Below are 57,671 nucleotides of genomic sequence, written 5' to 3' on the forward strand. Positions count from 1 at the left end.
AAAGTACCTGGACCTGTCCATGAATAGCTATAGTCGCCGCTGCCGGCTGTAACCGTGAGGTTGATCTCACCATTATATGGAGTAACGCAATTTGTATTATTTTCTACTACACTGTTTATTGTGGGATCAACAGCATCATCTATCACTTCAATAGTGGTTGTTTCAATACAACCTGACCCATTATCTGTAACTTCAAGCTGATAAGCACCTGGCTCGAGTACTGATATATTTTGATCAGTTGAGGCAAAGCCATTTGGACCACTCCAAGCATAACTATAAGGCCCTACTCCTCCAGTTACTGTTACCTGAATGCTTCCATCATAAGGTAATAAACAACGTTCATTATTATCAACCACAGGAGTAATAACCAAATCAACTACATCCACTGTGACACTGCCATTCATCTCTACTATAGGGCAGTTATTATTTTGAGCCTGTACTGTCAGAACATCTCCATCACTAAAGCTTCCTGAAGGAATAGTTAATGAAATTGCCCCCCCTGTACCGGTAACAGTAGAACTTGCTACTGGTGAACCATTTACATTTACAGTATATTCTACTGTTTCAGGAGCTGGAGGTGTCTCACTTCCATCTAAATCAATGGTAACATCATCTCCAATACACACTTCTAATGGGGAAAGTGTTGTTATATTATATATGTTTGATGAAGGATCAGTTAACTCAATACCTGATGATGCTCCTGAGCATGATGAGTAAGAATCATCAACATTTATCGTATATGATCCACCTGAAAGACCAGATAAAGAAACTAAGGATTCGCCATCAACGGTGAGCGTATTAGAATAACCAGTAGAAGAAGTTACTACAACATCGAATAGGCCGTTTCCAGCGCCTAAATCTCTGGATCCTCCACTAATTGAAAAATCAATTTGCCCATTAGGGCTAATACATGAATTATTATCAGACTTTGAGTCTACATTTATAGTTATTGGTGAAAGCTTAACCAAAAATACTCCACTACCAACCCCCAATTCATCAATTTGATTCGAAGCATCTTGCAATGCAAAGCGATAATTTCCACTAGGCAACCCCGCGCCCGAATTATCAAAGGTAAATGAATCTCCCACAGCAATGGTCTGAGTTGTGCCTAAAATTACTGGACCAAAAATGAATAACAAATCCGCGCTTGGACCATCAGCCGCAAGCACCGTAAATGTAATATAGCCGTTGTTTAATCCATCGCAAGGGTTGGAAACAAATACTTCTACTTCTAAATCTCCATTAGTAAAAGTGTTATTTTGAGCACTAGCGTAACTAGCACTAAAAAGTAACAGTAAGACTAAAAAAAAATACCTCATCCTTAATCTCATTTAATTTTGAATTCTCCCCTCTTCCAACACCCTTTATCAGAGTATATAAAATACTTATAATCACCGACTGACAAATTTTGGATTTTCGATTTCCCTTCTGAAACAGGCTTACTATTCTTATCATATATAAAATAAGAGATCTTCCCTGCAGTGCTTGAAACCTTAAACTCAACAGATTTTTTCTCGACTTCCACTTCAACCTTGAAATTATCGCAATCAGCAATTTCTGTAAAAGAAAAACTAAATACAGGCCCCATTAATAGGAGTATTACTAAGGAATATCTAATAATATTATTCATTTAAGGAGATCTCAAAAGTTGTCAATACATATATATATACATATAAAAAATAATGTAACCAGCGCTACAACAATATTTGAACAATGATGATATTCAGAAACATCACTTTATAAAAAATTATAGTCACAGGACAATATAATTAAAGCCTCAGTAATATATAATAAAAAAGCTCAATTTCCGTTGCAAGAAACTGAGTTCATTGATGTGTTTTATACTTTATAATCGATAATTAGTATTTTCTATTGAGAATCTCGCTCAAGATGACAGCTTTACGAGCACCATTAGGGTCTTTTAAACTTTGTAAAATTTCACTAGCAACGGAGTTTTCCTCTTTCTGATCGTACTCACTAAAGTATTGTGATTTGGTAGGAATATCTTCAAGGTCAACCTGCTCATCAAGTGTTTTCAGATCCTTCGCTGCATTTATGGATTTTCTATATGTTTCTTCTACTCTTTCTTCCTCTTCATGATCAAACTCATCAATTTCTAATTCGGGCAATTCTCTTGAAGATGGTTCTGAAGAATTAGCTTCACCAGTAAACTCTCTTAATAGTTCTTCAAAGGTTTTGGTCTTTTCTACGTTTTGAGAAGAAGTTCTATTGGCGGTTCGTTTAGGTGCTTGAGATGACTGCTTTTTTTTTGCAGACTTTAAAACCCTACTTATAATAGCAATAGCAACAAAAACGATGTAAATAAGTATTTCCTTATCCATAGTGTTAACAAATTTATAATATTTAATTTTAAATTTGCTGTCTTTGACCCTAATTATGACTAAACAAAATAGGGCAACACCTATAAGTATTTAAAATAGAGATACATGCAACTTTCCAAACTGGAGATCAAAGGCTTTAAAAGTTTTGGCGACAAAGTAACTATTAACTTTGATGAGGGGATTACAGGAATTGTAGGACCTAATGGTTGTGGTAAATCAAATATTGTAGACTCTATCCGTTGGGTACTGGGAGAGCAGAGTAGCCGTACTTTGCGATCTGAGAAAATGGAGAATGTTATTTTTAACGGAACAAAGAAAAGGAAACCTACCCAATTAGCAGAAGTATCGCTCACATTTAATAATACTAAAAATTTACTCCCCACAGAATATTCCCAGGTTTCTATTACAAGACGATATTATAGGTCTGGTGAAAGCGAGTATCTTCTAAATGGCGTAACCTGTAGGCTTAAAGACATCACTAACCTTTTTCTTGATACTGGTATCGCTTCTAATAGTTATGCCATCATAGAATTAAAAATGGTGGATGATATTCTTAACGACAAAGACCACTCGAGAAGAGGACTTTTTGAAGAAGCTGCAGGGATATCTAAATTTAAGAAACGAAAGAAAGAAACCTTAAAAAAGCTTCAAGATACTGACGCGGACCTGGAAAGAGTGGAAGACCTACTTTTCGAAATAGAAAAGAACATGAAGTCTTTAGAAAAGCAGGCCAAACAGACTGAGAAATACTACCAACTAAAAGAAGAATATAAGTCATTAAGCATTTTGCTTGCTCGCCTTACTATTAATAAGTTTAGTGAGAACTATAAGAATTTAGGAAAAAGGATAGAGGCCGAAAATGATAAAAAAATAAGCCTTAACAAGCAAGTAAGCGAAAAAGAAGCCAGCTTAGAGAAAGCTAAAGCTGACATGATTCTTAAAGAAAAAGCACTTTCATCAAGACAAAAAGCCCTTAATGAGCACGTGAATAAAATAAGGCAGTATGAGAGCGAAAAAAAGATTAAGAATGAGCGACTTCGCTTCCTAAATGACAAATCTGATTCACTTAAGGATCAGATAGAGCAAGATCGTAAAAGCAATGAGAGAGCAAAATTCAGTCTTGAAAGTCTTACTCAGGAAAAAAATGCAGCGCAGAAGATCTTAGCTGAGATAGAGGCTAAACTTGGAGGATTAAAAGAAGAGTATGAAATTCAAAAAAGAAAAACCACTCAAATACAGCAAGAAGTAGATACTCTTAGAAAATCTCAAAAGAGCAAGCAAGAAGAAATGTACCAACTGAAAAAATCAGTTGAGATTAAAGAACTTCAACTCAGCTCATTAAAGCAAGAACTTGAAAAAACCGCCAGCGACACCAATCAGCAAAGTGCCAGTTTGGTTGAATTCGATCAAAAGGTATCTGCTTTGTCAGAACAATTAAGTGTAAAGAATAACCAACTTCAAAAATTACAGACTGAAGAAACTGATCTTCAAAGTAGAATTGAGTCTACTGAAAAAACCATAGAAGTAATTAGAGAGGAAGTCACTCAAACCAATCGTAAGCTGGATGCCAAACAGAATGAATATAATCTGACAAAATCTCTAGTGGAAAGCTTAGAAGGTTTTCCTGAAGCCATAAAATTTTTAAAGAAAAAAGCGGATTGGAATAAAAATGCACCTCTCCTATCAGACATTCTTACTTGTGATGATAAATATCGTGTAACGATAGAGAATTACCTGGAGCCTTACCTTAATTATTATATAGTAGAGAAAGAAGAAGATGCTTATGAAGCTATCAATATATTAAGCGAAGCAGCCAGAGGTAAAGCTCACTTTTTCATATTGGAGTCATTTGAAAATTTCACACCTTCTAATACTACCCTTTACGACAATGCCTTTCCTGCCACTAATATCATGGAATATGATAGTAAGTACAGAAAGCTAATGAGTCATATTTTAGATAGGGTATATATTTTAGAAGGTGATTATAAAAGTATCCCGAAGAATGATGAAAATATCTTCATTACTCAAAGTGGGAAAGTCACTCGCAGAAGGTTTAGTATATCTGGAGGTTCTGTAGGTTTATTTGAAGGAAAAAAGATTGGTAGAGCAAAAAACCTTGAAAAATTAGATAAAGAAATAAAAGAACTTAGTCATAGACTGGATAATGTGCAGCAAAGCCTCAAGGACAAGCAAAAAGACCTTGAACAGTTTAAGCTAAGTACCCGAAAGACTGACATTGAAGAGCTTAGAGAAGAAATAAAGCTCATCAATGAAGAGTATATCTCTATAAAAACTAAGCAAGAACAGTTTAGCAAAATGCTCTCTGATGCTGATATGCGGAAAGAGGATATCCTTGAAAAAATTGAGGAGCTTACTGAGCAAATAGCAGAAGACAAACCACGAGCTGAAAATGAAGAGAAATCTCAACTTGAAAAAGAAGTAAAGTTAAATGAGCTATCGTTAGAACTTCAAGAGGAAAATGAAATTCTAACTGAAAAATCATCTGCCTTCAATGAGCAAAATATTTCTTTCCACCAGCAAGAAAATAGAGTAAGGAGCCTAGAACAAGAAATTGAATACAAAACAGATACTTTTGAAAACAGCAAAGGCCGAATAGAAAAAAATCAGGTTGAACTAAAGGAAAATGAATCTGAAATAAGGCAGCTGCTAGATAAAGCAGAAACTAATGATGACGAACTAGTATCTATGTATGAGGAGAAAGAAAGCATAGAAGCTGGCGTAAATGAAGCTGAAAGAGAATACTACAATGTCAGAGGGCAAATCGATGAGGTAGATAAATCAGTTAGAGAAGTTCAAAGGAGCAAGGAAAATATAGATACTGTACTCATGGAGCTTCAGAATAAGCTTAATGAAACCAAGCTTGAACTAAACTCTGTAAAGGAAAGGCTTTCTGTAGAATTCAGCATTAAAGTAGACGAAATAATGGATGATGATTCTGAAGAGCCTACAGAAGTCAGTGAAGAAGATTTACGAGATAAAGTAAATAAAATAAAAGACCGACTCGATCGTATGGGACCAATTAACCCTATGGCAATGGAGGCATACCAGGAAATTAAAGAAAGAAATGATTTCATCACCAGTCAGCGTGAAGACCTTTTTAATGCTAAAGACTCCCTCTTAACGACGATTAGTGAAATAGATACCGTAGCCAAAGAAACTTTTATAGATGCCTATGAAAAAATCAAAGAAAACTTTGTTAAGGTATTTAGAAGCCTCTTCACTGAAGAAGATGACTGTGATCTTAAGCTCAGTGACCCAGACAACCCTCTGGAGTCTAGCATCGAAATTATAGCTAAACCAAAAGGTAAAAGACCGCTTACGATTAACCAGCTCTCTGGAGGTGAAAAAACCCTTACGGCCACCTCCCTGCTATTCTCCATCTACCTTTTAAAACCTGCGCCATTCTGTATTTTTGATGAAGTAGATGCTCCTTTAGACGATGCCAATATTGATAAGTTCAATAATATTATCAAGACGTTCTCCAAAGAATCTCAATTTATAATAGTTACTCACAACAAAAGGACTATGGCCAGTACTGATGTAATCTATGGAATTACCATGATAGAACAGGGCGTATCAAGAGTGATACCTGTGGATTTAAGAGAACTTGCTGATTAAATTTTAGGGGTTTTCCTGTACCAAATTTCAGTGAGCCCCTTAACATTCTAAATTTTGCATTTTAAACAACTTCCCACACAAAACTTCCCAACACTAATTCACTAAAAACCAGAGAGTTGAAATAATTAACATTTTCAGAATAATCCCCTATAAGTTCGTTCGTGCTGCTTGCGATATTTGAAATATAAAATTTTAAAAGCAAGAAATCATGAAATCAAAAGCCCTCTTTTTTATTCTCACTTTTTATTTATTCACTCCACCTATAGGAACACATGCTTTTCCTGAAATACATTATATAGATGATGATCAAAAAACGAAAAGTCAGTTCATTCTATCCATCACAAAATACCTACAATGGTCTACCCCTACTGAAAGTATAGTATTAGGAATAATATCTAATAATGATGAAATGTATAAGACCTTATCTGCTTTAGCATCGTCACGATCATCGGGTAAAAAAATTATAATTAAAAACTATACTGACGTCTCAGAAATTGAAGATTGTAATATTCTATTTGTCACTAAAGGAGGAGAATTAAGTGTTAATGAAATCCGACAGTTAGACATTACAAATTTGCTGGTCATTACAGAGCAGGAAGGGGAGAAAGATAGTGCGATTAACTTAATCAATAAAGAAGGCAAATTAATGTTTGAGGTTAATCGTGAAGTAGTAGGAAAGACGGGTGTAAAAATGGCCAGCAAACTTATGGATTTGGCCATTGTGAAATAGAAATGTGTGGGTTAGGCTGATAAAGGCTAAAGAGGGGCAGCAAGGCTCCTCTTTACATTATCACAAATAATGGCTGTAGCCATAGCTACATTCAAAGACTCTGCTCCACCATAAGCGGGTATTGTAATTTTTGAGCTTACCATTTTCTCCATTTCCTCTGAAATACCATGAGCCTCATTACCCATTAATAAAACCCCACCTTCACTAAATTTCACCTGATGTACATTTTCTCCACTTAACATGGCTCCATATACTGGTACACCAGCCTTTGACAATATTTCATCAAGCTCCATATACCATATATCTACACGCGTAAAAGATCCTTTAGAGGCAGAAATTACTTTTGGATTATAAAAATCTGCCGTATTTGGAGAAGCTAACACTTTAGATATGCCATACCAATCAGCTATTCTTATTATAGTTCCTAAATTACCTGGATCGTTGATATCCTCAAGAGCTATTACATATTCTGCTGGATTAATTATAAAGCTTTCTTGGACCTTCATTTTAACCACGGCTAGTGCCTGATTATTAGATTTTAAAGCTCCTACTTTCTCCAACTCCTTCTCACTTACTTCGATTGTATAAATATCTTTAGGAATAATACTATCTTTAATGAAATCATTAGTAACTATAAGCATTGTCACCTCAAAATCGGACCTCAACACTTCCTGAACACTTTTCTTCCCCTCTACTAAAAAGGATTGTTCTTCCTTTCTGTATTTCTTTAATTGCAAGGATTTAATGAACTTCGCAGTTGTTTTAGATATCATAAGCTATAAGTTACTAATAAGTTTGAGGGCACATTATATTTTTATATTCATAACAGGATTTCTACTGTCAGGATGTTTGGGCTCCAAATATCTTAAACCTGATGAAAAACTTCTCTACAAACAAAAAATAAAAAGTAGTAACGAGCTAGATAAAGAAGATCTAAATCAGCTATATGCCCAAAAGCCGAACCGACAGTTCCCAATAGTCCCCTTCTCTCCTTACGTATGGTTCTATTATTACGGTCAAAAAAGATACGATGCCGATAAGTATAAAGCCAAAAGAAATGAGACTAGAATTAAATGGAATAGAAAAATTGCTCAAGCACAGGCTAAAGAAAAAACCAAAAAAGTAAAAAAGCTCGAACGAAAAAAGCAGAAAAAAATAGCGCGAATTAACAAAACCATTCAAGAAGGCAATATCTGGATGCGTTGGGGTGAGCCTATTGCTGTTTATGACTCTTCACTATCCAGGCTTACCATGGACCGATTTAGGCTATATTTATATTCTAAAGGTTTTTTTCAGGCCACTGTAGACACTACTTTAAGGCTTTATAATGACAAGGTTTCCATAAAATATATTATTGATGAAGGAGAGCCATACACTATTGATAAAATAATGCTAGAATCTACCGATGAGGACATTATCCAATTGATCAAAAAGAATAAGGCTGATAGCAAATTAAAAATAGGGGATAATTATGATCAAAGTAAAATTAGTAGCGAAAGAGAATGGATTGATCAATTATTAAAAGATCATGGATATTTTGATTTTAGTAGGCAGTATGTTGAGTTTAACGTAGATACAGCATATGGCGGAAATAAAAAAATAGCGATTGAAACAGTTATTAACGAACCTAAGAAAGGCACACACAAAGTTTTCACCGTGGATTCTGTTAATTTCACTACGGATGCCAATACCACTACGACCCCTTCCGACTCGTTAAGAAAATCAGAAACTTACAATGGCACCACATATCGCTTTTATGAGAACCTCTATAATTTCAAAATACTGAATAGACGGGTTTTCGTAAAAAAAGACAGCGTATACAGCAAAAGCAATACTTTTACCACACAGAGGCAACTGGCCAACCTTGATCATTTCAGATTTATTAATATTAATTATGATTCTGCTGATGGTAAGTTAATTGCCAATATTTACACTAGTCCATTGAGCAGATACCAATGGACCAATGAAGTAGGAATAAATGTTACTCAAGGATTTCCTGGGCCTTTTTACAATTTATCTTTCAAAAAGCGAAACGTATTCAAAGGGTTGGAGATATTAGAGCTAAATGGTAGAGTTGGGATCGAAGGTGTAGCTCCCGCTACAGAAATTCAGGAAGTATATGCCAGTGTAGAAGCTGGGGTAAACGCCTCTTTAACTTTTCCTCAGTTCGTATTGCCGTTAAGCTCCAAAGCAAAGGAGAGACTAGGCCGGCTTAACCCTAAAACCAGATTACTTATTGGATACACTTATACGGATAGACCAGAATATGTAAGGGAAAATATCAATATATCCAATTCTTATTCATGGCAATCTGAAAAGCAAACGCTATTTAACTTCACCTCTACCGACATCAGTATAATTAACTCAGACCTTAGTCAAAGTTTCAGAGATACCCTTTTGGTACTCGCAGATAGAGGAAACCGCCTAATAAACACATTTAGACCTTCTTTTGTAAGTAGCATGAACTTTAGCACCACATGGAATAATAATAGCTACGGAATCAACTTTGAGAACTCTTCGTTCTTTCGAATTTACCTGGAAAGTGGTGGTACTAGCCTTAATTTTATAGATCCGGGGCCCATAGAAAGGCAAGGTTTGGAGTATTATAAATACATCAAACTTAGCATTGATAAACGTAAAATCAATCCTATTAATGAAAATACAACACTCGCCTATAGAATCAATGCTGGGATAGCAAAGCCTTACAGCGACAACCAGATATTGCCTTATGAAAAATACTTTTTCGCAGGGGGTAGTAATGGCATCAGAGCTTGGCGACCGAGACGTTTAGGACCAGGGTCCTTTTCATCGATAGACTCCGTTTCTAATCGGGTTACCTATAACTTTGAACAGCCAGGAGAATTGTTAATAGAAGGAAGTATAGAGCTTAGAAAAAACCTAATAGGTTTTATTGATTACGCTGCATTTATTGACTTTGGAAATATTTGGATGATTCAAAAAGATCCATCAAGACCAGGATCACAGTTTAAACTAGACAGGTTTTACAAAGAAATAGCTGTAGGTGGCGGCTTGGGTCTACGCTTTGACTTTTCTTTTCTGGTATTAAGGCTAGACGCAGGTATGAAACTCTACGACCCGGCAAGGCCAGAGGGTAAGCGCTTTATTACCTCTAGTGGATATTATGATGAGCCATTCACTCCTACTGCCGCAGAAGCTGTGGTATTGAATATTGGTATTGGGTATCCATTCTAATATTCCAAAAGCTCCGCCAGAACTTGCTCTACTTTACTAACATTTGGCAGCATTTGCTTTTCTAGCTCTACATTTAAAGGGATAGCGGGTAAATTAGCAGCCCCTAATAGCTGTACGGGCGCATCTAGGAATTCGAAACATCTATGACCTATACGTCCAGCTAAAGACTCTGCAAATGAATTCATGAGAGGTTCTTCGGTAAGAATAAAAGCCCTATTATGCTTTTTTACCGCAGTATCTATAGCATCCCAATCAATAGGATTTAAAGAGCGCAAATCTAAGATTTCAACTCTTCCCTCAAACTTAATTGCTGCTGCTTTGGCCCAGTAAATACCCATTCCATAGGTAATAATAACACAGCTAGGTACTTTTCCTATAATGCTGTCATCGCCTGATAACTCCTGCCTGGCTTTTCCTAAAGGTATGATATAATCTACTGAAGGCTCTATTGTTTTAGCCTCCTTGGTACCTGGCACCTTAGACCAGTAAAGACCCTTATGCTCCAGCATTACCACAGGGTTAGGGTCATAAAATGCGGCCTTCATCAAGCCTTTCATATCTGCAGCATTAGAAGGGTATATTACTTTTATTCCTCTTATACTTAACAGTACCGACTCTATGCTGCCAGAATGATAAGGCCCTCCACCTCCGTAAGCTCCGATAGGCACCCTTATTAAGGATTGTATGGGAAACTTACCTGCCGACAAATAACAGCTCTTAGAAAGCTCCTCTACGAGCTGATTAATCCCTGGCCAAATGTAATCCGCGAACTGCACCTCCACTATAGGCTTAGCACCAACCGCCGACATACCTGCTGTAGATCCAATTATATATGCCTCTTGAATTGGCGTATTAAACACTCTATGACTACCATATTTTTGGGCCAATGTAGCTGCCTCTCTAAAAACTCCTCCTAATGTACCCCCTACATCCTGACCATAAAAAAGAGCCTCCGGATGACTCTTTAAAATTTCTTCTATAGCATGTAAAGCAGCGTCTACCATTACCACTTTATCAGCCCTCTCTGGCATACGCTCTCCACTTTCCTTTGTAATTTCCGTTGGAGCAAACTCATGCATACTGTATGTTTTCACATCTGGGTCATCCGCTTGCAATGCTCTTTGATAGTCGTTAGCTACCACTTCCTTAGCTTCTTCCTCTATCCTGTCCAGTTCGGATAAAGAAATTCCGTTATCAACTAAATAAGCTTTCAGCTTAGGCAAAGGATCATTTTTTGCGTGTTTTTTTAAATCCTCATCTCCTCTATACCACTCTTTTCTAACTCCGGAGGTATGATGCCCTAGCAAAGGACATTTGGCATGAACTAAAAGGGGGCCCTGCCTTTCTCTTACGTAAGAAAATGCTTTTTGAATACCTAAATATGAATTTACAAAATCAGCTCCATCTACTCTAAGTCGCTCCATATGCTTAAAGCCCGACGCATAATCATAAGCATCCATATTCCTCATTTCCTTGCCTGTAGCTGAAATACCCCAATCATTATCCTGAACAAGATAAACGATAGGTAGCTTTTTCAAGACTGCCATTTGCCATGCTTCAGCCACTTCTCCTTCCGTAACTGCCCCATCGCCAAGAGAACATAAAACCAAAGGCTTATTTTCATCACTTCCCTTTACCTGCTCCAAGTATTGGATACCCTGAGCCATGCCCGTAGCCGGAATCGCCTGCATACCCGTAGCCGAACTTTGATGAGGAATAATAGGAAAACCTTCCCTTTTTAAAGATGGATGCGAATAATAAGTTCTTCCTTGTGAAAATGGATCGTCAGCCTTAGCCAATAGTTGTAACATTAATTCATATGGCTGAATTCCTATTCCTAAAAGAATCGATTCATCCCTATAATATAATGAAGCATAATCATGCGCTGTAAGCTGAAAGCCTACCGCTAACTGAATGGCTTCATGCCCTCTGGAAGTACTATGCACATATTTACCACACACTTCTCGGTTTTCATCATATGTCTCTGCCATTCTTTTGGAAGTACACATGAGTTTGAAGGCTTTAAGTAAAACTTTTTTGTTAATTATAGGCTTATCCTGAGTCATTAAAGATTTGGTTGAAGGCATAGGTTTTTCTTTTATTTGCTCAAGCTAACGACTGTTCGCTATATCTCTAATTTACGAAATTCGCAAAGAACATAGGCCTCTTTAGTATTTTTTACAATTATCAAGTCAAAAAAATCCTGAGTACTATTATAGAATTTAATAGTTTTGCCCTATGAGTATTACCAAAACAGACATTTCGGAGTGGTTTAAACTATTACAGGATGAAATCTGTAGTGCATTAGAAAAAACTGATGGCAAGGCACAGTTCCAAGAAGACCTCTGGGAAAGGCCCGGCGGCGGCGGAGGCAGAACTAGAGTAATCACAGAAGGTAATGTTTTAGAAAAGGGTGGTGTTAACTTCTCTGCGGTTGAAGGCACTACACCGGTAAACATACTTCAGGCCTTAGAACTTGAAGAATGTGATTTCTTCGCCACAGGAGTTTCTATTGTCATGCACCCAAGTAATCCATGGGTACCTATCATACACATGAATGTACGATACTTTGAAATGAGCAATGGAGTTTGGTGGTTTGGTGGCGGTATAGATCTGACCCCTCACTACATTGATAAAAAAGAAGCATTCTATTTCCATCAATCTATAAAATCAGCATGCGATCACCACAACAGTGATTTTTATCCTAGATTTAAAACCTGGGCTGACGAATATTTCTATTTAAAGCATAGAAAAGAAACTAGAGGTGTTGGCGGTATATTTTTCGACAGGCTTGGTGAAAGTGAAGGCACTAAAGAGGACCTTTTTGCTTTTGTTCAGGAAGTAGGTAAAAGCTTTGCTCCTATCTATGTTCATTATATGAACCAAAACAGGAATAAGCCCTTTACTGAGCTAGAAAAAAACTGGCAAATGCTACGCAGAGGTCGTTATGTAGAGTTTAATTTGGTTTGGGATAAAGGAACAAAATTTGGACTTGACACTGACGGCCGAACAGAGTCTATACTTATGAGCTTACCGCCGCAAGCTAATTGGGTATATGACTTTCAACCTCAGGAGGGTAGCAAAGAAAGTGAGACTCTCAAATTATTGAAGAAAAATATTGATTGGATAAATCAAAAATAAACTCTACCGTTAAACTTTAAAGACGCTTTATGTTAGATTGGTTAATCAAGCTTGATCAGGAAATATTCTTTTTTCTAAACGGACTACACCGAGACTGGCTAGATCAGGTAATGTTCTGGATATCTGATAAATATGTTTGGTTCCCCTTCTACGCTGTGCTTGCGGGGTTCATTATTAAAAAATACAAATGGCACTCCATTATTTGGCTTATCGGCCTAGGTTTGGCCATAGCAGCTGCTGATCAGATATGCTCAGGTTTTATGAAGCCATACTTTGCCAGACCAAGGCCCTCCAGAGATCCCCAATTCGAAGGGCTGGTGTATATTATCAATGGATACACTGGAGGCCACTATGGCTTTGCCTCTTCTCACTCAGGAAACGCCTTCTCTTTGGCTGCCTTTGTCTATTTTCTATTCAGAAATGAATACAAATGGATCTGGACTATTTTCGTTTGGGCCTTAGTGGTAGCATACAGCAGAATTTATCTGGGAGTACACTACCCTGGGGACATTTTAGTGGGTGGACTTATAGGGCTAATTGCTGGCTATTTATTTTACCTGTTAGCCGCTTACGTTTATAACAATAAATTTAAATCTGTCCAGACTTAGCGAGAAGCTTCTGAACATATTTACCGATTATATCAAACTCAAGGTTAACAGAACTCCCAACCTCTAAATGTTTCATATTAGTATGCTCATAAGTATACGGAATAATAGCAACGCTAAATTCCGTGTCTTTTGAGTTGAAACAGGTCAAACTAATTCCGTTAATGGTAATTGATCCTTTTTCTACCGTAAAGTACTCTTTGGAGAGATTATGTTCTATGGTAAAAAGCCAGCTTCCACCCTCTTCTTTGATGCTTTTAACCACGCCAGTCATATCGACATGACCTTGTACAATGTGTCCATCAAATCGCCCATTATTAATCATACAGCGCTCCAAATTCACAAGGTTCCCGGCCTTTAAATCACCAAGGCTAGTTTTAGTCATCGTCTCATGGATGGCAGTAACAAAATGGCTATCTCCATCTACGTCAGTCACAGTAAGACAAACCCCATTGTGAGACACACTTTGATCTATTTTTAATTCGGAAGATATAGAACTTTCTATTTCAAAATGTCTATTCTCCCCTTCTGTCTGGATAGATTTCACCATACCCAAACTCTCTATAATTCCGGTAAACATATGCTATTTATTAATTTACTGTAAAAGTAATTAAACCATACAGGCTAAAAAACTAATTGTACTAATACAGTTTCTCCCTCAAATCATTGACTATAAGAATCAGACAACTTCTCACGTTTAATTCTTCGCTTCTTTCTATCTCCTACCTGCAATATGATCAAGCCTCCGGCGGCACATAGAGCCATTACTAACACCATAGGTAAAGTTGTTCCATTATGCAGCACGCTTACAAGAGCAGTAACCAGACCTCCGAGCCCCATTCTGATGGCTCCCATCAAAGCACTGGCACTTCCTGCATTCTTGGAAAAAGGTGCCAATGTTAATGCTGAGGCATTGGGATTAGAAAGCCCATGCCCAGTAAGAAATATAAAAAGTAGCCCTATCAATGCATACATACTCAACATACCAAACATCACCCCTCCTACCATGAGCACACCTGTAACTACCTGATAGCTAATGGCAACTTTCATAACCTGCTTATTACTATAATATTTAAGCAAAATATGATTGAGCTGAGTGGAACCTATCATAGCAAAAGCGAGAATCGCGAATATCCACCCATACTGCTTCTCTGTAACCTGATAGATATTCATAAAAACATCTGAAGAACCAGCTATGTAAGCGAAAGGGGCCGATGTGGCTATTCCTCCTGCAAAAGCATATACTGCAAACTGTTTATCACTCAACACCGTCCAATAAGCTTTTACCACAGCCTTGGGTTTTAAAGACAGCGTCCTATCTGCAAGCTGGCCCTCTGGCAGCGCAAAGAATGCTGCCACCAAAATAAAAGCAGTTATAGCTCCTAAAACCAAAAACACAGAATGCCATCCATAAGATGCAACCATATAGCCTCCCAAGGTAGGGGCAATCATAGGTGATATAGCTATCACCAATACTAATAAGGAAAATGCCTGTGCCGTTTTCTCCACAGGAAACAAATCTCTAACCAACGCCTGAGCAGCCACCATACCTGCGCAGCCACCTACCGCCTGTATTAATCTCATAAATATAAGTTGCTCCACAGAATTAGTGTAAGCACAACCTATTGAAGCAATTACATAAATCAGTAAACCAATATACAATGGCCTTTTTCTTCCGAACCGGTCAAGCAAAGGCCCATAAAGTAATTGCCCAAGTGAAATTCCTATGAAGTAGCTGGTTAATGACAACTGTACTTTATCGATAGTTGAGTTTAAGTCTTTCGCTATAGACGGAAAGCCAGGCAAATACATATCAATAGAAAAAGGGCTTATGGTAGACAGAAGTCCTAAAATTAAAATCAATATAAAATATTGCGATTTTGTCATATCCAGATTTACTTAAGCCTAAGTGTACCAAAAACACTAAGCTTTTAAATGATTAAACCCTCTATAACGTAACCATGCATAATTAGTTTAACATTTCTAATTTATTTGCATTCTTTTTCTGTACCGATCATTTATTATGAAAGAAAGTAGAAAATGCTCATTATTTCGCGAAATGCTCTTAATTTTGCAGCCTTATAGAATAACCAGAAACATACATGTCATTAAAAGAAAAGTACCCCATTGCCCTGTACAACACTTTAAGTGGTAAAAAAGAAACCTTTGTGCCTTTGAATAAAGAGAGTGTAGGCATGTATGTATGTGGACCCACTGTGTATAGTGATGTTCATTTGGGCAACATTCGTACTTTTCTAAGCTTTGACATAGTGTACAGATACCTCATGTACATAGGTTACAAAGTGCGATATGTTAGAAACATAACCGATGTAGGTCACCTGGAAAATGATGCAGATGAAGGCGAAGATAAGATCGCAAAAAAAGCACGTATAGAACAGCTAGAACCTATGGAATTGGTTCAAAAATACACTTCAGGCTTTCATCAGGTGCTTGATCAATTTAATATTTTACCTGTAAGCATAGAGCCTTCCGCTACTGGTCATATCGTAGAACAGATTGAAATGGTGAAAGAACTCATAGCCAATGGCTGGGCTTATGAAGTAAATGGCTCCGTATATTTTGATGTATCTAAATACGACAAGTCTCATTCTTATGGCAAGCTTTCCAAAAGAAAAATTGAAGATCTCATGGATAGTGGCCGAACGCTAGACAGTCAAGATGAAAAAAGAAACAAAATAGATTTCGCTATTTGGAAAAAAGCGTCTGATAGTCACATTATGAGGTGGAATTCTCCTTGGGGCGAAGGCTTCCCCGGTTGGCACTTGGAATGCACCGTAATGAGCACCAAATATTTAGGAGAACAATTTGACATCCACGGTGGTGGTATGGACCTCGTTTTTCCTCACCACGAATGTGAAATAGCTCAGTCTGTAGGAGCCACAGGTAAAGATCCCGTGAGCTATTGGATGCATGCCAATATGCTTACCGTAAACGGACAAAAAATGAGTAAGTCTTTAGGCAATTCATTTTTACCTTCAGAACTTTTCGCAGGAGATCACAAGCTTTTAGACAGAGGTTTTAGTCCTATGGTAGTTCGGTTTTTCATGCTACAATCTCATTACTCTAGCACGTTAGACTTCTCCAATGAAGCTCTTATTGCAGCAGAAAAAGGCTATAAAAGGTTAATGGAAGGTTTGAAAGTATCTAAAAACCTCACTTATAGCAAAGGACAGATTAATCAAGAGCTAGAAGATTCTGTAAACTCACTTATAGATGGCCTGTTTCAAAATATGGGAGATGATTTCAATACCGCAAAAACATTAGCTGTATTGTTTGAGATCACTACGCTCATGAATAACTTCAAAGTAGGTAATCACAATACTGGTGACATCAAAGAAGAAACTTTCAATAACCTTATCAAACATTATCAAGGGGTTATTTTGCAAGTACTAGGCTTAAACGAAGAAGTAGAAAGCAACAATAACTTGGCGAATGGGGTTATAGAACTGCTTATTAATTTAAGGTCAGATGCGAAATCAGCTAAGAATTATGCCTTATCTGATAAAATAAGGGATGATTTAAAAGCACTTGGTGTTACCCTAAAAGATGGAAAAGAAGGCACTGAATTTTCAATTGATTAATAAGCCATGATAAACCTGCTGAAGATATTATTTATCATTCCGGTAAGGTTTTATCAGCTCGCCATAAGCCCGCTTTTGGGTCAAAATTGCAGACACACCCCCACTTGCTCACAATACACCATTGAAGCAATAAAAGAGTGGGGGCCTTTTAAAGGAACCTGGCTGGGTATGAAACGTATTTCCAGATGCCACCCCTGGGGCACTAGCGGATATGATCCTGTACCTAAAAAAGACCAAAAATAAAGAGGTTATATAACTAAAAACCTCCCTCCTCTTTTATCTCCTACTATTTAGCCATCCTTTTTGAGGCTATACCAACATATTTGAGCATATTTGTCTAAATCTCTAACGCTCCTAAACCGATGTTAAAAATAGATATGCACACCCATATTATTCCAGAAATAATGCCCAACTGGACAGAAAAATTTGGTTATGGAGACTTCATCTATTTACAACATCATAAAGAAGGAGTAGCTAAAATGATGAAAGGCAATCAGTTCTTTCGTGAAATTAAAGCTAACTGCTGGGATCCTCAGATAAGAATAGAAGAATACAAGCAATTCCACACGCAGGTTCAGGTGGTTTGCACCATCCCCGTCATGTTTTCTTACTGGGCTAAACCAGGCGATGGTCATGACCTCTCACGCTTCCTTAATGACCACATGGCCGCACTGGTAGAGACTTACCCTAAAAATTATATCGGATTAGCCACCATACCAATGCAAGATACCGACTTGGCTATTGAAGAGTTAGAACGGTGCAAACAATTAGGCTTTCCTGGCATACAAATAGGTAGCAATATTAATAATGAAAACCTTAGCGAAGATCGGTTTTATCCTATATTCGAAGCTTGCGAAGCTTTAGATATGGCCGTAATGGTACACCCTTGGAACATGATGGGAATGGACAGCATGGCTAAATACTGGCTTCCTTGGCTTGTAGGCATGCCTGCTGAAACCTCCAGAGCCATCTGCTCCATAATTTTTTCCGGTATCATGGAAAAACTTCCTACTCTAAGATTTAACTTCGTGCATGCCAGTGGCTCTTTTTTGGCTACAATAGGCAGGATAGAACACGGTTTCCGGTGCCGCCCTGACCTTGTAGCCATTGATAATGACGTTAATCCACGCAACTATATCGGAAAATTCTGGGTTGATTGTATTACTCATGATAAAAAAATGTTAGAATACATTTTAGAAACCCAAGGATCCGATAAAGTAACTTTAGGGTCTGATTACCCCTTCCCTTTGGGAGATCTGGAAATTGGTAAGTTTATTGAAGAAATGAATTTACCAATGGAGGTGGTTGAAAATATTTTTTGCAATTCCACGTTGGAATGGCTCAAATTGGAAAAGAAAGATTATATAGATGCATAAGCAATTATTACTTGTTAGTATTTTTTCACTCATCGCATGTATGAGTGTATTGGCTCAAGAAACCCAAGAGGAGAAAATTCAGCAAGCTATAATGGACCGGGAACAGGCTGAAAGATCTCAGATACTACAAAATATGGATCGTGGTGTGGCTATGATGGAAGATGGAAATTATCAGGACGCCAATGCCATATTCAAACAAGTATTGGCTAGCGTGAAAGTAGTACCTACTGAGTTATGCTTTTATTTTGGAAAAAACTCTTATCACCTGGAAAAATACCGCCAGAGTATTGACTGGTTAAACAAATATATAGAATTAAAAGGAACAACTGGACAGTATTATGACGAATGTTCTGAATATTTAGAGAAGGCAAAACAAGGCTTTTTAGGTGTTCAAAAAGACGAAAGAGAAGAAGTTAAGACCATTCTATCTATAAATTACGACATAGACTGCGGCCCCAGTGGCAAAGTAATATGCCCGGTGTGCAAAGGAAAAGGAGTAATTATTACCAAAGGCCAATTTAGAGATACTTATAAAACCTGCCCCTATAGCGATGACCACGGGCTACTTACCTGCGAAGAATACAACCAATTACTTCGTGGAGAATTAAAGCCTAAATTATAACAAAACCTATAAACCACCGCTACTTCACTTATCGGTTACCTTTTCCCAAATTAACGCATGACTAGGTACCAACTAGCCAATTGTTAATTGTTGGGTGAAATGTTAACTTTGTCGGATAAATCAAAAGACATTCTTGCAAAATGATCTTACATAATAGAGTTAATGGAAAAGTCCTTAAAGAAAAAATTAAGGCCAGTGATGAAAAACGCATCACTTTATCTTTTTACAAATACGTAAAACTATCTGATCCTCAGAACTTCAGAGATAAGCTGTATCATGATTACAGCCATCTGGGAATTTTTGGCAGGATATACGTAGCCCATGAGGGGATTAATGCTCAGATTAGTGTACCTGCTGAGCGGTATGAGGAGTATGAGGAATACATGAGCAATTCTGAAGAATTGCAAGGTGCACACCTCAATAGTGCCATAGAAGATGATGGCAAATCGTTCTTTAAATTAAAAATACAAGTTCGTAAAAAAATCTTAGCAGATGGACTTAATGACACTTCCTTTGATGTAACCAATAAAGGAGTTCATCTAACTGCTGAAGATTTTAACAAACTGGCCGAAGATCCTAATACTATCCTTTTGGATATGAGGAATCACTACGAAACTGAAGTGGGGCATTTTAAAAATGCTATTTGTCCTGATGTAGATACCTTTAGAGAATCACTTCCCATCATAGAAAATATGTTGGAAGACAAAAAGGATAAGAACTTGCTCATGTACTGCACCGGAGGTATCCGATGTGAAAAAGCTAGTGCATATTATAAGCATAAGGGCTTTAAGAACGTTTTCCAATTAAAAGGAGGCATTATAGAATATGCTCGTCAGGTAAATGAACAAGGCATTGAAAATAAATTCATAGGGAAGAATTTCGTGTTTGATGAAAGGCTTGGAGAGCGAATTTCTGATGATGTAATAAGCCATTGTCATCAATGCGGAAAGCCATGTGATGACCATACTAATTGTAAAAATGATGGCTGTCACCTGCTATTTATTCAATGTAAAGAATGTGCCGAAAAATACGAAGGCTGCTGCTCCGAAGAGTGTGTTGATATCATCCATTTACCAGAAGAGGAGCAGAAGAAAATTCGTCAAGGGATAAATAAAGGAAGACAAGTATTTAAAAAAGGTCGTTCAGAAAAGCTGACTTTTAAAAAATAAATTCGGCTCAATAGGTATTGATAAAAGCTTTGAATCATGTTACAGCAAAATGTGAATTTTCTGTACTTATGATTTGAACCATAAGATAAATGACTTCCCTCAGGAAGTGAACAAATTAGTGTTATTCAGCAAGATTAAGATCCTAAACAAGGGGTAATTAGAATCTATTTACCCCTTGGTCTTACTCTTTGTAAGCTATTGAAATAGCTAAATATTGTTAGTTCATTTGAGGTGAAGGACAGGTTTAAATGCCAAAATGATACTTATTTGATATGGCGCGCATAAAATACTACTACGACACGGAAACGTGTAAATATGAACGGGTTAAAGTCAAAAAACAAGACATCGTCCTTAATCTTCTAGGTTTAGGCTCTCTCATTGTGGCCGTAGCCGCAGGTCTCAATATGCTTTTTAGCAGCTATTTTGTTTCTCCTAAAGAGGTGATCCTGAAGAATGAAGTAGCTGAAATGGAGTTTTACTACGAAAACATTAACGATAAAGTCAATGACCTCCATGAAATATTGATCGCACTGGAAAAGAGAGATGACGAGATCTATAGAATGGTACTTGGCGCGGAACCCATTGCTCCTTCTATTCGAAATGCTGGCATAGGCGGTGTAGACCGATATCAAGAAATTAGAGACAAGGATATGATCCACGGAGAAGATATTATATCCCTCAGTGAAGACATCGATAAGCTACGAAGAAAGGTATATATTCAATCTAAGAGCTATGATGATATTATCGAATTAGCCGAAAATAAGGCTAAAATGTTAGCTGCCATACCTGCAATTCAACCCGTATCTAATGAAAAGCTTATAAGACTAGCTTCAGGTTTTGGTTATAGAGTACACCCTGTATACAAAGTAAAAAAGTTACACACAGGTATAGATTTCTCAGCCCCCATCGGCACGCCTATTTATGCCACCGCTGATGGAGTAGTCTCTAACACCACTATTAGCTTTGGCGGATATGGTAAACATGTAGAAATCGATCATGGCTTTGGCTATAAAACGCACTATGCTCACATGCATGAATTCATAGTGGAAGAAGGTCAAAAAATAAAAAGAGGGCAAATGATTGGTTACGTAGGCAACACTGGGGTCTCCACCGCCCCACACCTGCACTATGAGGTGATAAAAAATGACAAAAAGATTAATCCTATCCACTACTTCTTTAATGACCTAGATGCCGCAGAATATGAAAAAATCATTGAGTTGGCATCAATAGAAAACCAATCATTAGGCATGTAGTGAGAAAAATTATATAGAAATATTTTGTTTGATTAACAACTATTGACTTACTTAGCAATCGAATAAGAAAAAATGAACTTAAGCGTAAACAAATACCATCATCACCATCATCATTTCAACATCGATCTGATGCATGGAAGGTATATGTTTTAGCGTAAAAATATTTTAACAAAAAAACAGAAAAGGCTTACCATGTGGTAAGCCTTTTTTTGTTTTAAGACCATTTAGAATCATGACCAAGAAAATTAGAATTGCTATTCAAAAATCAGGGAGACTGCAAGAGCAGTCAGTAAAGTTATTAAAAGAATGCGGGCTAAGCTTCAGCAATGGACCTAATAGACTTAAAGCATCTTGCTATAGTTTTCCGGCTGAAATACTATTCCTAAGAGACGATGATATCCCTCAGTACGTAGAAGATGGCGTAGCTGATGTAGGTATCGTAGGCGAAAATGTTTACATCGAAAAGCAAAAAGAAATATCAGTAATAGAAAAGCTTGATTTCTCAAAATGCCGCCTAAGCATAGCTATTCCCAGAGAAAAAGAATACGGAGGTCCTCAATCTCTAAACGGCAAAAAGATAGCCACCTCCTACCCTAATATTGTAAGGCAATATTTAAAAGAACAAAATATTGAGGCGGACATCCATGAAATCAGCGGTTCCGTAGAAATTGCTCCGGGAATAGGCCTTGCAGAAGCTATTGTAGACATAGTAAGCACTGGCAGCACCCTACTGAGTAATGGGCTGAAAGAAGTAGAAACAGTAATGAAGTCTGAAGCCATATTGGTCTCTACTAAAACATTGGACCCTGAAATACAACTGCTTTTAGAAAAACTAATATTCAGAATAAAAGCGGTAAACACAGCTAAAAACAACAAATACTTACTATTGAACACTCCTAATGAATCAATAGAGGCCATTACCAACATACTGCCAGGCATGAAAAGCCCCACAGTAACTCCTCTTCAGCAAGCAGGCTGGTCATCACTACACTCGGTAATCAATGAAAATGATTTCTGGGAGATCATCGATCAACTAAAGGATCTTGGAGCGCAAGGCATACTAGTAGTACCTATTGAAAAAATGATCATCTAAAAACCGCTATCCGAAATGAACATTATCAAATACCCTGATCAGAAAGATTTACCTGAAATATTAAAAAGGCCTGTTTTTGAAACTGATTTCCTCGAAAGTACAGTTAAAAACATCATTAACAGGGTGCAAACCGGTGGTGACCTCACTTTGCTAGAGTTCAATGAAAAGTTTGACAAAGCAAAGCTAGAAACCCTTAGAGTATCAGAAGAAGAAGTAAAAGAAGCTTCTACCTTAATTTCTGATAAGTTAAAAGCTGCTATTGAAACAGCAGCTGCTAATGTTAGGAGATTTCATGAAGGTCAAAGGAGGTCAGAGCAACCCATAGAAACTTCGGTAGGCGTTAATTGCTGGAGAAAGTCTGTTGCCATTGAAAAAGTAGGCATTTATATTCCTGGCGGAACGGCTCCTTTGTTTTCTACGGTACTGATGCTCGGCATACCAGCTGCCATTGCAGGAAGCAAAGAGATAGTGCTTTGCACGCCTCCTGGAGCTGATGGAAAGGTGGCTCCTGCTATTCTCTTCACGGCAGAACTGGTAGGTGTAAGCAAAATATTTAAAGTAGGCGGCGCCCAAGCAGTAGCAGCTATGGCCTATGGTACAGAAAGCATACCTAAAGTAGACAAGATTTTTGGTCCTGGAAATCAATATGTAACTGCTGCAAAGCAAATGGTAAGCATGGATGGTGTAGCTATTGACATGCCAGCTGGCCCATCAGAACTAGCAGTAATAGCCGACAATTCTTGTGATCCTGAATTTGTGGCATCCGACTTACTATCACAGGCCGAGCATGGCAAAGACAGCCAGGTTGTACTTATTTCTCCCAATGAAGAGGTAATCAATGCCATAATAAAGGCAGTAGCCGCCCAGGTTGAGGACTTACCTAGAAAAGAAATTGCCTATGAAAGCCTTGAGCACAGCAAATTTATCTTGGTTAAAGATATTGACGAAGCCATGAATATTAGCAATGCGTATGCTCCTGAGCACTTAATCCTGGCTACCGAAGATGCAGTGCAACTAGCAGAAAAAGTAATCAACGCAGGTTCTGTTTTCATAGGTAATTACAGCCCTGAATCAGCCGGAGACTATGCTTCTGGCACCAACCATACTTTACCTACTAATGGAGCCGCACGCGCTTACAGCGGTGTATCCTTAGATAGTTTCATGAAACAGATTACCTTTCAACAGGTATCGGAAGAGGGCATTAAAAACCTGGGGCCTGCTATAGAGGCTATGGCTGAAGCAGAATTACTGCAAGCACACAAGAATGCTGTTACTTTAAGGCTTAAAAAATTAGGCGTATAGCACTATGAATATAGAAAACTTAGTAAGACCTAATATCCGCGCTTTAATGCCCTACTCTTCTGCCAGAGATGAATTTACTGGAAATGGAGAGGTCTTTCTTGATGCCAACGAAAACCCTTTTGAAACGGAAGTAAACCGGTACCCGGATCCATATCAGAGAGCTATCAAGGAAAATCTGGCACCTATCAAATCTGTTAGACCCTCTCAGATTTTTCTGGGTAATGGCAGTGATGAGGCTATTGACCTGATCATTAGAATCTTTTGCGAGCCAGGGAAAGACAAGACTATCATTTCAGATCCCAGCTACGGAATGTATCAGGTATCAGCAGGTATTAATAACATAGAAGTGATAAAAGTGCCGCTTAGTGAAAACTTCGAATTCATAGCTGAGAATATGTTAAAAGAAGCCGATGAAAACACTAAAGTGGCCTTCTTATGCTCACCTAATAACCCTTCTGGCAACGCATTAGACAGTGCTGAAGTAGAAAAATTTATTCAATCATTTGAAGGCATAGTTGTAGTAGATGAAGCTTATATCGACTTCTCTTTATCAGAAAGCTTCACGAAAAAACTAGAAAACTATTCTAGTCTAATTGTAATGCAAACTTTTTCTAAGGCCTGGGGGCTGGCTGGCTTAAGGCTCGGAATGGCTTTCGCTTCTGAAGAAATCATAAGCCTAATCAATAAGGTTAAGCCACCTTATAACATTAACATTTTAACTCAAAAAGCTGCTCTAGAAGCTCTGAACAACGAGGATAAAGTAAAGGCAGAAATTAAGCTTATACTTCAACAGAGGGAGTGGCTGCAAAATGAGCTTACCAAACTTGTGATAACTGAGCATATTTTCCCTTCAGACAGTAATTTCCTTTTAGTTAGGTTTAAAGAAGCTAAGCAACTCTTTGATTATCTCATAGCTAAAGAAATTATTGTAAGAGATAGAAGAAAAGTTCGATTTGGAGATAACTGCCTTAGAATAACGGTAGGTACCCCAGAAGAAAATCAAAAACTTATCACAGCCATAAAAAACTATCAACCATGAAATGAGCATTAGCCTCATCTCAACGCACAAGATAAACCATACAGATATGAAAAAAGCTTTGTTTATAGATAGAGACGGAACCTTAATTCTGGAACCGGAAGACGAACAAATCGATAGCCTTGAAAAATTAGAATACTACCCTGGCGTCTTCACCTGGCTGGGTAAAATATGCCGTGAGCTAGACTATGAGTTGGTTATGGTTACTAATCAAGATGGTCTGGGTACAGAAACCTTTCCTGAAGACACCTTTTGGCCTGCCAATAACCGCATGCTGGAAACCTTAAAAAACGAAGGCATCACATTTAAAGATATTATTATAGACCGAACCAGACCAGAAGATAACCAGCCTACCCGCAAGCCGGGAACAGCTCTTTTAGGTAAATACACTGGAGGTGGATATGATCTTGAAAAATCTTACACTATTGGCGATAGAATCACCGATGTGATATTAGCCAAAAATCTGGGTGCGCAAGGTATTTTCATTAACGATGGCAGTTTAAAAGAGCAGGTAAAAACCAATAATGTTGAAGACCACTGCGCCTTAATTACTACCAGCTGGCAGGCAATTTACGAGTTACTTCAAGAGCAGCCCCGCAAAGCCAGCATTAAAAGAACCACGAAAGAAACAGATATTGCCATTACTGTTAATTTGGAGGGCAATGGAAGAAGCGCAATAAATACAGGTATTGATTTTTTTGATCATATGCTGGAGCAAATAGCTAAGCACGGCCTGATAGATCTTGACATTCAGGTGAATGGAGATTTAAACGTAGACGAACACCATACCATTGAAGATACAGCCATTGCTTTGGGAGAAGCATTTCTTCAAGCACTTGGCAGTAAAAAAGGTATAGAAAGATATGGCTTCTGCCTGCCGATGGATGACGTTCTAGCGCAAGTAGCCATTGACTTTGGAGGACGTAACTGGATCGTTTGGGAAGCTGAATTTAAAAGAGAAATGGTAGGAAAAATGCCTACAGAGATGTTTTATCACTTCTTTAAGTCATTTTCTGACGCCGCCCGTTGCAACCTGAATGTAAAAGTAGAAGGAGATAATGAGCATCATAAAATAGAAGGTATCTTTAAAGCTTTCGCCAAAGCAATAAAAATGGCTGTAAGAAAAGATAAAGATAATTTCCAACTCCCCAGCACCAAAGGTGTGTTGTAAAATCAACTGACCATGAAAACTGCCATAATAAAATATAATGCAGGCAATACCCAGTCTGTAATTTACGCATTAGAAAGACTAGGCATCACGCCTATCCTTACCAATAATTTTGATGAGATAAGGGCTGCAGACAAAGTGATTTTTCCTGGTGTAGGAGAAGCCAGCTCCACCATGAAGCATCTGCAAGAAATGAAACTGGATCAGCTAATACCTTCTTTAAAGCAGCCCGTATTAGGCATTTGTCTAGGCATGCAGCTGATGTGTAAATATTCTGAAGAAGGAAATGTAAACTGCCTAAACATTTTTGACTGTGAAGTGAAAAAATTCCCAACCGATGCCTCTGAAAAAGTGCCTCACATGGGGTGGAACACTTTATATAACACTACTCAGCCATGGATTAATAATGACTTAGAAGACAAGCATGTTTACTTCGTACATAGCTTCTATGCGCCGGTAGTAGAAGAAACCGTAGCCTCTTGTGATTATATTTTACCGTTCAGTGCTGCCTTACAAAAAGATAACTTCTACGCCACGCAATTTCACCCAGAAAAATCAGCGGCTCAGGGAGCTAAAATAATAGAAAACTTTATCAAATTATGAGAATAATACCTGCAATAGATATCATTGACGGCAAGTGTGTACGATTAACACAGGGAGATTACGATCAAAAGAAAATATATAATGAAGATCCTCTGGAAGTAGCTAAATCATTTGAAGACGCTGGACTTCAGTACTTACATTTAGTGGATTTAGACGGAGCCAAAGCCGGAAAGGTAATCAACACAGAAGTACTTGCAAAAATCACCAGCAACACCTCTTTAGTGGTAGATTTTGGTGGTGGCATAAAAACGAATGCCGACATAGAAAAAGTATTTGATAACGGTGCCGCTAAAGTTACTTGTGGTAGTATCGCCATAAAAAACCCAACGAAAGTATCAGAATGGCTGGAAAAATACGGATCATCGAAACTCATATTGGGAGCTGATGTAAAAGACAGAATGATATCAGTAAGCGGGTGGACTGAACAAACCACCCTTTCCATAGAAGACCTATTACATAAATATTTGGATGACGGTCTGGAAGAAGTAATTTGTACAGACATAGCCACTGATGGCATGCTTACAGGGCCTAATCTGAGGCTTTATCAGGAATTGCTCAATATTTTTCCTAACATCAAACTCATAGCCAGTGGCGGCGTAAGCAACATCGATGATTTAAAAGCACTTAAGGCTGCCGGACTAGAAGGTGCTATTTTAGGCAAAGCCATTTATGAAGGAAAGGTGACTCTTAAAGAATTAAACGAACTCCAAAATGCTTAAAAAAAGAATAATACCTTGCCTCGATATAAAAAATGGACGTACAGTAAAAGGCGTTAACTTCGTAAACATAAGAGATGCAGGAGATCCTGTAGAACTAGGAGCCCTCTATGCAGAACAAGGTGCTGACGAATTGGTGTTTTTGGATATAACCGCCACTAATGAAGGAAGAAAAACCTTCAAAGAATTAGTTAAAGACATCGCCAAACATTTGAATATTCCTTTTACCGTAGGTGGCGGTATTAGTCATGTAGAAGATGTGGCTCCCCTACTCTATGCCGGGGCTGATAAAGTTTCTATTAACTCCAGCGCTGTTAAACGGCCTGAGTTAATTGATGAACTGGTCGCTGAATTTGGGAGTCAATGCATTGTGGCGGCCATTGATGCTCGCTATGTAGAAGGCAAATGGATTGTGCATACTCACGGAGGATCTAAACCTACCGACAAAGAACTCTTCTCCTGGGCTAAAGAAGTAGAACAAAGGGGGGCGGGCGAAATACTTTTCACCAGCATGGATCATGATGGGACGAAGCAAGGTTTTGCCAATGAAGCTCTGAGCCAAATGGCCAGCGAAGTAAGTATTCCCATAATTGCCTCTGGCGGAGCGGGTACTATGCCTCATTTTAAAGACGTATTTGAGCAAGGCAAAGCAGATGCCGCACTGGCTGCCAGTATTTTTCATTTCAAGGAAATAGGCATTCAGGAATTAAAAAAATATTTAAAAGATAACCATATAGCAGTAAGATAAATGGATAGTTTACAACCTGATTTCGAAAAACTCAATGGCCTGCTTCCGGCAGTAATACAAGATGCTTATACCAAAAAGGTATTGATGGTAGGCTTTATGAACGATGAGGCCTTTAACAAAACCAAAGAAGAAAAGAGAGTAACTTTTTATAGCAGAACCAAAGAAAGACTTTGGACCAAAGGAGAAACCAGCGGCAATTTTATAGAAGTAAAAAGCATGGCACTCGATTGTGATAATGACACACTACTTATTCAGGCCATTCCCGTAGGCCCTGTATGTCATAAAGGCAATGATACCTGCTTTGGAGACGAACCTAACACCTCAACGGACCTGGGGTTTCTTGAAGAGACTATTCAGGATCGAAAAAACAACCCTAAGCAAGAATCTTATACCAACTCTCTACTGAATAAAGGCATTAATAAAGTGGCTCAGAAGGTAGGGGAAGAAGCCGTGGAGCTCGTTATAGAAGCTAAAGATGATGACAAAACTCTTTTTCTAAACGAAGCAGCAGATCTTATGTACCATTACCTTGTGCTGCTAGCTGCAAAAGATTTCAAATTGAATGATGTGATAGAAGTTTTAAAAGAAAGACATAGCTAAACATAACACTACTACCCGCTTTTTCGATTTTATACATTCATAGCAAATACGCTATGTTCGATAAAAGAAAAAACGCGGGTATTTTTTATTGCACCACTCCATGCATTAGTGTTATTCTATCTCCTTAAAATTTCACAAACTCACTTGATTACCTTTATTAGAATCTCAACTTTTAGCATAAATCATCTAATCATTAAATGGATTTAGCACAACAAAAGACGAATTATTCGCTAGATTGTGAAAAATAAATTATTTTCGAGGTATATAACATATTTTTTTAATCAGCTTTCTTTTATAATCAAAATTATATTCCGATGAAAAGCAATCTTTTTGATACTACCTTTAATAATAATCTCGCCAACATTTGGCTACTTCTACTTAGAATTTCCATAGGTGCGTTAATGATGAACCATGGCTTACCAAAACTTGCCATGCTTTTAGAAGGTGGTGATATTCAATTTTTAGACTGGTTAGGCCTGGGACCAACCGTTTCTCTAACATTAGCTGTAATAGCAGAAGTAGTGTGCTCTGCTTTCATTATTTTAGGTTTAGCCACCAGGTTGGCTGTTATCCCACTAATTATTACTATGCTTACTGCTATATTTGTGATTCACGCTAATGATCCTTTTGCTAAACAAGAATTCCCGCTTTTATATATGATCATATATATTACTCTTCTGGTATTTGGTAGTGGAAAATTCTCTATAGATCAGAAAATGAACAGGAAAGGATATCGTTAAAAGTATAGTTTTTACTTCCTGATTATCTTGGGAAATTATAATTTCGCGATTCTAAAACTATTACTTATGGGAAGAGCATTTGAATACCGCAGAGCGGCCAAAGAAAAAAGATGGGACAAGATGTCCAAACTATTTCCTAAACTGGCCAAAGCCATCACGGTAGCAGCCAAAGAAGGAGGCACTGATCCTGACATGAACGCCAAGTTAAGGACAGCCATCCAAAATGCTAAGGGTCAAAACATGCCAAAAGACAACATCGATGCTGCTATAAAAAGAGCAGATGGCAAAGACGCTGATGCATATGTAGAGGTTAACTATGAAGGCAAAGGACCTCACGGCGTTCTTGTTTTTGTAGAATGCGCCACAGATAACACCACCAGAACGGTAGCTAACGTAAAGTCTTACTTCAATAAGGCTGGCGGCAGCTTGGTACCTTCAGGGTCTTTAGAATTTATGTTCAACAGAAATGCTGTATTTGAGTTTGATAAACCTGAAGGCATGGACCTGGAAGAATTAGAATTGGAGCTTATCGACGCAGGAATGGAAGAAATAGAAGAGCAGGAAGGCAAAGTATATGTTTACGGAGATTACACTCAATTTGGAAGTATTTCAAAAGCTTTGGAAGATTTGAATATTGAAGTAACAAAAGCATCTCTACAACGTTTTCCTACTACACCTGTAGACTTCTCTGAAGAACAGATGGAAGAAATTGAAAAAATGCTTGATAAGGTTGAAGACGACGACGACGTTCAGGCAGTATACACTAACATAGCTTAATGAAAGCTTCAAGTTTTGCACAACAGTTAAAAAGTCTTAACATAGTCCACTGGGCTATTGCACTACCCATGGTACTGGGAGGATTAGCAATATTCTCCCTTAACATGAACCAACCAGCAATAGCTCCAGGCCAGACTATAGACTATTTGATATACCTGCCATTATTGGCCATGGTAGTGATATTGCCTATAAGCAATATCATATACACCCAAATGCTTAAGAAACACTATCAAAAACCGTTATCTGTGAAATTTAAAGCTTATAAAAGTGCTTTTATCATTAGAGATTCGTTTTTTGAAATACCAGGGATCCTCACTTGCATAATAGCTTACATCTTAGGCAATAGCTTTATACTTATAATTATTCCAGCTATTTTACTGCAATTTTACTCTAACAGACCCGTATTAAAAAAGATCAGCTATGACCTGAGGCTTACCCCTGATCAGGAAAAAGAAATATTAGCCTAAGCTAAAATATCTTCATAAGCCCCATTAATGTGTACACGTGCACTGAGGTGTCCCTTCAAAGATTCTGGTTTAAGCAAAGAAGTTCCCATCAGCATTCTAGCACACTCCTGAATACCCTCTGTAATAGAAGGATGAGGGTGAACACATTCAGCTAACTCTTCCACACCTTTATCCATACTTATCAGCAAGGCTACCGCTTGTATAGCACTAGAGGCTTGATTCCCAACTACCCTCATACCTAAAAGACGCATTTTATCATCATTAGTTACTAATAGCTTTATAAAACCTTGCGTATTTCTCTTAGCTATTGCCCTGGGAATACAACGGTAGTCAAGAGTTACCACTTTATAAGAAATACCTTTTTTTATAGCCTGTTGCTCATTTAGTCCCACGCCAGCTACTTCTGGGTTCAAAAACATAATGGTAGAAATATTTTCATACATGAGATTCCGAGCAGGATCTCCAAAAATACGTTCAACGGCATACCGGCCTTCCAACTCTCCCACATTAACCAAAGCTATATCTGCTGTTAGATCACCTACTGCATAAATATTACCTTCACTAGTTTGAGTCTGATTATCTTCTACTCCTCTCTGATTTAAAGTAATATTTACATTATCGCTCCACAGATTTTCATAATTAGGCACACGCCCAACAGCTACTAGTGCCTTCTCTACATTAAAAACCTCATTAGAACCATCTGTATATTCAAGTTCATACTCTACCCTCCCGTGCATTACTTCCATCCTCACTAACTGCGAATTTCGATGAATATGCACTCCATTGTTCTCCATGTTACGTTCTATAACATTCACCACATCCTCATCTTCAAATGGCAAAATATGATCTCCTTTATCTATGAGATGAACTTTAGTCTTTCCAAAACCTGAGAATATCGTGGCAAATTCACAACCGATAACCCCTGCACCCACTATTACCATGCTTTCAGGAAAATCATCCAGCTTTTCTATACTATCACTGGTAATAATAATTTTTTCATCGATAGGTATATTTGGTAGCTTTCTAGGCCTACTACCAGTAGCTAAGATGATATACTCGGCCTCCACAATTTGTTCCTTACCATCTGTATCAGTTATTTGCACCTGATGAGGTGTAAGTAAATGAGCTGTACCTTCCCTGTAAGTAAGTAAATCACTCAAATGAGTATCTATAAGAGAAGTCATATTATCTAAAAGCATAGTCTGCCTTTCACTTACAGCTTTTAAAACCTCTCTTTTAATCTCATTAAAGTCAGCATCTGGGGGCTCCAGATTAAATCTGCTCAGGTGTCGGCTTACCAAATGAACATCTCTTGAAATTTCCCACCAAGTTTTAGAAGAAAGGGCACCTTTAGCAACCCCACCACCACCAATACTTTCCTTTTCTACCAGTAAAGTCTTCTTCTTAAAATCAATGGCCCGCATAGCTGCAGCATATCCTGCTGGCCCTGCACCAATAATTACTATATCATACTTTTCCATAACCAAAGTCTCTTATATAAATATACTATATCATAATATTTTTACTTCACTTCTAAGAGATAAATACAAATTGAGTTACATGAAAGTTACAACTTAAACAATAAAATTAAAATCAATATTATTTCTTACTTAAATCTTACATTAGTAGATATTTTGATGAATAATGCTAATATTATTATTTGCATTAAAATTTCTACTATACATTTCATTATTGATTAATATAAAATATTTATAACATTTATTATGTTTCTTTAAAATATTCTTATATTTTTTATTGACCATAGATCTAAATAGATATAATATTGCATTACATAACATTTATAACTATTTAAACTATTTACAAAATGAAAACGGTAGTAACTAAAAGTAAGGAAACGCAGAAGAAAGAAGAGTTAATTTCCAAATTAATGCAAAACAACAAAGACAATTTTAGCAGCCCTTGCCTGATACAGTGCACTGTGGTAGGAGATTAATAAACAAAACCAATGGGAGTCACTCTAAACAAGTGGCTCCCATATTTTTTTTGAAATTTTAATGCTAAAGAAATGAAACTGGAAAAGTATCTTGATTGTGAAAATGAGGAGTTAGTGATAGAAGGCTTTATAGATAGATACAACGTATCAGAGGAAGAAGCCCGAGAGATTTTTTTTGAAACGAAAAAATGGCTTTGGTTAGCCAACCAATGCATAAACAAAGAAGGCTTTAATCTTTTTATTGATGGCCCTTTACTGATCATTGATGAGATGTGGCACACTTTCATATTATATACGAGTGTGTATACGAAATTTTGCAAAAAACAATTCAATAAATTCATTCATCATCACCCCACCAGCAAAAGGGAGCAGGCCGAAAGAGATAAGCTAATTAGGGAAAATATCGATGCGAACCCTTACGAAGCAATCATAGAAAAGCAATACAGCCTAATTTATGATTACCTAGGGGCAGAGACTTTACTAAAGTGGTATGAGGCAATTCCTCAAAAATATACTGCTAGTTATATTAAGCAGATAAGAAAATATTAAATTCATTTTTTCTTTTACCACCAGTTAAAGTATTTTAGTATCCATTAACCTTAATGGATGCTATTTTTTTTTTTCGTAATCAAGATTTCTCCCTTCACCTGATACCGCGTATTAAGTGGGTATTATTACCATTTTGCTTTTTTCTGAGTACCCTATCCTTTGCTCAAAACATTCCATTTACCACTTATACTGCCTCAGACTATAATGCATCATCATCTAACTGGTCTATTACTCAAGATGAAAATGGTCTATTTTATTTCGCCAACTACCAAGGCGTACTAATTTTTGATGGCATCACTTGGGAGCTTATTCCTCTAGCTGGTCAAAACATTTGCCTATCCATAGCATATACCAACGGTAAAATATTTGTTGGTTCGAAAGGAGATCTAGGATACTTACAACCAGATTATAAAGGTAAACTTCACTTTGAATCATTAAATAGCAAGCTTTCTCAAGAGAACCAAACACAAAGTTGGTTTGATATAAAACATAGCCACGAGACCACATACTTTTATTCAAATCAGTGCATAGTAGGCGTGAAAAATGATTCCATATTTGAGATCAAGAGCGACCAAGGACCGTTTGGCGGACTTTTTGAAGTAGCAGATGAAGTATATACCTATGTATTTGGAAATGGGATTTATAAGCTTGAGAATAATACACTAAAAAAACTAAAAGGCACGGACCGGCTTACTTCTGAAAATATTGCATATATCGATGAAAAAGACCATCAACTCATTATTGCTACCAACAAAAATGTTCTCTATTCATACAAAAACGGATACACAAAAAAACTGAACAATGCCTCTCCTGAATCAGTGATCAGCTCCTTCGCTAGTAGCTCCAATCCGCCTCAAAAATATAATAAGGCTATTGGAACGCTTGGCAAAGGCCTGTACTTCTTAACCCCTCAGTACAATCCATTAAAAACTGGCTTTCTTGAAAATCAAACGATCAAAAAACTGTATTTTGATCATTACGGAAACCTGTGGAGTGCTTCTCAGGAAAATATATCACATTTTGAAACCTCCTCCCCTTTAAAAATTTCTAAAGACATTCGTAATGAAACCGGCTCTATCCTATCTTTAATTAAATGGAAAGGCTCTGTCTACATGGGCACTACTACAGGGCTTTTTTTGATAAAAGGTAATTCTATTGAAAAAGTACCAGGCATTAACGCAAAAGTCTGGAGCTTAATAGTCTTTAATAGTAAATTAATGATAGGCAGCGAAGTTGGCCTTTATCAACTAAAAGAAAACCTTCAAAAGGTATCCGAAATCAGATTAATATCTAATCTCAGCCATTGGAAAAACAACCTTATTATTGGTTCTCTTGGTCAGTTAAACATTCTTTCAGCAAGGACAGAAGAAACACCTGAGATAAAGAAGAAAATCAAAATGGGAGTGCGTCATTTCAATGATATTATGCAAATAAATGACAGCACCATATGGCTCCATTCTAAATTTGATGGTGTGTATAAGCTAGACCATGTTAATAGAGACTCTGTAATAATTAACAAATACACAACAAGCAACGGACTCCCTGATGTTAATGACATTAATATTTTCAATATAAAAGACAGAATAATATTTTCCACCAGCAAAGGTTTTTATCATTTCAACCCAGAAGACCAGACATTCTCTCCGGATACGTCTATTTCCAAAACACCCTACAAAATCACCTATGCTACAGAATCAGAAAAAGGTATTATTCTTTCTACTATCGATGAGCACAATTACAACAAACTAGTTCACCTCTCAGAAAATGGTGAGGAAATCACAACCCCATTTAAAAGGATTCCTAACATATCCATTGACTTGACATATTATGTTGATAGTACCTTATGGATTGCTGGAAGCAATGGGCTTTATACATTTGACTACCGCATAAAAAAAGACTATAGTAAGAGCTTCCCAACCGTTATAAGAAGGGTAACCTCTCAGGACTCTGCCGTTTTTCTAGGCCACTATTATAGTCCTAATGAAGCAGCCGAAATTATTCCTTCCTTAGTATCAAAACAGACAAAGGGGTTTATTCCTAAACTAGACTATGAACATAATGAAATATCTTTTCAATATAGCGCTTCCTTTTATGAGGTGCCGGAAGGTAATGTATTTAGCCACTATCTGGAAAACGAAGATAAAGGATGGTCTCGCTGGGATGTTAACCATAAAAAAGAATATAGTCATTTACCTCCCGGAGATTATGTATTTCACGTAAAATCAAAAAATATATACGGAATTGAGGGTAAGGAAGCCACTTACTCTTTTACCATATTACCTCCATGGTATATGACATGGTGGGCTTATTTTGGGTATGCCATAGTGTTAGCATTCCTGATCTGGGGAGTAGTACTTGCCTATACCTATAGAGTGCGCATGCAGCGTCAAAAACTAAAGCTTATAGTAGCTGACAGAACCTTTGAAGTAATAAGTCAGAAAAAAGAGATCGAAAAACAAAAGAACCTTTTACAAAATCAATACGAGCAGATAAAAGTACAAAGAGACGATATACAAGCCAAAAATCTGGAGCTTAGCCAGGCTCAAAAAAGAACCTATCAAACTAATCTAGCACTACAAGAGCTCAACGGAAACCTTGAACTACAGGTAGAAGAAAGAACCAAAGAGATCCAAGCCATGCTCACAGAACTTCAAAAGACTAACAAAGAGCTTGATCACTTTATTTATAGAGCCTCACACGACCTCAAAGGCCCCATAAGCAGAATTAGCGGACTTACTACGCTGGCCAAGCTGGAAATTGAGGATGGCCCCACCAAAAATTATCTCCACTTGATTGATTATACGGCAAACAACATGAAAGGCACCCTTACTAAGCTCACTCAGGTGCATGACCTCATGACGGCCGAAGTGGTTATAGAGGAAATAGATATCGCCACCTTATTAAGTGATATTAAACATAGCCTGAAGCACCTGGATGATCAGGACCTCAACACTAAATATACCTTCGATTTTAAAGACAACTTATGCATCAAACATGACAAATACAGACTTAACATTATACTAAGCAACCTGCTGGAAAATGCTATAGTTTATAAAAGGCAATCACGTGATGAGCACAGCATACACATCAACATTAGAAAAAACGACAAGAACCTTATGATTACGGTCACAGATACGGGCATTGGCATAGAACCCGACCAAAAGGAAAAGGTCTTTAATATGTTTTACAAAGCCAATGATATTCATAATGGTAGCGGGCTGGGTCTTTACCTGGTAAAGCTGGCTTTACAAAAATTGAATGGCTCGGTTACAGTAGAAAGTAAAGTAAACACCTTCACCACCTTCACTGTACAGATAGGCTTAGCGGAGAGCCTTACTTAATACCATCGATAATTGGCCTTATTTTATTGGCTTCCTTCATAAAACCCACCATAATCTCTGCATCTTGAGCATCCAGCGCTTTTTTAAATTTCTGCAAATGGGCAATATACGTTTCTAACGCTCCTGATAAATTCTCTTGGTTCTGTCGAAAAATAGGAGACCACATTGCGGGTGAACTTTTAGCTAAACGTACGGTAGAAGCAAAGCCAGACCCTGCCATTGCAAAAATATGCTTCTCATCCTTCTCCTTGGCCAGCACAGTAGTACTAAGAGCAAAGGAGGATATATGACTCAAATGACTCACATAAGCAATATGCAAATCATGATCTTCAGGCTTCATAGTCACCACTCTCATGGCCAGATTTTTACATATTTCTTGAAACAAATTAAGCTGCTTTTCCCCACTCTTCTCTTCCTCGCAGAGTATCATGATTTTATCTTCAAAAAGAGTTGAAAAGGCGGCCTCAGGCCCCGAATACTCAGTACCTGCCATAGGGTGAGCCGCTACAAAGCATTTACGCTTGGGGTGAGCTACCACAGAAGCACATACTGCCCCCTTTGTAGATCCAAAATCAATGACCAAATGATGATCATCTACCATATCCAGAACCTGAGGCAAAAGAGAAGTGAGTGCATCTACTGGAATGGCTAATATTACCACATCTGACTGTTTTATAGCGTCTCCAAGGCTAGCTTCCCTATCAATAATACCCAGTCGTAAGGCACTCTTTATATTATCAGAGTTTTTGTCAACGCCGATAACTTCTACATGAAGCCTTCTACGTTTTACTGCTAAGGAGAAAGATCCTCCAATAAGGCCTACTCCTACTAAAGCTATTTTCATATTATTAAAGTCTTTTTAATGCCTCTTCATACACCTCCACACCACTACATAATGATATGCGCACATACTTTTTACCTTTATCGCCAAAGATAAAACCCGGGGTAATAAAAACGTGATTTTCATGTAAAAGCCGCTCCACTAAATCTTCGGCACTATGAACATCATCAGGTATATGTGCCCACACAAACATTCCTTGCTGATCTGCACTATAAGTACAACCCAACTTATCCATTATGGCCTGTGCTTTTACTCTTCTTTGAGCGTATACTTTATTTATACTGTCAAACCATTCATCTCCCAGCTTCAATGCCTCCACAGCGGCCAGCATCATAGGTTTAAACATGCCTGAGTCTACATTACTTTTTATCTTAAGTATAGCCTGAATATAATCTTTACTTCCTGCTACCCAGCCTATACGCCAGCCTGCCATATTAAACGATTTGCTCATTGAATTGAGCTCTAATGCTACTTCCTTAGCTCCTGGCACTGAAAATATACTAATAGGTTTACCTGAAGGAAGGATCATACTATAAGGATTATCATGACAAAGCAACACTTGCTTTTCTTTAGCCAATTGTACAAAGCGGCTCAAAGTATCAAAATCAGCGGGCTGACCTGTAGGCATATGTGGATAATTAAGCCACAAAAGTTTAATTCTGCTATAATCTAATTCCTGAAGATATTGCCAATCGGGCTGCCAGCCATTATCTTCCAACAGAGGAAAACGAATAACCTCTGCACCACACATTTCTGCCACTGCACCATAAGCAGGGTAACAAAGCTCCGGCACTAATACCTGATCTCCAGGATTTAGAAATGTTAAGGAAATGTGAGTTATTCCTTCTTTAGAACCTATCAGAGGAAGTATCTCAGAAGTTGCATCCAGCTTCACCTCAAATACTTTTTGGAGCCATTGACTGATTGACTCTTTTAGCTCAGGCAACCCAGCATAGGACTGATAACCATGATTCACGGGCTTATATAATTCTTCAGAAGCCCTATTTAGGACAGCTGCCGCAGGAGGAAGATCAGGACTACCAATGGCAAGGTTTAAAACGTCTTTACCTTCCGCCTGCATTTTACGTACCTCAGCTAGTTTTTGAGAAAAATAATACTCTTTTACCTGTCCGAGCCGATCAGCTGTTGAAATTATCATATTACTTATACTACTTTACTTTGTAATTTTTCATTTAAACGCATTTTCACTTCATCTATTGAGTGAAAAAGCTGCTCATATGACTCAATAATAAAGTATTTTTCCTGAAAAGTATCTTTTCTAAAAGGAGTATCTAATATTTGAGCTACATCATAGGCAAAATGCTCAGGTTCATCACTTAAAGAAAATCGCGTTTCTCCTACTGAGCTCAAGATTCCGGCTCCGTATATTCTTAATCCTGCAGGCTCTTTAATAAGGCCAAATTCTACCGTGAACCAGTAAATTCTTGAAAGTAATTCTATAGCTTCAGGATCATTAGCGTGAGCGGCTCCTATTTCACTAAGCGCCTGCAAATAATCGACAAACGCCTGATTGGTAAGCAAAGGCACATGAGCAAATACATCATGAAACATGTCAGGTTCTTCCAGGTAATCCAGCTCCTCCATCTTTCTGAGCCAGGTAGTGGCAGGAAACTTTTTATTAGACATTAATTCAAAAAACAATTTATCGTCTACTATACCTTCCACTGCTACCAGCTCCCATCCTGTGGCCTCTCTAAGAAGGACATTAGTCTCTTCAAAAGCAGGAATATTTTTATTAGTAAACTTCACCACATCAAGCCCTTTCATAAACTCTACCGTAGCAGCGCCGGGCATGTTTACAATCTGACGATCATAAAGGATACTCCATACTTGTTGGTCTTCAGCAGTATACTGATCATAAACCTGCTTCATGTCTTTTAAAGTAGGGATCACTCTTTTCTCAGATTTTGTAATTGGTTCCATCATTTTTAAAATTAGTTTAAAACAAAAAAGCCTGGCTCTCTTTCGGAACCAGGCTCGTTATATTCAGTTATTTTCTTTCTATTAGATCATGAACATACAACTCCCACTCCGAATGGTGTGATTCGGTAATAGTAGTAGTAATAATATTTGCTGTTCATATTTGTCATACAGGGACAAATGTAAAATTAATTTTCAAAAAATAAAACAAGAAAATAATTTTTTAATCAAAGGCTCTCTCTGAGTTCAAAAACCTTACGAATTTTATCAATCAATTTCTCTGACTGCCTAAAGTTGAGCGTCTGTTGACCATCAGACCAGGCTTCATCAGGCAGCTCATGGGCTTCATAGATGATGCCATCTGCTCCTGCCATTACACAAGCCAGCGCCACAGGCTCTACATGATCTCTAAGGCCTATACCATGAGAAGGATCTGCTATTACGGGCAAGTGCGATTTCTCTTTTAGAATAGCTATGGCATTGATATCCATAGTATTTCTGCTGGCACGCTCATAAGTACGAATACCCCTCTCACAAAGCATAAGATTTTCATTACCAGCAGAAAAAACGTATTCTGCAGAACCTAAAAGTTCATCAATGGTACCAGAAATACCTCTTTTGATTAGCACAGGCTTATCTACTTTGCCCAGCTCATCTAATAGATTGAAATTTTGAGTATTTCTAGCTCCTACCTGATAGATATCTACATAATCATACATTTCTTCTATCTGAGATACCTGCATTACCTCTGTGATAATTTTAATACCGGCTTCTCTGGCAAGCTTATACCATGTTTTTAAGCCTTCTATTCCCAAGCCTCTGAAAGAATATGGAGAGCTTCTGGGCTTGTATACTCCACCACGCATAATTTTAATATTGTTAGCCTTAAGGTGAGCTATGGTCTTCTCTATCTGCTCCTCTCCTTCTATAGAACATGGACCTGCCATTATAGCCATACTTCCTTCTTCTATAGTTACTCCATCACCTAGATCTATAGTAGTAGGCTTTACCTTCCACTTACGTGAAACCAACTTGTTATCGTCAGAGACAATATGGATATCTTCTATACCAGGCATCTGTCCTACTTCACGAATATCAAAATCGCTTTTACCAATGCCAATGATATAATCACCCTTCTGAGTTTTCACTTCGGTGGTCTTATATTTCAAAGAGTTCACCTTTTCAATGATACCCTTCTTTTTATCTGATGATAAGTCTTTTTCTAACTGGATAATCATAACTTAACCTTTAATATCCTTTACAAATTGATTAATATTTCCCTTTTCTATTCCTGAGCTATCTATGCAGTTAATAAAGGCACTGCCTATAATAGCTCCGCTACTATAAGTGCAAGCCTGCAGATAGGTATCATGATTTGAAATACCAAAACCGATTAAAGTAGGGTTCTTCAAATTCATATTTTTAATTCTTTCGAAGTAATTGATCTGCTCTACAGAAAAAGAGCCTTTAGCTCCTGTAGTACTGGCAGAAGAAACCATATAGATAAAACCATCAGTATTTTGATCAATTTCCTTTACTCTTTGCTCTGAAGTTTGGGGTGTGATTAGGAAAACATTTTTTATACCATGCTTCTCAAACTTACCCTTATAAACAGCCATATATTCTGCCATTGGTAAATCTGGTAAAATGAGTCCGTCTACCCCTACCTCTTCACAGTTTTCACAAAACTCATGAATACCAAACTGGAGCACAGGATTTATATATCCCATAAGAATAATAGGTATTGAAACGCTCTGCCTAACCTCTTTTAACTGCTCAAAAAGCAACTTAATGGACATCCCGTTTTCCAAAGCCTTTTTATTACTTTCCTGAATAGTAGGTCCATCTGCCACAGGATCAGAGAATGGCATACCGATTTCAATAATATCAGCACCTGCTGCTTCCAGATATTGAGCAATGGCCAGCGTGTTATTAAGTTCGGGAAAACCTGCCGTATAATAAACCGAAAGGACGTTTTTCTTATTTTGAAAAACATCATTTATTCTATTTGTAGTCATTGTTTCCATTTTAATGATCGTTTGGGGTAAAGGTTTGTATTAATAATCTCATCATAGTATTAATATTTACCCCACTTGATATAGGTTTCAAGATCCTTATCTCCTCTACCTGATAGGTTTATCACCACTATATCAGACTTTTCAAATGACATCTTTCTCAGCGCAGCCAGTGCATGAGCAGATTCTATGGCGGGGATAATACCTTCTAACTTACTTAGTTCTACACCTGCAACCATAGCTTCCTCATCAGTAGCATTTTCGAACTTCACCCTGCCTGTATCAAACAAATGAGCATGCATGGGGCCAATACCAGGATAATCTAAGCCTGCAGAAATAGAGTAAGGCTCTACCACCTGACCATCTGCGGTTTGCATAAGCAATGTTTTGCTACCGTGCAGCACCCCAGGCTTACCTAAATAAGATGTAGCAGCTGACTCACCACTATCTACACCTCTTCCTGCCGCTTCTACAGCTACCAATTTCACCTTCTCCTCATCCAGGTAATGATAAAACGCTCCGGCTGCATTACTTCCACCCCCTACACAGGCGATAACATAATGAGGATATTCCGTTCCTTCTTCTTCATTAAGCTGCCATTTCATTTCCTCGCTGATCACGCTCTGAAAACGAGCCACCATATCAGGATAAGGGTGAGGGCCGACTACCGAACCAATAATATAATGCGTATCTACGGGATTACTGATCCAATGTCTCATAGCTTCATTAGTGGCATCTTTCAAGGTTTTACTACCGCTTTTAGCAGGCACCACCTCTGCTCCTAATATGCGCATGCGCTCCACATTAGGCTTTTGTCTCTGCATATCAATCTCGCCCATATACACAATACACTCCATACCCATGAGTGCACATACGGTGGCAGTAGCCACGCCATGTTGGCCGGCACCTGTTTCTGCTATTATTTTTTGCTTACCAAGCTTCTTGGCTAGAATAATCTGCCCTATAGTATTATTTACTTTGTGCGCTCCTGTGTGGCACAAATCTTCTCTTTTCAAATATATTTTAGCCCCATATTGCTCTGATAGCCTCTTAGCAAAATACAAAGGGGTTGGCCTGCCTACGTAGTCCTTAAGGAGCTTATCAAACTCTGCTTTAAAAGCACTATCCCCGATGATTGACAGATAGTTATCGCGCAACTCCTCCACATTAGGGTATAACATTTCCGGAATATAGGCTCCGCCAAACTGGCCGTAGTAGCCATTTTCATCTACACTGTATCGCATAGCATTTTTTCTTTAAGCTGTTTTAACAAATTAATATTTTTAAGCCCTGGGCTTATTTCAAACTTACTATTCACATCTACGGCATGAATATGTACTTCTTGAATGTCAGAAACCTTTTCTATATTATCAAGGTTCACACCCCCACTAATGAAGACGGGTTTAGACAGGTGAACTTTCTCTAACCGAGACCAATCAAAACTCTTTCCGCTACCTCCATATTTATCAGTACGGGTATCAAAAAGGAAGAAGTCCACCACTTCTTCATAGACCTTAAACTCCATCCAATCGAGGTCATTATTTCCTGAAAAGACCTTAATTACCTGAACGCCTTCTTCTTTCAGCTTAGCACAGTACTCTACCGTTTCATACCCATGCAGCTGCACCAGATCAAGCCGATAAGTTTTTACTTTATGAAGCACCTCTTCTATGTCTTCATTAACAAAAACGCCTATTTTCTTTATAGTATTAGGAATATCATGCAAAACTCTAGGATCCAGATCTCCTACAAATCGAGGAGATTTATCATAAAATATGAATCCCACATAATCAGGCTTCAGGGCTATCACCTCATCGATGTTATCTCTAAGGCCACACACTTTAAGCTTTATATCCTTAAGCTTTGGCATAATTCACTTTATCATGAAGGCTCAACTTTTCAATAAAACTCTCGGCTGATTTCTCTGGTCTGGCTGATCGCATGAACCTTTCTCCGATAAGGAAACCTTCGAAGCCATGACTCTTGAGCAGTTCAATATCTTCAGGCTGATTAATACCGCTTTCAGCCACTTTCACTACCCCATGAGGCACTTTTTCTGAAAGAGAAATGGATGTGTTAAGATCTACCTTGAAAGAGGCAAGATCTCGGTTATTTACCCCTAACAAATCAATGTATTCATTAAACGAACGCTCTAACTCGGCTTCATTATGCACTTCTAGCAATACTTCTAAACCTAAAGAATGCGCCAGTTTAGCTAGAGACTTCACTTCTTCCGGAGTAAGCACAGCTGCAATTAACAATATAGCATCTGCTCCTATGGATTTAGCTTCAATAATCTGATACTCATCTACCGTGAAATCTTTCCTCAAAATAGGACAGAAATTAAACTTACGCGCAGTGGTCAAGTCCTCATTTTTACCTCCAAAAAATTTGGTGTCAGTTAATACTGATAAGGCAGAGGCTCCGGCTTGCATATACCCTATTGAAGTCCTTTCTATTGACACATTAGGGTTAATCACTCCTTTTGAGGGAGACTTTCTTTTTATTTCGGCAATAATTCCTGACTTATCCTCTCTAAGTATATATTTCTTTAGCGATACACTTTGTGTATGAAAAAAGATGCTTTGCTCCAATAATCTCACAGGAAACAAATTTTTCTTCTCGCTAACTTCTTTACGCTTATGCGCAACAATTTCTTCCAATATATTCATGACTTAATGTGTTGTATAGCTTTTCTTTTTATTAACTAAATTTTTAAATGCCTCTTTGGCCTTTCCTGATTTCAAAGACTCTTCTGCTTTCTGCATACCGGCCTCTATTCCTGCATCCTGATCAGCCGCAAAAAGAGCCATACCCGCATTAGCAATGATTACCGCCTCTTGTTCAGGAGTACCTTCACCATTCAAAACATTATTGAAGATTTTTGCAGCTTCTTCTACCGTTTCGCCCCCATAAATATCTGCTGCTTTTAATCTTGGCTTGTTGATATCACCTGGTGTTATGAGCTGCTCTCCACTGTTAGAAATCACCTTAAATCCTCCCGTAAGAGACACCTCATCATACCCGTCTAAGGAATGTAAAATCACAAATTGCTTATCAGTTCTTTGATACAGATACCCATATAAACGAGCTAACTCCAAACTAAAAACCCCCACTAGCTGCTTTTTAGGCCTTGCAGGATTAGTCATGGGCCCTAACATATTAAAGAATGTTTTTACGCCAAGGTCTTTTCTTATAGGAGCTACATTTTTCATCGCAGGGTGAAATAACGGAGCATGCAAAAAGCAAATATTAGCTTCATCAAGGCTTCTTTTCAATTCATCCGTATCATTGGTAAATTCATAACCAAACTGAGCCATTAGGTTAGAGGAACCACATACTGATGACACACCATTATTACCATGCTTAGCCACAGGCTGACCTGCTCCTGCTACCACAAATGATGATAGTGTAGAAATGTTAAAAGTATCTTTACCATCACCACCCGTACCACAAAGATCTATGGCATCATACTCTTCAATATCAACCGGTACACAAAGTTCCAGCATAGCATCTCTAAAGCCTTGAAGCTCATCTACAGTAATAGTCCGCATCATATACACGGTAAGAAAAGTGGCTATCTGGCTTTGATTATATTCACCTTGAGCCAGCTTCACAAGAATATTCTTAGCATCCTCACGGCTCAAATATTTATGTTCGATTAGTCTATTTAAAATATCTTTCATTTGATTCTTTTATTTTTCATGAGGGTGTTATTAATTCTGAATCCAGTTTTCCAACATCACCTTGCCATTTTCTGTAAGAATAGATTCTGGATGAAACTGCAGCCCTTTCACATCATATTTCACATGCGTAAGCGCCATAATATTTCCTTTTTCATCTGTGGCTGTAACCTCAATTTGATCGCTTACGCTATCTGGCACTACTGCCCAGCTATGATAATGACACCCTTTAAATTTGGTAGGCACTCCTTTAAACATATAATCATCAGTTTTGCTCACGGTAATATCACCCGCAATACCGTGCAGTACCTCTGGCATATTAAAAAGCTCACAACCATACACCTCTGCTATGCCTTGATGCCCAAGGCAAACACCTAAAATACTCTTAGTAGCACCATAAGCTTCTACTACAGCCTTTAAAATACCTGCTTCTTCTGGAATACCCGGCCCCGGAGATATTAAGATTTTGTCATATTTTGCTACCTCTTCAATGGCTATCTTATCATTTCTGAAAATATCCAGTTCCACATTATCCATCTCTCTAAGGATGTGTACCAGGTTATAGGTAAAAGAATCGTAATTATCTAAAATCAATACTTTCATCATCATTTATCGGTTTATCGTTTCAGCGGTAGACAATGCTTTTCTTAAGGCAGCCAGCTTGTTATTTACTTCCTGAAGCTCGCTGGCTGGTGACGATTTAGCCACCACCCCTGCTCCGGCCTGATAGTGTAGTTCGTTAGCTTTACTCAAAAATGAACGAATCATGATAGCATGATTAAAGTCTCCATTGAAACCTATAAAACCAATAGCTCCACCATAATAACTACGGCTCCTGTTTTCATACTTATCAATAAGCTTCATAGCCATGTGTTTGGGTGCACCTGAGAGCGTTCCGGCAGGGAAAGTATCTGCTACCAGCTTTAATGGTGATGCCCCCTCGGCCAACTTACCCGTTACTTTTGACACTAAATGAATAACATGAGAATAGTATTGAATCTCCTTAAACACTTCCACTTTTACCTCTTCAGAGCTTCTGCTCAGATCATTTCTGGCCAGGTCTACCAACATTACATGTTCTGAATTCTCTTTTTCATCAGCAAAGAGTTTGGTAGCCAGCTCTGCATCCGCAGAATCATTACCTGTTCTTCTGAAAGTACCTGCAATAGGAAAAATACTGGCTTTCCCATCTTTGATCACTATTTGTGATTCAGGAGAGGAACCAAATATTTTATAACTTCCATAATCGAAATAAAATAAATAAGGTGATGGATTAATTGACCTTAAAGCTCGGTACACGTTAAACTCATCACCTGAAAACTTGCTTTGAAAGCGTCTGGAGAGCACGATCTGAAAAACATCTCCCCGGTGGCAGTGCGATCGGCCATTGGTGAGGATATCGAGAAACTCATCATCAGTATAATTAGAGGTTTCTTCTCCCGTCAGTTCAAAATGAAACTTTGGATTACTATTGATATGAATGAGCGATTCCAGATACTGAATATCTATTTGCTGTTCTCCCTCTCCTTCCACACTATGTTCAAATAAATAAAGCTCATTTTTAAAGTGATCTACCACTATCACAAACCGATATAAGGAATAAAAAATGTCGGGCACATCTTCATTATCATTTTTAAAGTCCAGGTCCTCAAAATATTGAACACCGTCATAAGCCATATATCCAAAAAGGCCATTAGTTACGAACTTATACTCAGATTGATCTGTAGAAAAACTATCCTTAAATTGATTAAGCTCATCTAACAGATTGGTTCTGTCTACTTCTTTTAGTTCACTTGCTTTTCCTGGATAATCTAGCGTAAGCTCATTTTTTTTCACTTTAAAAGAAGCTATGGGAGAGCAGCAGATATAAGAAAAGCTATTATCAGTACCATGATAATCAGAGCTTTCCAATAAAATACTCTGAGCAAACCTATCCCTAAGCCGGAGGTAGATGCTCACCGGGGTGAGGGTATCTGCCAGTAATTTTTTTGAGGTCGTGTTGATTTTGTAAGTCATTTAATCTGAAAGGTTTAAAACAAAAAAAGCCCGCTGTGCGAACAGCGGGCTTTACTTATACTTTTAAAGATCTATAAAAATCTCATAATAACGCCGTTCACTTTTCTTTGTTAAGAAAGTGCCACCACCATGCGTTATTTGAGAATATTGTTGTCATATCTGAACCAAAAGTAATTATAGAATATTTAAATGCAAACAATTTTTAAATTTAATTGCCTGGAAAAAGATTAACCTTTTATTACCAGATCTTCACTCTCACGCTATCATCACGATACATTCCATCTCCTGGCTTTACATCAAAAGCCTCATAAAATGCTTCCATGTTAGATAGAGGCCCATTGGCTCTATACATTCCCGGTGAGTGTGGATCAGTATTTACCTGGGTACGCAAAGTCTCATCTTTATACTTTATTCTCCAAATAGTAGCCCAAGACATGAAGAACCTTTGCTGTGGAGTCATACCATCGATCAGGCCAGGATCTCCGTGCTCAGCAAGGTGTTTTTGCAGTCCGTCATACGCCACGTTAATCCCGCCAAGGTCACCTATATTTTCACCTAAAGTAAAAGCTCCATTTACATGAACACTATCTAAAGGCTCATAAACATCATACTGAGCTATCAGCTTACCAGTTCTACCTTTAAAGTTTTCAGCGTCTTCGTCTGTCCACCAGTTAACGAGGTTTCCATTAGCATCAAATCTACTTCCTTGATCATCAAAACAGTGTGATATTTCATGACCAATAACAGCTCCAATACCTCCATAGTTAACAGCCATATCAGCCTTATAATTATAGAATGGAGGCTGCAAAATAGCTGCAGGAAACACTATTTCATTAAACATAGGATTGAAGTAGGCATTTACAGTTTGAGGTGACATGGCCCATTCACTTTTATCAACTGGCTTACCTATTTTATTTATTTCTTCTTGGAAGCCAAATTTATAGGCATTCATAGCATTACCTACATAAGAAGCCTTTTCAGCATCGCTGATTACTTTTAGATCACTATAATCTTTCCACTCATCAGGATAACCGATTTTCACTGTCATTTTAGTGAGTTTATCCAAAGCCTTTTGCTTGGTAGAGTCAGACATCCAAGGTAAAGCCTTAATTCTATCTGCGAAAGCAAGTTTAATGTTGTCCACCATCTCCTCGGCTTTTTTCTTGGCCTCAGGAGGGAAAGTTTCGTCTACATAAAGTTTACCGATGGCTTCTCCTAATGATTGATTAGCAGTAGCCAAAACTCTTTTCCATCTTGGCTGCATTTCTTCTACTCCTCTTAGTTCTTTACTAAAGAAGTCAAAGTTGGCTTGCACAAAATCATGACTCAAGTAGCTCGCACTTTGATCTATCAAATTCCAACGCAAATATTCTCTCCATGTAGAAGCCGGCACCTCTTTTACTATCGCCTGAAACTCCTTCATAAATTCAGGCTGCATTACTATAAGGGTATCCACTCCTGTTACGCCCATATCAGCAAGGTATTTTTTCCAATCTATAGCAGGCACAATCTCCCCTACTTGAGCTAATGACATTTTATTGTACAAAGCAGGAGTATTTCTTCTTTCCACATTAGTCATAGACGCTTCTGCCAATCTGGCTTCTAAAGCCATTATCCTATCAGCTTCTGCTTTAGCCTCTTCCTCAGAGTCTCCCAGCATTTGTAACATCTTAGCTACATGCTGCACATACTTCTCTCTTACCTCCACTGATTTCGAATCTGTTTTAGTATAATAATCTCTATCAGGCAACCCTAATCCTCCTTGGGATAGATAAGTAGCTATAGCGTTACTATTTTTAAAATCAGCAAACACTGCAAACCTGAAAAATGGACCTCCTCCTATTTTTTCATTTTCAGAAAGGTACTCTTGCAGGTCACTAGTCGTCTCTATTTTCTCTATTTTTTCAAATATAGGCTCAAGTGGCTTTATTCCTACTTTCTCGGCTAAAGTTGAATCCATACCTACATTATAAAAATCAATGGCCTTTTTCTGATCTGTGCCTTCCTTATACTCACCGCCAGCAGACTTCAGTACGTTAAGCACGGTTTCATTGGTCATCTCTCTAAGTTCATTAAAGCTACCCCAACGACCCTGATCTCCAGGAATTTCCGTATCTTCTATCCATTTACCATTCACATACAGGAAAAAATCATCTGCCGGTCTTACGGTAGAATCTATATAGGCGGTGTTAATACCTATCACTTCTTCTTCAGCTGCTCCCTTGCCCTTTTCTTCTTTATTACAAGACACTACCAATAGCACACCTAACATGCTTACTGGCACAAAAGACTTCAAAAATTTAAAATGCATATTGTGTATTTTTATTTCCAATTACTAAGTTCTCATACAAAGCCCTACTTTCAGAGCTTTATTATGTTAGCGGTATATTGAATATAGCTATAACAGTGGAACTTATCTATTTCATATTCGTTTTTTAAATAAAAAACAAGCATTAATAACTATGGCAAGAGCATCATCAGAACTTATAGAGGCAATTAAAAAAACGGCCTCGAAGCTAGGAAAAAGCGATGTTTACCAGTGGGGACATATGGGCAGCTGCAATTGTGGTTTTCTTGCGCAAGAACTCACCCAGCTTTCTAAACATGAAATTCATAGCCGTGCTATGCAAAAATATGGCGACTGGAATGAACAACTTAATGATTACTGTCCTACCAGCGGCTTACTCATGGATGATCTCATATCAGAAATGCTCTATCATGGACTGGATACCGATGACCTTAAACATCTGGAAAAACTGAGCAGCCCAAAAGTATTAGCTTACCTTCCTAAGGGTTCCTACTTAAAGCATAATGTAAAGCAAGACGTAATTACCTATTTGCATGCCTGGGCCGAGCAACTGGAAGAAGAACTATTATCCCGAATAAAAATATCTGATCTAAACCAAAGGCCAATTGAACAGAATGTATGATCTTAGAGTCTATTACTCAAATATCAATGCATGCAAAACGTAGTTCATAACTATTACAAAAGACAATTTGATGATTTCACTGTGTTGGTACAGGTAAACCCCGTTACTTATAAAGGTATGGAGCTGACTATTCATAAAAACGGAGAAATCGAAAAAAGAAAAATGGAGTTTGACGAAGAAATTTATGATGACCTGGCAGCCGACGAATTCCAAGAGTCTAGTTCTCTGGAGTTTAACCTCTATTTAAAAGGCCTTGTAAAAGGTGGAGAAAAATAATTTAAAGAAAATGCCAGAAGTGTTTACGATTTAATGAAATCCTTTTACATTTGCAGTGGCAAATCAGTACGACCAGCTCCTGCTGAACTCCCCCAGGACCGGAAGGTAGCAAGGGTAGGCGGTTGTAGCGGTGCGATACTTGATTTGCCTTTTTTGTTTTCTGCAGTTTGTATTTATAGAAAATATATAACTCAACTTATCATTTATAATATACCCCTATGAAATTCTTTATTGATACCGCTAATTTAAAAGACATCCAAGAAGCATATGATCTTGGAGTTTTGGATGGTGTAACTACCAACCCTTCTTTAATGGCTAAAGAGGGAATTAAAGGCGACGAAAACGTAAAAGCTCATTATAAAGCTATCTGTGATATTGTAGATAACAATGTAAGTGCAGAAGTAATAGCTACTGACTTTGAGAGTATGATCAAAGAAGGTGAAGAGCTAGCTAAAATAGATGACAAGATTGTAGTAAAAATACCTATGATCAAAGATGGTGTAAAAGCCATAAAATATTTGACTTCTCAGGAAATCAGAACTAACTGTACTTTAATATTCTCACCTGGCCAGGCTCTTTTAGCCGCTAAAGCAGGTGCTAGCTACGTATCTCCATTCATTGGTAGATTAGATGACATCGCTATTGATGGATTAGCTTTAATAGAGCAAATTGTAAACATCTATGACAACTATGGTTTCTCTACTGAAGTATTAGCTGCTAGTGTAAGACACACCATGCACCTTATTCAGTGTGCTGAGATCGGTGCTGATGTAGTTACTTGTCCTTTGAATGTAATCACTAGTTTATTAAACCACCCGCTTACTGATAGTGGTCTGGAAAAATTCTTAGCTGACCATAAAAAAGCAAACAGTTAATAAAATATAATAGAGATGTCTTTCTCCTCTGACCCTGTAGTAAGAATAAAGAATGCTTCCATTTTTCAGGATGATAAAACCGTTCTGAATGATGTGAATTTCGAAATCGAAAAAGGCGAATTTGTTTTTCTCATAGGCAGAACAGGAGGCGGTAAGACATCTCTTCTTAAAACTTTATATGCCGATTTAGACTTACGCCTAGGCGAAATCAACGTAGCGGGCTACAACATAGGCAATATAAAGAAAAACGAAATTCCTCTTTTAAGACGAAAACTGGGCATTATTTTCCAGGATTTTCAATTATTCCCTGATCGTACGGTAGCAGAGAATCTCACCTTTGTAATGAAAGCTACTGGCTGGAAGGAAAACTCTAAAATGAAAGCTCGCCAGACTGAAGTACTCATGCAGGTAGGTTTAGGCTCTGTGGCTTCTAAAATGCCTCACCAACTATCTGGTGGCGAACAGCAAAGAGTAGTAATAGCTCGTGCCTTGCTCAATGAGCCTGTAATATTACTAGCCGATGAGCCCACTGGTAACCTTGATCCTGAAGTATCTCAGGGTATCTTCAAACTTTTTCAGGATATTAATAAAAGCGGAACGGCCGTACTTATGGCTACTCATGATCATACACTAGTGAAAAACTACCCTGCCAGGGTTCTTAAGTGTGATGGTGGTAAGCTGCTAGACTCTAAGCTGGAAAACTTTGAACTAAGTGCCAAGTATTACTAAAATCAAGCGCTCTTAGTCTCCTCATTTTCTTTCTCGTTTTTTACTTGATCCAGTTTTTCCAGCTGGCTATTGAGAATATCCACTCTTACTAGTAGGTTCAGTATTAAAGCATCTACCACCTTTTTACTGGGATTTTGCATAAGCTCCTCCTTAAGGACTTCATACATAGCATCTAACTTCTTTAAATCCTGTTCAAAGTCATCATCTACGCTGGAAGATTTAGACTCAAAATCATAAATAAGTCCTTTTTTCTCCGATATCTCCTGAAAGTAAAAAGACTCTACAGACTTAAACTCTTTAGTTAGCGAATTATCGGCTACATACCGAGGCTGATCTACAGCTTCTAACCTTATTAATAAATACACAGAGGATAAAAAGAATACTATAGCAGCGGCCTTCCATATCCACTGATAGTTACGTTGCTTCTTCAAGGGCAGTTGAGCTTCTACGGCCTCCCACACCCTATGAGAGGGCTCCTGATCATTAAACTCGTCCCTATTATCTTTAATGAAGTCGTCCAGCCTATCTTTCATAACTCATTTCCTCCAATAAAATCTGTTTCAGTTTTGCCTTAGCCCTGTTTAATTGTGACTTAGAAGTAGACTCTGATATCTTTAATATATCTGCTATCTCACTATGGTCGTAACCTTCCAATAAGTATAAAGAAAATACCACCCTATATCCATCGGGCAATTTACCCATAGCTTCTTTCACCTTATCTATCTGATAATTAATATCATCTGACTGGTCTAAAGTTTCTTCAAAAATATGATCCGCCTCACTTTCGTACTCCTCAAATGACAACTTTCTCTTTTGAATAAAATTGATGGATTTATTAATTACTATCCTCTTTAGCCAGGCTCCAAAGGTAGAATCTCCTTTATAGCTTCTTAGACCATTAAATGCACTTACAAAAGCCTCTTGAAGCACATCTTCGGCATCGTAGCGGTCATTCACCATTCTGAGACAAATGTTAAACATAGCCTTTGAGTATAATTGATATAATTGCCCGTAGGCCTGACGGTTTCCTGCCAGGCAATTATTTATAATGCTTTCATGTATGTTTTTAATTGGCTTCGTCAATGCTTATTATTCTTACATAAAAGACTACTGAAAAAAATATAAGTTGCATCAGGCGAAAGAAATATAATAAAAAAAGCCGGATGTTCTCAATGAACACCCGGCTTCAACATTTATAAACACTTAAAAATTACTCACTTAAGTCAATTTCCACTTTATCATCATTCACCATTAACTCAAATGCTCCTGCTTCTAGTAGTTTCTTACCATCTCTTCCAAAATAGCTCAAATCCTTCTCTGGTGAAAGGGTGAAATCTACCGTTTTGGACTCCCCTGGTTTCAAGTTGATTTTTTCAAACCTTCTCAACCTCTTCACGTCTGGTGTAACGCTACTCGCAACTAGATCACTGCTAAAAAGGTGAACTACCTCTTTACCTTCTACCTTTCCAGTATTTTTCACCGTAACAGACACTTTAATATCCTCTCCTTTTTTATAAGTGGCCTTGTCAGTTTTCAGGTTAGAATACTCAAAAGTAGTATAGCTCAGGCCATGACCAAATTTGAACTGAGGATTATAATCAGCTTCATAGTTATACACACCTTCAGCTTTTTTCTGCTCTTCAGAAGGTTTATGGATATAAGAAATAGTGGCATTAGGGTATCTTGGGTAAGTATAAGGTAATTTACCAGAAGGATTCACTTCTCCTAACAAGATATCTACCAAAGCATCTCCCCCATGATTACCTGGAAGATAAGATTGCACAATGGCGTTCATTTGCTGCTCAAATCGACTGATTATCCTTGGCCTCCCTTCGTTTAATACTAAAACGATAGGCTTACCAGTTTCAGCCAGTTTCTTAGCCAGCTCAGTCTGGTTTTCAGAAATGTATAAATCATTAAGGTCTCCAGGTTTTTCGGTATAAGTACTTTCTCCTAAACAAAGGATAATCACATCCGCATCTGCTGCACTTTTCACCGCCTCTTCCATTTGGTCTAGCTCGTCTTCGTAGTACTTACCACCATCTTTATAGCTCACGCCAGGCACAAATGTTACATTTTTTTCACCCATTTTATTTTGCAAAGCTTCTAGTATAGTGTTGTATTCACTGGCGAATTCAGGTACACGATCTCCTTGCCAAGAGTAGGTCCAGGCACCATTAAGGGTTCTCATGCTGTTAGCATTTGGTCCTGCTACAAGTACCTTTGCCGATTTATCAAGAGGAAGTACATTATCATCATTCTTTAATAACGTAATAGACTCAGCAGCCATATCATAAGCCGCCTTTCCAAACTCATCACTACCAAACTTAGGGTAATCTTTATAGTGAGTGGTAGGCTTTTCAAACAAGTTCAAAGCAAACTTCACTCTTAGTACTCTTCTCACAGCATCGTCAATTCGCTCCATGCTTACCTTTCCTTCTTTCACTAAAGCTACAAGATCATTACAAAATGGCTCATATTGGTAAGGAATCATAGACATATCAATGCCTGCATTAATAGCCAGCATCACAGCATCTTTATTGGTTTCTGCTATCCTGTCTCTTCTCTGTAAGTTTTCAATATCAGCCCAGTCAGTTACTACTAGCCCTTTAAAGCCCAATTCTTCTTTTAACAGTTTGGTTAAAAGATCATAGTTAGCGTGTACAGGCACTCCGTTAATAATACCAGAATTAATCATAATGGTATGCGCCCCCGCTTCTATAGCCGCTTTAAAAGCAGGCAGATGATATTCTCTCAATGCATCTTCAGGGATGTAAGCAGGTGTTCTGTCTTTACCTGAAATAGTAGCATGGTAGCCTAAGAAATGCTTAAGACAAGAGGCAATATGCTCAGGATCTCCTACCGTATTGTTATCTCCTTCATATCCATTAATCATTTCCACACCCAGCTGAGTACATAAATAAGGATCCTCTCCAAATGACTCCCACATACGTGAAAACCTGGGATCAAGACCTAAATCTAGCACAGGAGAGAAAGTCCATGGAATCGATCCAGCTCTAGTTTCATAAGCTGTAATTTCAGCTCCTTTTCTTACCAACTCCCTGTTTCTGCTAGCTCCTTGGGCTATCTGCTGAGGAAACATAGTAGCCCCTACTGTGTACGTAGCTCCATGAATCTCATCCACTCCATATAGAACAGGGATTTTAAGGCGGGTTTGCTTCATAGCTACCTTTTGAATACCACTGATAATCTCATACCAATGCTCATTGGTTAAAGCCTTATTATTGGCAGTATTTAGTATTGAGCCAATTTTATAATCTATAAGAGCCTTCTTTAAGGCATCCATATCTAACTCTACAGGATCATAGCTTGAATAAACATCATCTCCTTTACCTACTACATCCAGCGTAATTTGAGCCATTTGACCTACTTTTTCCTCCAAGGTCATTTTTTTAATTAGGGCTTCAATTTTTGCTTCATCATTTTTCTGAGCTAACACCAAATGGCTCAGTCCCATTAGAAAAAGCAAAGCAATCTTCATTTTCACTTTCATCCTTTTATTAATTAAATTTATAAACATATGTAGCCACTGCTCCTGCAGCCAGGCTAGCACCAAATCGATTTTTCTCTATTTCAATGTTGAATTCATGCTCTTCTTCGCCATCATTAAGCACTATGAGCACTAGGTCATTGCTCTCATTCTTAAAGGCTACATTGGGTAAGCCACCCACCTCATTAGAATGCACCCTATGAGCACCTGCTTTTACATACTTAGAAGCATGAGCTATAACATAATAGGCAGGATTATTTACCACCTCATTACCTTCTATAGTAACTGCTCCTAAACAACGGTCGCATCCCCCTCTATCAGTATGAGGCTTCAGTTCAGGATTAGATGATAAGTTCCATTCAAGGATAGTCTTACACCAGTTACGAGCTCCGCCTATTACCACTTCTCTGGTATGCCATTTAAAATCATTGGCAAAATCTCCAGGAGCACCTACCCACTGCTCTGTAAAATATAAGTTCTTATCAGGGTAAGCCTCATGCAAAGAAGATAAGGTATCTATATCACCATTATACAAGTGAAAAGCTGCTCCATCAATATATTGAGAGGCTAGCGAATCTTCATATATAGAAATCGGATAGTCTGGTCTATCTGCATTATGATCATAGGCAATGATTTTAGTGGCAACACCTCTTTTTTCAAAAGCAGGCCCCAGGTGATTCTTCACAAAGTCAGCTTGCTGCTCGGCAGGCATAAACATACTAGGGTTATTACCTGGATGCAATGGTTCGTTCTGAATCGTAATAGCATCTATAGGTATCCCTTCTGCTTTCATCGCCTCAATATATTTTATAAAATATTGGGCATAAGATTCATAGCATTCTGGCTTAAGGCTACCACCTCTGGTATCTTCGTTATCCTTCATCCAGGCAGGCGCAGACCAAGGCGACCCCATAATTTTAAGTTCAGGATTTATTTCCAAAATTTGCTTTAGCACAGGAATGAGGTGCGTACGATCCTGATCAATAGAAAAATTTTTCAGATCAAAATCTTCTTCTCCTATAGGCAAATCATTATAAGAAAAAGGCTTAGGATCGAGATCCGAAGCTCCTATGCTTACCCTAAGATAGCTTACTCCTATACCAAGGCTGTCTGTATGAAATAAGTTGGTAAGTAACCGCTTACGCGCCATGCTATCCATTTGCGAGATATGCCTGGCACTGCCTCCGGTAAGCGTATAACCGAAACCGTCCATTTGCTGAAAGACACTATCTCCATTTACACCAATAGTAACTAAGGAGTCATTTGGCCTATTACTTTTTTCTAATACTCCTAAGGTTAACAACTTAGATTTATCTGGAGTGGTAAGCATGTAATTCAATCTCTCTACTCCAGCGGGCTTGCTTTGATCACAACTGACACACGCTGCTAAAAGGAAAGTACAAGCCAGTACTTTCCTTGATGTTCTTTTCAACATGAAATTAACGTATAATAATTTTTTCGGTATAAGATTTATGGGAAGTGGTAACAGTAATAAAGTATAATCCGGCAGCTAAAGGCTCTTTTATTTCTATCTGCTCAAGGCCCTGCTGCACCTTCTGAACCATAAGCACCTTGCCTGAATAGTCTCTCAATGATATTTCCTTTTCCCCGACAGCATCTGAAAAACGTATATTTATGACACCTTCTGTAGGGTTAGGGTAGACTTTATAAACCAAAGCAGCTTCTTCTTCTACCCCTGTAGTCACTGGCAAAGACGCACCTATATAGTTAAGTCTAATCCAATTTACATTAAATAAAGAACTAATAGCCTTTAATCTGATATACTGAAAACCCTTCGGAAGATTAGCTACTGATCCATTTACAGTAATCCAGGTTTGCCATCCACCAGTCTTTTCGAATGATGTTTTGCTCACCTCATTTTCCGCTCCTTCATCATCAAGAGTAAGTAAAGCCACTGTACCTCCCTCATCTTGCGAAGACACTCTGTACTCTACTTCATAATACCCTCCTTCTGCTACATCTACTGCAAAGTCCAGATAATCACCTGCATCAGTATATGATAAATTAAGGCCTCCGCCTTCATCTTCAGCTTCTTCCCATTCAAACC

54 protein-coding genes and 1 other RNA gene (1 of these 55 running past the window's edge) are annotated in these 57,671 nt (G+C 38.0%); 30 read left to right on the forward strand and 25 right to left on the reverse strand.

What is annotated here, in order from left to right; all coding sequences use genetic code 11:
* The 3 genes from JL102_RS21020 to JL102_RS21030 all read right to left on the reverse strand — a co-directional run.
* Nucleotides 1-1,319 (reverse strand): SprB repeat-containing protein (locus JL102_RS21020; protein WP_202246442.1); only part of this gene is annotated, 1,319 nt, incomplete at its 3' end.
* 8 nt (nucleotides 1,320-1,327) lie between these two features.
* Entirely contained in the window at nucleotides 1,328-1,630 is a 303-nt protein-coding gene (locus tag JL102_RS21025) for a hypothetical protein (RefSeq protein ID WP_202246443.1), read from the reverse strand.
* A 229-nt stretch (nucleotides 1,631-1,859) separates the two neighbouring features.
* Nucleotides 1,860-2,342 carry a hypothetical protein gene (locus JL102_RS21030; RefSeq protein ID WP_202246444.1) on the reverse strand — a complete coding sequence of 161 codons (483 nt, stop codon included), beginning with the start codon at nucleotides 2,340-2,342 and terminating at the stop codon, nucleotides 1,860-1,862.
* 105 nt (nucleotides 2,343-2,447) lie between these two features.
* Here JL102_RS21030 and smc point away from each other — a divergent pair, with 105 nt between their 5' ends.
* Together smc and JL102_RS21040 are read left to right on the forward strand one after the other, a co-directional pair.
* Nucleotides 2,448-5,981 (forward strand): chromosome segregation protein SMC, encoded by a 3,534-nt coding sequence (smc, locus tag JL102_RS21035; protein ID WP_202246445.1) that lies wholly within the window; start codon nucleotides 2,448-2,450, stop codon nucleotides 5,979-5,981.
* 208 nt (nucleotides 5,982-6,189) lie between these two features.
* A complete protein-coding gene (locus tag JL102_RS21040) occupies nucleotides 6,190-6,711 on the forward strand; it encodes a YfiR family protein (protein WP_202246446.1) in 522 nt (173 codons plus the stop codon).
* Between the two features lie 26 nt (nucleotides 6,712-6,737).
* On the opposite strand, the gene JL102_RS21045 is transcribed toward JL102_RS21040, so the two are convergent.
* Nucleotides 6,738-7,484 carry a TrmH family RNA methyltransferase gene (locus JL102_RS21045; protein WP_202246447.1) on the reverse strand — a complete coding sequence of 249 codons (747 nt, stop codon included), beginning with the start codon at nucleotides 7,482-7,484 and terminating at the stop codon, nucleotides 6,738-6,740.
* Between JL102_RS21045 and tamL the strand changes: the two genes are divergently transcribed.
* Nucleotides 7,456-9,924 (forward strand): translocation and assembly module lipoprotein TamL, encoded by a 2,469-nt coding sequence (gene tamL, locus JL102_RS21050; RefSeq protein WP_202246448.1) that lies wholly within the window; start codon nucleotides 7,456-7,458, stop codon nucleotides 9,922-9,924. The two genes, JL102_RS21045 and tamL, sit on opposite strands and share 29 nt — an antisense overlap.
* Here tamL and JL102_RS21055 read toward each other — a convergent pair.
* Nucleotides 9,921-12,011, reverse strand: coding sequence for an alpha-ketoacid dehydrogenase subunit alpha/beta (locus JL102_RS21055; protein WP_202246449.1), 2,091 nt, complete (start codon nucleotides 12,009-12,011; stop codon nucleotides 9,921-9,923). The two genes, tamL and JL102_RS21055, sit on opposite strands and share 4 nt — an antisense overlap.
* A 151-nt stretch (nucleotides 12,012-12,162) precedes the next feature.
* Between JL102_RS21055 and hemF the strand changes: the two genes are divergently transcribed.
* Together hemF and JL102_RS21065 are read left to right on the forward strand one after the other, a co-directional pair.
* Nucleotides 12,163-13,065: an oxygen-dependent coproporphyrinogen oxidase gene (gene hemF, locus JL102_RS21060; protein WP_202246450.1), complete on the forward strand. Its 903-nt coding sequence runs from the start codon at nucleotides 12,163-12,165 to the stop codon at nucleotides 13,063-13,065.
* A gap of 29 nt (nucleotides 13,066-13,094) precedes the next feature.
* A complete protein-coding gene (locus JL102_RS21065; RefSeq protein WP_202246451.1) occupies nucleotides 13,095-13,673 on the forward strand; it encodes a phosphatase PAP2 family protein in 579 nt (192 codons plus the stop codon).
* On the opposite strand, the gene JL102_RS21070 is transcribed toward JL102_RS21065, so the two are convergent.
* Together JL102_RS21070 and JL102_RS21075 are read right to left on the reverse strand one after the other, a co-directional pair.
* Nucleotides 13,654-14,250, reverse strand: coding sequence for a riboflavin synthase (locus JL102_RS21070; RefSeq protein WP_202246452.1), 597 nt, complete (start codon nucleotides 14,248-14,250; stop codon nucleotides 13,654-13,656). The genes JL102_RS21065 and JL102_RS21070 overlap by 20 nt on opposite strands.
* Nucleotides 14,251-14,333: 83 nt before the next feature.
* Complete coding sequence (locus tag JL102_RS21075) at nucleotides 14,334-15,557, reverse strand: multidrug effflux MFS transporter (RefSeq protein ID WP_202246453.1); 1,224 nt, start codon at nucleotides 15,555-15,557, stop codon at nucleotides 14,334-14,336.
* 215 nt (nucleotides 15,558-15,772) lie between these two features.
* Here JL102_RS21075 and cysS point away from each other — a divergent pair, with 215 nt between their 5' ends.
* From cysS to JL102_RS21160, 17 genes are all read left to right on the forward strand, one after another.
* Nucleotides 15,773-17,272 carry a cysteine--tRNA ligase gene (gene cysS, locus JL102_RS21080; protein WP_202246454.1) on the forward strand — a complete coding sequence of 500 codons (1,500 nt, stop codon included), beginning with the start codon at nucleotides 15,773-15,775 and terminating at the stop codon, nucleotides 17,270-17,272.
* 6 nt (nucleotides 17,273-17,278) lie between these two features.
* The gene (gene yidD / locus JL102_RS21085; protein WP_202246455.1) at nucleotides 17,279-17,515 is read left to right on the forward strand and encodes a membrane protein insertion efficiency factor YidD; all 237 of its coding nucleotides are present in this window, start codon (nucleotides 17,279-17,281) and stop codon (nucleotides 17,513-17,515) included.
* Between the two features lie 119 nt (nucleotides 17,516-17,634).
* Nucleotides 17,635-18,648, forward strand: coding sequence for an amidohydrolase family protein (locus tag JL102_RS21090; protein ID WP_237390689.1), 1,014 nt, complete (start codon nucleotides 17,635-17,637; stop codon nucleotides 18,646-18,648).
* A complete protein-coding gene (locus JL102_RS21095) occupies nucleotides 18,641-19,270 on the forward strand; it encodes a hypothetical protein (protein WP_202246456.1) in 630 nt (209 codons plus the stop codon). Before JL102_RS21090 ends, JL102_RS21095 begins: the two co-directional genes overlap by 8 nt.
* A gap of 140 nt (nucleotides 19,271-19,410) precedes the next feature.
* Nucleotides 19,411-20,439, forward strand: coding sequence for an oxygen-dependent tRNA uridine(34) hydroxylase TrhO (gene trhO, locus JL102_RS21100; RefSeq protein ID WP_202246457.1), 1,029 nt, complete (start codon nucleotides 19,411-19,413; stop codon nucleotides 20,437-20,439).
* Nucleotides 20,440-20,711: 272 nt separating this feature from the next.
* Entirely contained in the window at nucleotides 20,712-21,692 is a 981-nt protein-coding gene (locus JL102_RS21105; protein ID WP_202246458.1) for a M23 family metallopeptidase, read from the forward strand.
* 232 nt (nucleotides 21,693-21,924) lie between these two features.
* Complete coding sequence (hisG, locus tag JL102_RS21110; protein ID WP_202246459.1) at nucleotides 21,925-22,785, forward strand: ATP phosphoribosyltransferase; 861 nt, start codon at nucleotides 21,925-21,927, stop codon at nucleotides 22,783-22,785.
* Between the two features lie 15 nt (nucleotides 22,786-22,800).
* The gene (gene hisD, locus JL102_RS21115) at nucleotides 22,801-24,087 is read left to right on the forward strand and encodes a histidinol dehydrogenase (RefSeq protein ID WP_202246460.1); all 1,287 of its coding nucleotides are present in this window, start codon (nucleotides 22,801-22,803) and stop codon (nucleotides 24,085-24,087) included.
* A gap of 4 nt (nucleotides 24,088-24,091) precedes the next feature.
* Nucleotides 24,092-25,126, forward strand: a complete 1,035-nt coding sequence (gene hisC, locus JL102_RS21120; protein WP_202246461.1) for a histidinol-phosphate transaminase — start codon at nucleotides 24,092-24,094, stop codon at nucleotides 25,124-25,126.
* 46 nt (nucleotides 25,127-25,172) lie between these two features.
* Complete coding sequence (gene hisB / locus JL102_RS21125) at nucleotides 25,173-26,294, forward strand: bifunctional histidinol-phosphatase/imidazoleglycerol-phosphate dehydratase HisB (RefSeq protein ID WP_202246462.1); 1,122 nt, start codon at nucleotides 25,173-25,175, stop codon at nucleotides 26,292-26,294.
* 12 nt (nucleotides 26,295-26,306) lie between these two features.
* Complete coding sequence (hisH, locus tag JL102_RS21130) at nucleotides 26,307-26,894, forward strand: imidazole glycerol phosphate synthase subunit HisH (RefSeq protein ID WP_202246463.1); 588 nt, start codon at nucleotides 26,307-26,309, stop codon at nucleotides 26,892-26,894.
* Nucleotides 26,891-27,613 carry a 1-(5-phosphoribosyl)-5-[(5-phosphoribosylamino)methylideneamino]imidazole-4-carboxamide isomerase gene (gene hisA / locus JL102_RS21135; RefSeq protein ID WP_202246464.1) on the forward strand — a complete coding sequence of 241 codons (723 nt, stop codon included), beginning with the start codon at nucleotides 26,891-26,893 and terminating at the stop codon, nucleotides 27,611-27,613. The genes hisH and hisA overlap by 4 nt, the downstream gene beginning before the upstream one ends.
* Entirely contained in the window at nucleotides 27,606-28,358 is a 753-nt protein-coding gene (gene hisF / locus JL102_RS21140; RefSeq protein ID WP_202246465.1) for an imidazole glycerol phosphate synthase subunit HisF, read from the forward strand. Before hisA ends, hisF begins: the two co-directional genes overlap by 8 nt.
* Nucleotides 28,359-28,958 (forward strand): bifunctional phosphoribosyl-AMP cyclohydrolase/phosphoribosyl-ATP diphosphatase HisIE, encoded by a 600-nt coding sequence (gene hisIE / locus JL102_RS21145; RefSeq protein ID WP_202246466.1) that lies wholly within the window; start codon nucleotides 28,359-28,361, stop codon nucleotides 28,956-28,958.
* 314 nt (nucleotides 28,959-29,272) lie between these two features.
* Nucleotides 29,273-29,698 carry a DoxX family protein gene (locus tag JL102_RS21150; protein ID WP_202246467.1) on the forward strand — a complete coding sequence of 142 codons (426 nt, stop codon included), beginning with the start codon at nucleotides 29,273-29,275 and terminating at the stop codon, nucleotides 29,696-29,698.
* A gap of 66 nt (nucleotides 29,699-29,764) precedes the next feature.
* On the forward strand, nucleotides 29,765-30,475 hold the full coding sequence (locus tag JL102_RS21155) for a YebC/PmpR family DNA-binding transcriptional regulator (protein ID WP_202246468.1): 711 nt from the start codon (nucleotides 29,765-29,767) through the stop codon (nucleotides 30,473-30,475).
* Entirely contained in the window at nucleotides 30,475-30,942 is a 468-nt protein-coding gene (locus tag JL102_RS21160) for a hypothetical protein (RefSeq protein WP_202246469.1), read from the forward strand. The genes JL102_RS21155 and JL102_RS21160 overlap by 1 nt, the downstream gene beginning before the upstream one ends.
* On the opposite strand, the gene JL102_RS21165 is transcribed toward JL102_RS21160, so the two are convergent.
* Nucleotides 30,939-32,423: a dihydrolipoyl dehydrogenase family protein gene (locus tag JL102_RS21165; protein WP_202246470.1), complete on the reverse strand. Its 1,485-nt coding sequence runs from the start codon at nucleotides 32,421-32,423 to the stop codon at nucleotides 30,939-30,941. The genes JL102_RS21160 and JL102_RS21165 overlap by 4 nt on opposite strands.
* A 344-nt stretch (nucleotides 32,424-32,767) precedes the next feature.
* On the opposite strand from JL102_RS21165, the gene JL102_RS23885 reads away from it, so the two are divergent.
* The 3 genes from JL102_RS23885 (at nucleotide 32,768) to JL102_RS21175 (ending at nucleotide 36,786) form a co-directional block, all read left to right on the forward strand.
* Nucleotides 32,768-32,896 (forward strand): hypothetical protein, encoded by a 129-nt coding sequence (locus tag JL102_RS23885; RefSeq protein ID WP_262896891.1) that lies wholly within the window; start codon nucleotides 32,768-32,770, stop codon nucleotides 32,894-32,896.
* A 72-nt stretch (nucleotides 32,897-32,968) separates the two neighbouring features.
* Nucleotides 32,969-33,445, forward strand: a complete 477-nt coding sequence (locus tag JL102_RS21170) for a glycine-rich domain-containing protein (RefSeq protein ID WP_202246471.1) — start codon at nucleotides 32,969-32,971, stop codon at nucleotides 33,443-33,445.
* A 53-nt stretch (nucleotides 33,446-33,498) separates the two neighbouring features.
* Nucleotides 33,499-36,786: a sensor histidine kinase gene (locus JL102_RS21175; RefSeq protein WP_202246472.1), complete on the forward strand. Its 3,288-nt coding sequence runs from the start codon at nucleotides 33,499-33,501 to the stop codon at nucleotides 36,784-36,786.
* On the opposite strand, the gene JL102_RS21180 is transcribed toward JL102_RS21175, so the two are convergent.
* The 12 genes from JL102_RS21180 to JL102_RS21235 all read right to left on the reverse strand — a co-directional run bounded on the left by JL102_RS21180 (nucleotide 36,779) and on the right by JL102_RS21235 (nucleotide 49,593).
* A complete protein-coding gene (locus JL102_RS21180) occupies nucleotides 36,779-37,630 on the reverse strand; it encodes a prephenate dehydrogenase (protein ID WP_202246473.1) in 852 nt (283 codons plus the stop codon). The two genes, JL102_RS21175 and JL102_RS21180, sit on opposite strands and share 8 nt — an antisense overlap.
* 4 nt (nucleotides 37,631-37,634) lie before the next feature.
* Nucleotides 37,635-38,786, reverse strand: a complete 1,152-nt coding sequence (locus JL102_RS21185) for a pyridoxal phosphate-dependent aminotransferase (RefSeq protein WP_202246474.1) — start codon at nucleotides 38,784-38,786, stop codon at nucleotides 37,635-37,637.
* A gap of 5 nt (nucleotides 38,787-38,791) precedes the next feature.
* Nucleotides 38,792-39,571 carry a phenylalanine 4-monooxygenase gene (locus tag JL102_RS21190; protein WP_202246521.1) on the reverse strand — a complete coding sequence of 260 codons (780 nt, stop codon included), beginning with the start codon at nucleotides 39,569-39,571 and terminating at the stop codon, nucleotides 38,792-38,794.
* A 224-nt stretch (nucleotides 39,572-39,795) separates the two neighbouring features.
* Entirely contained in the window at nucleotides 39,796-40,806 is a 1,011-nt protein-coding gene (gene aroF, locus JL102_RS21195; protein WP_202246475.1) for a 3-deoxy-7-phosphoheptulonate synthase, read from the reverse strand.
* 3 nt (nucleotides 40,807-40,809) lie between these two features.
* Entirely contained in the window at nucleotides 40,810-41,595 is a 786-nt protein-coding gene (trpA, locus tag JL102_RS21200; RefSeq protein WP_202246476.1) for a tryptophan synthase subunit alpha, read from the reverse strand.
* A 50-nt stretch (nucleotides 41,596-41,645) separates the two neighbouring features.
* Nucleotides 41,646-42,827, reverse strand: a complete 1,182-nt coding sequence (gene trpB, locus JL102_RS21205) for a tryptophan synthase subunit beta (protein WP_202246477.1) — start codon at nucleotides 42,825-42,827, stop codon at nucleotides 41,646-41,648.
* Nucleotides 42,812-43,453, reverse strand: coding sequence for a phosphoribosylanthranilate isomerase (locus JL102_RS21210; RefSeq protein WP_202246478.1), 642 nt, complete (start codon nucleotides 43,451-43,453; stop codon nucleotides 42,812-42,814). The genes trpB and JL102_RS21210 overlap by 16 nt, the downstream gene beginning before the upstream one ends.
* Entirely contained in the window at nucleotides 43,440-44,255 is an 816-nt protein-coding gene (trpC, locus tag JL102_RS21215; RefSeq protein WP_202246479.1) for an indole-3-glycerol phosphate synthase TrpC, read from the reverse strand. The genes JL102_RS21210 and trpC overlap by 14 nt, the downstream gene beginning before the upstream one ends.
* 3 nt (nucleotides 44,256-44,258) lie before the next feature.
* Nucleotides 44,259-45,269 carry an anthranilate phosphoribosyltransferase gene (gene trpD, locus JL102_RS21220; protein ID WP_202246480.1) on the reverse strand — a complete coding sequence of 337 codons (1,011 nt, stop codon included), beginning with the start codon at nucleotides 45,267-45,269 and terminating at the stop codon, nucleotides 44,259-44,261.
* A gap of 30 nt (nucleotides 45,270-45,299) precedes the next feature.
* Entirely contained in the window at nucleotides 45,300-45,869 is a 570-nt protein-coding gene (locus JL102_RS21225; RefSeq protein ID WP_202246522.1) for an anthranilate synthase component II, read from the reverse strand.
* Between the two features lie 6 nt (nucleotides 45,870-45,875).
* Nucleotides 45,876-47,282 (reverse strand): anthranilate synthase component I family protein, encoded by a 1,407-nt coding sequence (locus tag JL102_RS21230; protein ID WP_202246481.1) that lies wholly within the window; start codon nucleotides 47,280-47,282, stop codon nucleotides 45,876-45,878.
* Nucleotides 47,283-47,520: 238 nt separating this feature from the next.
* Nucleotides 47,521-49,593, reverse strand: coding sequence for a M13 family metallopeptidase (locus JL102_RS21235; protein ID WP_202246482.1), 2,073 nt, complete (start codon nucleotides 49,591-49,593; stop codon nucleotides 47,521-47,523).
* Nucleotides 49,594-49,744: 151 nt separating this feature from the next.
* Here JL102_RS21235 and JL102_RS21240 point away from each other — a divergent pair, with 151 nt between their 5' ends.
* From JL102_RS21240 to JL102_RS21260, 5 genes are all read left to right on the forward strand, one after another.
* On the forward strand, nucleotides 49,745-50,212 hold the full coding sequence (locus JL102_RS21240; protein ID WP_202246483.1) for a hypothetical protein: 468 nt from the start codon (nucleotides 49,745-49,747) through the stop codon (nucleotides 50,210-50,212).
* Between the two features lie 30 nt (nucleotides 50,213-50,242).
* Nucleotides 50,243-50,488 (forward strand): hypothetical protein, encoded by a 246-nt coding sequence (locus JL102_RS21245; RefSeq protein WP_202246484.1) that lies wholly within the window; start codon nucleotides 50,243-50,245, stop codon nucleotides 50,486-50,488.
* A 55-nt stretch (nucleotides 50,489-50,543) separates the two neighbouring features.
* An RNA gene (gene ffs / locus JL102_RS21250) (signal recognition particle sRNA small type) lies at nucleotides 50,544-50,642 on the forward strand.
* 64 nt (nucleotides 50,643-50,706) lie between these two features.
* Nucleotides 50,707-51,363 carry a fructose-6-phosphate aldolase gene (fsa, locus tag JL102_RS21255; RefSeq protein ID WP_202246485.1) on the forward strand — a complete coding sequence of 219 codons (657 nt, stop codon included), beginning with the start codon at nucleotides 50,707-50,709 and terminating at the stop codon, nucleotides 51,361-51,363.
* A gap of 15 nt (nucleotides 51,364-51,378) precedes the next feature.
* On the forward strand, nucleotides 51,379-52,092 hold the full coding sequence (locus JL102_RS21260) for a cell division ATP-binding protein FtsE (RefSeq protein WP_202246486.1): 714 nt from the start codon (nucleotides 51,379-51,381) through the stop codon (nucleotides 52,090-52,092).
* 2 nt (nucleotides 52,093-52,094) lie between these two features.
* Here JL102_RS21260 and JL102_RS21265 read toward each other — a convergent pair whose 3' ends face one another.
* From JL102_RS21265 to JL102_RS21285, 5 genes are all read right to left on the reverse strand, one after another.
* Nucleotides 52,095-52,625 (reverse strand): hypothetical protein, encoded by a 531-nt coding sequence (locus JL102_RS21265; protein WP_202246487.1) that lies wholly within the window; start codon nucleotides 52,623-52,625, stop codon nucleotides 52,095-52,097.
* A complete protein-coding gene (locus JL102_RS21270; protein WP_202246488.1) occupies nucleotides 52,615-53,175 on the reverse strand; it encodes an RNA polymerase sigma factor in 561 nt (186 codons plus the stop codon). Before JL102_RS21270 ends, JL102_RS21265 begins: the two co-directional genes overlap by 11 nt.
* Nucleotides 53,176-53,302: 127 nt before the next feature.
* Nucleotides 53,303-55,606, reverse strand: coding sequence for a glycoside hydrolase family 3 N-terminal domain-containing protein (locus tag JL102_RS21275; protein ID WP_202246489.1), 2,304 nt, complete (start codon nucleotides 55,604-55,606; stop codon nucleotides 53,303-53,305).
* 7 nt (nucleotides 55,607-55,613) lie between these two features.
* Complete coding sequence (locus JL102_RS21280) at nucleotides 55,614-57,038, reverse strand: glycoside hydrolase family 30 protein (RefSeq protein WP_202246490.1); 1,425 nt, start codon at nucleotides 57,036-57,038, stop codon at nucleotides 55,614-55,616.
* Nucleotides 57,039-57,042: 4 nt separating this feature from the next.
* Nucleotides 57,043-57,671, reverse strand: the 3' portion of a protein-coding gene (locus JL102_RS21285) for a carbohydrate-binding protein (protein ID WP_202246491.1). It continues 2,134 nt past the right edge of the window; the window shows 629 of its 2,763 coding nt (coding positions 2,135-2,763); the start codon falls outside the window, past its right edge; its stop codon occupies nucleotides 57,043-57,045.

Source organism: Fulvivirga sediminis (assembly GCF_016757215.1).
In the GTDB taxonomy this organism is placed as follows: Bacteria; Bacteroidota; Bacteroidia; order Cytophagales; family Cyclobacteriaceae; genus Fulvivirga; species Fulvivirga sediminis.

Coding starts and splice junctions, on each gene's coding strand:
- JL102_RS21025 (WP_202246443.1), bottom strand. CDS start 1,630: ATGAATAATATTATTAGATATTCCTTAGTAATACTCCTATTAATGGGG.
- JL102_RS21030 (WP_202246444.1), bottom strand. CDS start 2,342: ATGGATAAGGAAATACTTATTTACATCGTTTTTGTTGCTATTGCTATT.
- smc (WP_202246445.1), top strand. CDS start 2,448: ATGCAACTTTCCAAACTGGAGATCAAAGGCTTTAAAAGTTTTGGCGAC.
- JL102_RS21040 (WP_202246446.1), top strand. CDS start 6,190: ATGAAATCAAAAGCCCTCTTTTTTATTCTCACTTTTTATTTATTCACT.
- tamL (WP_202246448.1), top strand. CDS start 7,456: ATGAACTTCGCAGTTGTTTTAGATATCATAAGCTATAAGTTACTAATA.
- JL102_RS21045 (WP_202246447.1), bottom strand. CDS start 7,484: ATGATATCTAAAACAACTGCGAAGTTCATTAAATCCTTGCAATTAAAG.
- JL102_RS21055 (WP_202246449.1), bottom strand. CDS start 12,011: ATGCCTTCAACCAAATCTTTAATGACTCAGGATAAGCCTATAATTAAC.
- hemF (WP_202246450.1), top strand. CDS start 12,163: ATGAGTATTACCAAAACAGACATTTCGGAGTGGTTTAAACTATTACAG.
- JL102_RS21065 (WP_202246451.1), top strand. CDS start 13,095: ATGTTAGATTGGTTAATCAAGCTTGATCAGGAAATATTCTTTTTTCTA.
- JL102_RS21070 (WP_202246452.1), bottom strand. CDS start 14,250: ATGTTTACCGGAATTATAGAGAGTTTGGGTATGGTGAAATCTATCCAG.
- JL102_RS21075 (WP_202246453.1), bottom strand. CDS start 15,557: ATGACAAAATCGCAATATTTTATATTGATTTTAATTTTAGGACTTCTG.
- cysS (WP_202246454.1), top strand. CDS start 15,773: ATGTCATTAAAAGAAAAGTACCCCATTGCCCTGTACAACACTTTAAGT.
- yidD (WP_202246455.1), top strand. CDS start 17,279: ATGATAAACCTGCTGAAGATATTATTTATCATTCCGGTAAGGTTTTAT.
- JL102_RS21090 (WP_237390689.1), top strand. CDS start 17,635: ATGTTAAAAATAGATATGCACACCCATATTATTCCAGAAATAATGCCC.
- JL102_RS21095 (WP_202246456.1), top strand. CDS start 18,641: ATGCATAAGCAATTATTACTTGTTAGTATTTTTTCACTCATCGCATGT.
- trhO (WP_202246457.1), top strand. CDS start 19,411: ATGATCTTACATAATAGAGTTAATGGAAAAGTCCTTAAAGAAAAAATT.
- JL102_RS21105 (WP_202246458.1), top strand. CDS start 20,712: ATGGCGCGCATAAAATACTACTACGACACGGAAACGTGTAAATATGAA.
- hisG (WP_202246459.1), top strand. CDS start 21,925: ATGACCAAGAAAATTAGAATTGCTATTCAAAAATCAGGGAGACTGCAA.
- hisD (WP_202246460.1), top strand. CDS start 22,801: ATGAACATTATCAAATACCCTGATCAGAAAGATTTACCTGAAATATTA.
- hisC (WP_202246461.1), top strand. CDS start 24,092: ATGAATATAGAAAACTTAGTAAGACCTAATATCCGCGCTTTAATGCCC.
- hisB (WP_202246462.1), top strand. CDS start 25,173: ATGAAAAAAGCTTTGTTTATAGATAGAGACGGAACCTTAATTCTGGAA.
- hisH (WP_202246463.1), top strand. CDS start 26,307: ATGAAAACTGCCATAATAAAATATAATGCAGGCAATACCCAGTCTGTA.
- hisA (WP_202246464.1), top strand. CDS start 26,891: ATGAGAATAATACCTGCAATAGATATCATTGACGGCAAGTGTGTACGA.
- hisF (WP_202246465.1), top strand. CDS start 27,606: ATGCTTAAAAAAAGAATAATACCTTGCCTCGATATAAAAAATGGACGT.
- hisIE (WP_202246466.1), top strand. CDS start 28,359: ATGGATAGTTTACAACCTGATTTCGAAAAACTCAATGGCCTGCTTCCG.
- JL102_RS21150 (WP_202246467.1), top strand. CDS start 29,273: ATGAAAAGCAATCTTTTTGATACTACCTTTAATAATAATCTCGCCAAC.
- JL102_RS21155 (WP_202246468.1), top strand. CDS start 29,765: ATGGGAAGAGCATTTGAATACCGCAGAGCGGCCAAAGAAAAAAGATGG.
- JL102_RS21160 (WP_202246469.1), top strand. CDS start 30,475: ATGAAAGCTTCAAGTTTTGCACAACAGTTAAAAAGTCTTAACATAGTC.
- JL102_RS21165 (WP_202246470.1), bottom strand. CDS start 32,423: ATGGAAAAGTATGATATAGTAATTATTGGTGCAGGGCCAGCAGGATAT.
- JL102_RS23885 (WP_262896891.1), top strand. CDS start 32,768: ATGAAAACGGTAGTAACTAAAAGTAAGGAAACGCAGAAGAAAGAAGAG.
- JL102_RS21170 (WP_202246471.1), top strand. CDS start 32,969: ATGAAACTGGAAAAGTATCTTGATTGTGAAAATGAGGAGTTAGTGATA.
- JL102_RS21175 (WP_202246472.1), top strand. CDS start 33,499: ATGGATGCTATTTTTTTTTTTCGTAATCAAGATTTCTCCCTTCACCTG.
- JL102_RS21180 (WP_202246473.1), bottom strand. CDS start 37,630: ATGAAAATAGCTTTAGTAGGAGTAGGCCTTATTGGAGGATCTTTCTCC.
- JL102_RS21185 (WP_202246474.1), bottom strand. CDS start 38,786: ATGATAATTTCAACAGCTGATCGGCTCGGACAGGTAAAAGAGTATTAT.
- JL102_RS21190 (WP_202246521.1), bottom strand. CDS start 39,571: ATGGAACCAATTACAAAATCTGAGAAAAGAGTGATCCCTACTTTAAAA.
- aroF (WP_202246475.1), bottom strand. CDS start 40,806: ATGATTATCCAGTTAGAAAAAGACTTATCATCAGATAAAAAGAAGGGT.
- trpA (WP_202246476.1), bottom strand. CDS start 41,595: ATGGAAACAATGACTACAAATAGAATAAATGATGTTTTTCAAAATAAG.
- trpB (WP_202246477.1), bottom strand. CDS start 42,827: ATGCGATACAGTGTAGATGAAAATGGCTACTACGGCCAGTTTGGCGGA.
- JL102_RS21210 (WP_202246478.1), bottom strand. CDS start 43,453: ATGCCAAAGCTTAAGGATATAAAGCTTAAAGTGTGTGGCCTTAGAGAT.
- trpC (WP_202246479.1), bottom strand. CDS start 44,255: ATGAATATATTGGAAGAAATTGTTGCGCATAAGCGTAAAGAAGTTAGC.
- trpD (WP_202246480.1), bottom strand. CDS start 45,269: ATGAAAGATATTTTAAATAGACTAATCGAACATAAATATTTGAGCCGT.
- JL102_RS21225 (WP_202246522.1), bottom strand. CDS start 45,869: ATGAAAGTATTGATTTTAGATAATTACGATTCTTTTACCTATAACCTG.
- JL102_RS21230 (WP_202246481.1), bottom strand. CDS start 47,282: ATGACTTACAAAATCAACACGACCTCAAAAAAATTACTGGCAGATACC.
- JL102_RS21235 (WP_202246482.1), bottom strand. CDS start 49,593: ATGCATTTTAAATTTTTGAAGTCTTTTGTGCCAGTAAGCATGTTAGGT.
- JL102_RS21240 (WP_202246483.1), top strand. CDS start 49,745: ATGGCAAGAGCATCATCAGAACTTATAGAGGCAATTAAAAAAACGGCC.
- JL102_RS21245 (WP_202246484.1), top strand. CDS start 50,243: ATGCAAAACGTAGTTCATAACTATTACAAAAGACAATTTGATGATTTC.
- fsa (WP_202246485.1), top strand. CDS start 50,707: ATGAAATTCTTTATTGATACCGCTAATTTAAAAGACATCCAAGAAGCA.
- JL102_RS21260 (WP_202246486.1), top strand. CDS start 51,379: ATGTCTTTCTCCTCTGACCCTGTAGTAAGAATAAAGAATGCTTCCATT.
- JL102_RS21265 (WP_202246487.1), bottom strand. CDS start 52,625: ATGAAAGATAGGCTGGACGACTTCATTAAAGATAATAGGGACGAGTTT.
- JL102_RS21275 (WP_202246489.1), bottom strand. CDS start 55,606: ATGAAAGTGAAAATGAAGATTGCTTTGCTTTTTCTAATGGGACTGAGC.
- JL102_RS21280 (WP_202246490.1), bottom strand. CDS start 57,038: ATGTTGAAAAGAACATCAAGGAAAGTACTGGCTTGTACTTTCCTTTTA.